The 56,372-nt window shown below is 57.5% G+C and carries 54 protein-coding genes (1 of these 54 running past the window's edge); 36 read left to right on the top strand and 18 right to left on the bottom strand.

The features are described from left to right. On the bottom strand, positions 1-856 hold the 5' portion of the coding sequence (locus AKL28_RS16610; protein WP_050469263.1) for a LysR family transcriptional regulator. Its footprint begins 77 nt before the window's first position; the window shows 856 of its 933 coding nt (coding positions 1-856); the start codon lies at positions 854-856; its stop codon lies beyond the left edge, outside the window. A gap of 130 nt (positions 857-986) precedes the next feature. On the opposite strand from AKL28_RS16610, the gene AKL28_RS16605 reads away from it, so the two are divergent. From AKL28_RS16605 to AKL28_RS16530, 16 genes are all read left to right on the top strand, one after another. After that, a complete protein-coding gene (locus AKL28_RS16605; RefSeq protein WP_050469262.1) occupies positions 987-1,973 on the top strand; it encodes a 2Fe-2S iron-sulfur cluster-binding protein in 987 nt (328 codons plus the stop codon). Positions 1,974-1,991: 18 nt separating this feature from the next. After that, positions 1,992-3,050 carry a gentisate 1,2-dioxygenase gene (gene gtdA / locus AKL28_RS16600; protein WP_050469261.1) on the top strand — a complete coding sequence of 353 codons (1,059 nt, stop codon included), beginning with the start codon at positions 1,992-1,994 and terminating at the stop codon, positions 3,048-3,050. Between the two features lie 67 nt (positions 3,051-3,117). Continuing rightward, positions 3,118-3,816, top strand: coding sequence for a fumarylacetoacetate hydrolase family protein (locus AKL28_RS16595; protein ID WP_050469260.1), 699 nt, complete (start codon positions 3,118-3,120; stop codon positions 3,814-3,816). Between the two features lie 25 nt (positions 3,817-3,841). Further along, complete coding sequence (locus AKL28_RS16590) at positions 3,842-5,104, top strand: aromatic ring-hydroxylating dioxygenase subunit alpha (protein ID WP_050469259.1); 1,263 nt, start codon at positions 3,842-3,844, stop codon at positions 5,102-5,104. Between the two features lie 2 nt (positions 5,105-5,106). After that, positions 5,107-5,577 carry an aromatic-ring-hydroxylating dioxygenase subunit beta gene (locus AKL28_RS16585; protein WP_050469275.1) on the top strand — a complete coding sequence of 157 codons (471 nt, stop codon included), beginning with the start codon at positions 5,107-5,109 and terminating at the stop codon, positions 5,575-5,577. 18 nt (positions 5,578-5,595) lie between these two features. Then, positions 5,596-5,919, top strand: a complete 324-nt coding sequence (locus tag AKL28_RS16580) for a non-heme iron oxygenase ferredoxin subunit (protein ID WP_050469274.1) — start codon at positions 5,596-5,598, stop codon at positions 5,917-5,919. 59 nt (positions 5,920-5,978) lie between these two features. Next, on the top strand, positions 5,979-7,157 hold the full coding sequence (locus AKL28_RS16575; protein ID WP_050469258.1) for an ABC transporter substrate-binding protein: 1,179 nt from the start codon (positions 5,979-5,981) through the stop codon (positions 7,155-7,157). A gap of 3 nt (positions 7,158-7,160) precedes the next feature. After that, a complete protein-coding gene (locus AKL28_RS16570) occupies positions 7,161-8,084 on the top strand; it encodes a branched-chain amino acid ABC transporter permease (RefSeq protein WP_050469257.1) in 924 nt (307 codons plus the stop codon). Continuing rightward, positions 8,084-9,109 (top strand): branched-chain amino acid ABC transporter permease, encoded by a 1,026-nt coding sequence (locus AKL28_RS16565; RefSeq protein ID WP_050469256.1) that lies wholly within the window; start codon positions 8,084-8,086, stop codon positions 9,107-9,109. The genes AKL28_RS16570 and AKL28_RS16565 overlap by 1 nt, the downstream gene beginning before the upstream one ends. Then, complete coding sequence (locus tag AKL28_RS16560; protein ID WP_050469255.1) at positions 9,106-9,855, top strand: ABC transporter ATP-binding protein; 750 nt, start codon at positions 9,106-9,108, stop codon at positions 9,853-9,855. The genes AKL28_RS16565 and AKL28_RS16560 overlap by 4 nt, the downstream gene beginning before the upstream one ends. A 2-nt stretch (positions 9,856-9,857) precedes the next feature. Beyond that, positions 9,858-10,574: an ABC transporter ATP-binding protein gene (locus tag AKL28_RS16555; RefSeq protein WP_050469254.1), complete on the top strand. Its 717-nt coding sequence runs from the start codon at positions 9,858-9,860 to the stop codon at positions 10,572-10,574. Between the two features lie 4 nt (positions 10,575-10,578). Next, positions 10,579-11,235, top strand: coding sequence for a maleylacetoacetate isomerase (gene maiA, locus AKL28_RS16550; protein WP_050469253.1), 657 nt, complete (start codon positions 10,579-10,581; stop codon positions 11,233-11,235). Between the two features lie 178 nt (positions 11,236-11,413). Beyond that, the gene (locus AKL28_RS16545) at positions 11,414-12,511 is read left to right on the top strand and encodes a porin (protein WP_050469252.1); all 1,098 of its coding nucleotides are present in this window, start codon (positions 11,414-11,416) and stop codon (positions 12,509-12,511) included. Positions 12,512-12,716: 205 nt separating this feature from the next. After that, positions 12,717-13,652, top strand: a complete 936-nt coding sequence (locus AKL28_RS25315; protein WP_050469251.1) for a methyl-accepting chemotaxis protein — start codon at positions 12,717-12,719, stop codon at positions 13,650-13,652. A 146-nt stretch (positions 13,653-13,798) separates the two neighbouring features. Continuing rightward, positions 13,799-14,998 (top strand): formaldehyde dehydrogenase, glutathione-independent, encoded by a 1,200-nt coding sequence (gene fdhA / locus AKL28_RS16535; RefSeq protein ID WP_050469250.1) that lies wholly within the window; start codon positions 13,799-13,801, stop codon positions 14,996-14,998. 341 nt (positions 14,999-15,339) lie between these two features. After that, positions 15,340-16,263: a LysR family transcriptional regulator gene (locus AKL28_RS16530; RefSeq protein WP_082221540.1), complete on the top strand. Its 924-nt coding sequence runs from the start codon at positions 15,340-15,342 to the stop codon at positions 16,261-16,263. A 25-nt stretch (positions 16,264-16,288) separates the two neighbouring features. On the opposite strand, the gene AKL28_RS16525 is transcribed toward AKL28_RS16530, so the two are convergent. From AKL28_RS16525 to AKL28_RS16515, 3 genes are all read right to left on the bottom strand, one after another. Further along, positions 16,289-17,167: an isocitrate lyase/PEP mutase family protein gene (locus AKL28_RS16525; protein ID WP_050469248.1), complete on the bottom strand. Its 879-nt coding sequence runs from the start codon at positions 17,165-17,167 to the stop codon at positions 16,289-16,291. A 41-nt stretch (positions 17,168-17,208) separates the two neighbouring features. After that, a complete protein-coding gene (locus tag AKL28_RS16520) occupies positions 17,209-18,516 on the bottom strand; it encodes an MFS transporter (protein ID WP_050469247.1) in 1,308 nt (435 codons plus the stop codon). Positions 18,517-18,581: 65 nt separating this feature from the next. Beyond that, positions 18,582-19,409 (bottom strand): amidohydrolase family protein, encoded by an 828-nt coding sequence (locus tag AKL28_RS16515; RefSeq protein ID WP_050469246.1) that lies wholly within the window; start codon positions 19,407-19,409, stop codon positions 18,582-18,584. A gap of 298 nt (positions 19,410-19,707) precedes the next feature. On the opposite strand from AKL28_RS16515, the gene AKL28_RS16510 reads away from it, so the two are divergent. The 4 genes from AKL28_RS16510 to AKL28_RS16495 all read left to right on the top strand — a co-directional run bounded on the left by AKL28_RS16510 (position 19,708) and on the right by AKL28_RS16495 (position 22,618). Further along, complete coding sequence (locus tag AKL28_RS16510) at positions 19,708-20,304, top strand: TetR/AcrR family transcriptional regulator (RefSeq protein WP_050469245.1); 597 nt, start codon at positions 19,708-19,710, stop codon at positions 20,302-20,304. A gap of 360 nt (positions 20,305-20,664) precedes the next feature. Beyond that, positions 20,665-21,330 carry a DUF3313 domain-containing protein gene (locus AKL28_RS16505; RefSeq protein ID WP_050469244.1) on the top strand — a complete coding sequence of 222 codons (666 nt, stop codon included), beginning with the start codon at positions 20,665-20,667 and terminating at the stop codon, positions 21,328-21,330. A 17-nt stretch (positions 21,331-21,347) separates the two neighbouring features. Further along, entirely contained in the window at positions 21,348-21,983 is a 636-nt protein-coding gene (locus AKL28_RS16500; protein WP_061286665.1) for a paraquat-inducible protein A, read from the top strand. Then, positions 21,974-22,618, top strand: a complete 645-nt coding sequence (locus tag AKL28_RS16495; protein ID WP_082221539.1) for a paraquat-inducible protein A — start codon at positions 21,974-21,976, stop codon at positions 22,616-22,618. Before AKL28_RS16500 ends, AKL28_RS16495 begins: the two co-directional genes overlap by 10 nt. Before the next feature lie 29 nt (positions 22,619-22,647). On the opposite strand, the gene AKL28_RS16490 is transcribed toward AKL28_RS16495, so the two are convergent. Then, positions 22,648-23,889 carry an MFS transporter gene (locus AKL28_RS16490; protein ID WP_050469242.1) on the bottom strand — a complete coding sequence of 414 codons (1,242 nt, stop codon included), beginning with the start codon at positions 23,887-23,889 and terminating at the stop codon, positions 22,648-22,650. A gap of 204 nt (positions 23,890-24,093) precedes the next feature. On the opposite strand from AKL28_RS16490, the gene AKL28_RS16485 reads away from it, so the two are divergent. The 4 genes from AKL28_RS16485 to AKL28_RS16470 all read left to right on the top strand — a co-directional run bounded on the left by AKL28_RS16485 (position 24,094) and on the right by AKL28_RS16470 (position 28,300). After that, positions 24,094-24,606: a GNAT family N-acetyltransferase gene (locus AKL28_RS16485; protein WP_050469241.1), complete on the top strand. Its 513-nt coding sequence runs from the start codon at positions 24,094-24,096 to the stop codon at positions 24,604-24,606. A gap of 82 nt (positions 24,607-24,688) precedes the next feature. Next, positions 24,689-25,108: a copper homeostasis periplasmic binding protein CopC gene (copC, locus tag AKL28_RS16480; RefSeq protein WP_231602466.1), complete on the top strand. Its 420-nt coding sequence runs from the start codon at positions 24,689-24,691 to the stop codon at positions 25,106-25,108. Next, positions 25,105-25,989: a copper homeostasis membrane protein CopD gene (gene copD, locus AKL28_RS16475; protein WP_050469239.1), complete on the top strand. Its 885-nt coding sequence runs from the start codon at positions 25,105-25,107 to the stop codon at positions 25,987-25,989. Before copC ends, copD begins: the two co-directional genes overlap by 4 nt. Before the next feature lie 232 nt (positions 25,990-26,221). Next, positions 26,222-28,300 (top strand): TonB-dependent siderophore receptor, encoded by a 2,079-nt coding sequence (locus AKL28_RS16470; protein WP_156484683.1) that lies wholly within the window; start codon positions 26,222-26,224, stop codon positions 28,298-28,300. A gap of 58 nt (positions 28,301-28,358) precedes the next feature. On the opposite strand, the gene AKL28_RS16465 is transcribed toward AKL28_RS16470, so the two are convergent. The 3 genes from AKL28_RS16465 to metC all read right to left on the bottom strand — a co-directional run bounded on the left by AKL28_RS16465 (position 28,359) and on the right by metC (position 30,997). Further along, the gene (locus tag AKL28_RS16465; protein ID WP_050469237.1) at positions 28,359-29,129 is read right to left on the bottom strand and encodes an amino acid ABC transporter ATP-binding protein; all 771 of its coding nucleotides are present in this window, start codon (positions 29,127-29,129) and stop codon (positions 28,359-28,361) included. Beyond that, positions 29,126-29,776 (bottom strand): amino acid ABC transporter permease, encoded by a 651-nt coding sequence (locus AKL28_RS16460; protein ID WP_050469236.1) that lies wholly within the window; start codon positions 29,774-29,776, stop codon positions 29,126-29,128. The genes AKL28_RS16465 and AKL28_RS16460 overlap by 4 nt, the downstream gene beginning before the upstream one ends. A 63-nt stretch (positions 29,777-29,839) precedes the next feature. Beyond that, positions 29,840-30,997, bottom strand: coding sequence for a cystathionine beta-lyase (gene metC, locus AKL28_RS16455; RefSeq protein WP_050469235.1), 1,158 nt, complete (start codon positions 30,995-30,997; stop codon positions 29,840-29,842). A 101-nt stretch (positions 30,998-31,098) separates the two neighbouring features. Between metC and AKL28_RS16450 the strand changes: the two genes are divergently transcribed. Then, a complete protein-coding gene (locus AKL28_RS16450; protein WP_050469234.1) occupies positions 31,099-32,028 on the top strand; it encodes a LysR substrate-binding domain-containing protein in 930 nt (309 codons plus the stop codon). Between the two features lie 315 nt (positions 32,029-32,343). Then, on the top strand, positions 32,344-33,174 hold the full coding sequence (locus tag AKL28_RS16445; RefSeq protein WP_082221538.1) for a transporter substrate-binding domain-containing protein: 831 nt from the start codon (positions 32,344-32,346) through the stop codon (positions 33,172-33,174). Positions 33,175-33,281: 107 nt separating this feature from the next. On the opposite strand, the gene AKL28_RS16440 is transcribed toward AKL28_RS16445, so the two are convergent. Further along, complete coding sequence (locus AKL28_RS16440) at positions 33,282-34,358, bottom strand: aldo/keto reductase (RefSeq protein ID WP_050469233.1); 1,077 nt, start codon at positions 34,356-34,358, stop codon at positions 33,282-33,284. A 179-nt stretch (positions 34,359-34,537) separates the two neighbouring features. Between AKL28_RS16440 and AKL28_RS16435 the strand changes: the two genes are divergently transcribed. After that, complete coding sequence (locus tag AKL28_RS16435; RefSeq protein ID WP_050469232.1) at positions 34,538-35,014, top strand: Cif family virulence factor; 477 nt, start codon at positions 34,538-34,540, stop codon at positions 35,012-35,014. A gap of 31 nt (positions 35,015-35,045) precedes the next feature. Here AKL28_RS16435 and AKL28_RS16430 read toward each other — a convergent pair whose 3' ends face one another. Next, positions 35,046-35,942, bottom strand: coding sequence for a LysR family transcriptional regulator (locus tag AKL28_RS16430; RefSeq protein WP_050469231.1), 897 nt, complete (start codon positions 35,940-35,942; stop codon positions 35,046-35,048). Between the two features lie 114 nt (positions 35,943-36,056). On the opposite strand from AKL28_RS16430, the gene AKL28_RS16425 reads away from it, so the two are divergent. Both AKL28_RS16425 and AKL28_RS16420 read left to right on the top strand, forming a co-directional pair. After that, positions 36,057-36,584 carry a nuclear transport factor 2 family protein gene (locus AKL28_RS16425; RefSeq protein ID WP_050469230.1) on the top strand — a complete coding sequence of 176 codons (528 nt, stop codon included), beginning with the start codon at positions 36,057-36,059 and terminating at the stop codon, positions 36,582-36,584. Positions 36,585-36,913: 329 nt separating this feature from the next. Then, positions 36,914-37,147 carry a hypothetical protein gene (locus tag AKL28_RS16420; RefSeq protein ID WP_050469229.1) on the top strand — a complete coding sequence of 78 codons (234 nt, stop codon included), beginning with the start codon at positions 36,914-36,916 and terminating at the stop codon, positions 37,145-37,147. 113 nt (positions 37,148-37,260) lie between these two features. On the opposite strand, the gene AKL28_RS16415 is transcribed toward AKL28_RS16420, so the two are convergent. The 5 genes from AKL28_RS16415 to AKL28_RS16395 all read right to left on the bottom strand — a co-directional run bounded on the left by AKL28_RS16415 (position 37,261) and on the right by AKL28_RS16395 (position 41,554). Continuing rightward, complete coding sequence (locus AKL28_RS16415) at positions 37,261-38,175, bottom strand: alpha/beta fold hydrolase (RefSeq protein ID WP_050469228.1); 915 nt, start codon at positions 38,173-38,175, stop codon at positions 37,261-37,263. A 174-nt stretch (positions 38,176-38,349) separates the two neighbouring features. After that, entirely contained in the window at positions 38,350-39,315 is a 966-nt protein-coding gene (locus tag AKL28_RS16410) for a LysR family transcriptional regulator (RefSeq protein WP_156226370.1), read from the bottom strand. A gap of 204 nt (positions 39,316-39,519) precedes the next feature. Further along, on the bottom strand, positions 39,520-40,275 hold the full coding sequence (locus AKL28_RS16405; protein WP_050469227.1) for an SDR family oxidoreductase: 756 nt from the start codon (positions 40,273-40,275) through the stop codon (positions 39,520-39,522). 299 nt (positions 40,276-40,574) lie between these two features. Next, complete coding sequence (locus AKL28_RS16400; RefSeq protein WP_050469226.1) at positions 40,575-40,889, bottom strand: DMT family transporter; 315 nt, start codon at positions 40,887-40,889, stop codon at positions 40,575-40,577. 32 nt (positions 40,890-40,921) lie between these two features. Beyond that, on the bottom strand, positions 40,922-41,554 hold the full coding sequence (locus AKL28_RS16395; protein WP_050469225.1) for a glutathione S-transferase family protein: 633 nt from the start codon (positions 41,552-41,554) through the stop codon (positions 40,922-40,924). Positions 41,555-41,641: 87 nt separating this feature from the next. Between AKL28_RS16395 and AKL28_RS16390 the strand changes: the two genes are divergently transcribed. Then, on the top strand, positions 41,642-42,763 hold the full coding sequence (locus AKL28_RS16390) for a transketolase-like TK C-terminal-containing protein (RefSeq protein ID WP_050469224.1): 1,122 nt from the start codon (positions 41,642-41,644) through the stop codon (positions 42,761-42,763). Here the strand turns inward: AKL28_RS16390 and AKL28_RS16385 are convergent. Then, positions 42,760-43,203, bottom strand: coding sequence for a MarR family winged helix-turn-helix transcriptional regulator (locus tag AKL28_RS16385; RefSeq protein ID WP_050469223.1), 444 nt, complete (start codon positions 43,201-43,203; stop codon positions 42,760-42,762). The genes AKL28_RS16390 and AKL28_RS16385 overlap by 4 nt on opposite strands. A 168-nt stretch (positions 43,204-43,371) precedes the next feature. Here AKL28_RS16385 and aceE point away from each other — a divergent pair, with 168 nt between their 5' ends. After that, a complete protein-coding gene (aceE, locus tag AKL28_RS16380; RefSeq protein ID WP_050469222.1) occupies positions 43,372-46,044 on the top strand; it encodes a pyruvate dehydrogenase (acetyl-transferring), homodimeric type in 2,673 nt (890 codons plus the stop codon). 234 nt (positions 46,045-46,278) lie between these two features. Here the strand turns inward: aceE and AKL28_RS16375 are convergent, their stop codons facing one another. Next, complete coding sequence (locus tag AKL28_RS16375; RefSeq protein ID WP_050469221.1) at positions 46,279-47,019, bottom strand: lytic transglycosylase domain-containing protein; 741 nt, start codon at positions 47,017-47,019, stop codon at positions 46,279-46,281. 320 nt (positions 47,020-47,339) lie between these two features. Further along, a complete protein-coding gene (locus AKL28_RS16370; protein WP_156226369.1) occupies positions 47,340-49,502 on the bottom strand; it encodes a hypothetical protein in 2,163 nt (720 codons plus the stop codon). A 220-nt stretch (positions 49,503-49,722) separates the two neighbouring features. Between AKL28_RS16370 and AKL28_RS16360 the strand changes: the two genes are divergently transcribed. The 5 genes from AKL28_RS16360 to AKL28_RS24525 form a co-directional block, all read left to right on the top strand. Continuing rightward, a complete protein-coding gene (locus AKL28_RS16360; protein ID WP_156226368.1) occupies positions 49,723-50,058 on the top strand; it encodes a hypothetical protein in 336 nt (111 codons plus the stop codon). A 279-nt stretch (positions 50,059-50,337) separates the two neighbouring features. After that, complete coding sequence (locus tag AKL28_RS16355) at positions 50,338-51,141, top strand: TnsA endonuclease N-terminal domain-containing protein (protein ID WP_082221536.1); 804 nt, start codon at positions 50,338-50,340, stop codon at positions 51,139-51,141. 4 nt (positions 51,142-51,145) lie between these two features. Then, a complete protein-coding gene (locus AKL28_RS16350; RefSeq protein WP_050469216.1) occupies positions 51,146-53,338 on the top strand; it encodes a DDE-type integrase/transposase/recombinase in 2,193 nt (730 codons plus the stop codon). Positions 53,339-53,343: 5 nt separating this feature from the next. Then, positions 53,344-54,762, top strand: a complete 1,419-nt coding sequence (locus AKL28_RS23990) for an ATP-binding protein (protein WP_156226367.1) — start codon at positions 53,344-53,346, stop codon at positions 54,760-54,762. 557 nt (positions 54,763-55,319) lie between these two features. Next, on the top strand, positions 55,320-56,372 hold a 1,053-nt coding region (locus AKL28_RS24525; protein WP_269432197.1), incomplete at its 3' end, for a TnsD family Tn7-like transposition protein.

Genomic DNA, 56,372 nt, shown 5'->3' with positions numbered 1-56,372 from the left:
CCGGCTCTTTGTGAAATTTGGCATGCCAAAAGACATTGATCCCGGTTTCGGGCAAAGCCACGGGATGTTCTAAGAATCGCAGATTGAATGGCTCCAGGCACTGGCGAGCATACCGTTCCGGTACGGTCGCAATCATATTAGTCGTAGAGAGAATGTGCCCGACGGCCACGAAATGCGGCACGGTCAATCGTATATTTCTGCGGATTCCCTTCCGTTCGATTGCGTCATCAAGCTTGGCGTGACCAGTGCCGGAGGCGACCACCATCACGTGTTCTGCCTGAGAAAACTCCTCCACACTCATCTTCTTCTTGTCCAACGAATGCCCGCGACGCAGGAGGCAGACATATTTTTGCTCAAACAAACGTTGCTGAAAGAAGCCGGCCTTTAACTGCGGAAGTAAGCCCACAGCCAGGTCAACGTGACCAGACTCCATGCCATCCTTGAGATTGATGGCTGTATTGCGCACCGTATTGATTGATATGTTGGGAGCGATACTGGCCAAAGCATCCATCAGTCGTGGAAGAAAGTAAATCTCTCCAATATCCGTCATCCCGATCGTGAAGGTCCGGCTGGTTCGTTCCGGATCGAATAGCGCTTGTTGGTTCAGCGTGCTATGGATGGCGCTCAATGCATAGGCAATCGGCTCGGCCAGCTGGATCGACAGCGATGTTGGCTCCATGCCTTTGGACGTGCGCAGAAACAGCTCATCCCCGAGATGGCGCCGCAGTCTATTGAGTGCATTGCTGATGGCCGGCTGAGTCTGCCCAAGTTTCTCGGCAACAATCGAAACCCGGCGATCGATCAGAAGCTGATTGAAGACCACCAGCAGGTTAAGGTCGATGTCTTTGAGTTCCATTGGAGTCGCCTGAGTAATATCACCGTTCGTGATTTTTGAAATTCAGAGAATACTATATATTTATAAATACCCGCTTCCTATAATCGCCTCACCAAACTAAATAAATCTAAGTAGGCAGAAGGAGACAGGTATGGAACTCGTGGTGCAACCCCTTGGGCGTTCGCTGGCCGTTAAGGCTGGAGACAACCTGTTGGAGGTGTTGCAGGAAAATGGGATTCCTGTTTCTTACAGCTGCCGCGCGGGGCGTTGCGGTACCTGTCGCTGCAAAGTAATCGAGGGGAAGGTTCTGGAGTCGGCGGGTGATGCCAAAATCACCAATCTTGGCGAGGGAAATCACGTCCTGGCGTGCATGAGCGTGCTGACGGAGAATTGTGTCGTCGAAATTCCCGAGCCCGATGAGATCGTGGCGCATCCTGCACGAATTCTCAGGGCAAGCGTGGCGGCAATCGAAGACCTGACGCACGATATCAAGCGTCTGGTTCTCAAATCGCCCAAGCCCCTTTCGTTTTCTCCCGGGCAATATGCCATTCTGCAATTCACCCCGGAGCACATTCGGCCTTATTCGATGGCGGGTTTGCCAGAAGACGATACGCTCGAATTCCACATCCGCTACGTGCCGAATGGACGCGTCACGGGTTATGTATTCAAGGAGTTGAAGGTAGGGGACCAAGTGCGCGTTTCCGGCCCGATGGGAACTGCATATCTGCGTAAGAAGCACGAGGGTCCTGTCCTTTGCATCGCCGGAGGGACGGGGCTGGCTCCCGTCTTGTCGATCGTTCGTTCTGCCACCGCCATGAAGATGACCAATCCGATTCATCTCTATTTCGGCGTGCGCTCTTCCGCCGATATCTACGGCCAAGACTGGCTAAAACAGCTTTCCGAAATCAATCCCAATTTGCATGTGCAGGTGGTGATCGCCACCAACGAGCCTGGCGCTGCCCATCGAGTCGGGCTCGTGACCGATTCCGTATCGAAAGATTGGAAGGATCTGAGGGACTGGCGCGCCTATCTGTGCGGAGCACCGCCAATGGTCGAGGCTGCCACGCTCATCGCCAAATCCAAAGGAATAGCGATGGAACACATTTATGCCGACGCATTTTATGCGAGTGCCAACTAAGAGAACAAGGAATGCGAGATGAAAGCTGACGTACCGGATTTCGTGCGGGCGGAGCGTCGCCAGTATTACGATCTGATCAACCAATTCAGCATGACGCCGCTTTGGGAAGTGCTGGGCCGTCTTGTGCCGAGGTCTCCGGCGCCTGCAATAACGCCCACTCTCTGGAAGTACTCGGACGTGCGCAAGCACGTCATGCAGGCCGGTAGTCTGATCAGCGCGGAGGAGGCAGAACGCAGGGTTCTGATCTTGGAAAACCCCGGTCTTCGCGGAAATTCATCGGTGACACAAAGCCTGTATGCAGGCCTGCAGTTGATCATGCCGGGTGAGGTGGCGCCGGCGCACCGCCATACTCAATCCGCGCTGCGCCTGGTGTTGGATGGCGAAGGCGCCTACACAGCAGTGGATGGCGAGCGAACCACCATGCGACGTGGCGATTTCATTATTACGCCGGCATGGACTTGGCATGACCATGGAAATCTTGGCCAAGAGCCGGTGGTCTGGTTAGACGGTCTGGACATTCCCCTTGCAAGATTTTTCGATGCGGGCTTTGCCGAGCCGGGGGAAGAGCATTCTCAGAGCGTCAGTCGTCCTGAGGGTGATGCCCTGGCGCGATACGGCAGTAACATGCTGCCCGTCGACTTCCATCAGCCGACAAATTCCCCCACCAAAGTCTTTGTCTATCCGTTTGCGCAAACTCGCGCGGCCCTGAAGATGGTTGCGCAGGGAGAGGTCGATCAGCATCACGGCCACAAGCAACGGTTTGTCAATCCCGCCACAGGGGCGTCGCCGATGCCCACGATGGGCGCATTCATTCAACTTCTGCCGCAGGGATTCGAAAGTTTGCCGTATCGCAGCACCGACGCCACTGTCTATGTCTGCCTGGAGGGAGAGGGCGAAGCATTGGTGGGCGATCAGGTTCTGAGATTCCAGGAAAACGACGTATTCGTCGTGCCATCGTGGAGCGCGCTGCAGCTGCGTGCTCAGCGTGACGCCATTCTCTTTAGTTATTCGGACAGACCGGCACAGCAGGCCATTGGATTCTGGCGCGAAGAGCGCCTTGCGCGAGCGGCCGCCTGATAACCGACCCTTCAACTAATGCATTTGGCCGCATTGGCGGCCAGACTCATCTTCAATCGGAGATTTCATGAACTACGCCGTACCCGTTGCTCCCGTCACCAGCCTTGATATCGCAGGCAGTGGAGATGCATTTCCAGTCAATCGTATTTTCTGCGTCGGCAGAAACTATGCTGCCCATGCCCGTGAAATGGGTAAGGACCCAGAGCGCGATCCTCCGTTCTTCTTCATGAAACCGGCCTGCGCGGCGGTGCGGGCAGGCGAAGGTGAAACCCGCATTCCCTATCCCCCCATGACATCGAATTTCCATCATGAAATCGAGTTGGTCGTAGCGATCGGCCGCGGTGGCAAGAACATTAGCGTCGATGAGGCGTTGTCGTATGTCTATGGTTACGCAGTTGGCCTGGACATGACACGCCGGGATTTGCAGCTGGATGCTCGCGAGAAGGGGCGCCCTTGGGAATTCGGTAAGTCATTCCGCGACTCGGCTCCAATTGGCCCCATCCATTCCGTCGCGAGCGTCGGGCACATTACCGGTGGAGAGATTGCGTTGGCGGTTAATGGCCAACCGAGGCAGCGTTCCAATGTATCGGAGCTTATTTGGTCGGTGGCGGAGAGTATCGCTTACCTCTCGCAGTACGAGGCGCTGGAACCCGGCGACATCATCATGACCGGCACGCCGGAAGGCGTGAACGCAGTATCGTCCGGAGACCTGATGGAAGGCTTCGTCGAGGGTCTTGGCGCGATCCGCGTTCGGGTAACGGCATAACGGACGTCAGAACAGGAGAGTCGACATGCAACATCCTGGCGAGGCTTTTCCGCTGGAGCAGAAATGGGAAGGCGACGGTTCCAGCCGTATTCCCTTCTGGGCGTATACAGACAAGGCGCTCTATCGGCGTGAATTAGAGCGTTTCTTCTATCGCGGGCATTGGAATTATGTCGGCTTGGAAGCCGAGATTCCGAATCACGGTGATTTCAAGAGGACGGTCGTAGGCGAACGCTCGGTGGTAATGATCCGCGACGCCGACGGTGAAATTAATGTGGTCGAGAACGTATGTGCCCACCGGGGTATGCAGTTCTGCCGAGAAAGAAGCGGCAACAGGAAGGAGCTGGTGTGTCCCTATCACCAGTGGAACTACAAGTTAAATGGCGATCTTCAAGGGGTTCCGTTCCGCCGCGGCGTCAAGCAGGACGGCAAGGTCAACGGCGGCATGCCGGGCGACTTCAAGGTCGAAGAGAACGGTCTGACCAAGCTCAAGGTGGCACGGCGCGGCGGAGTGGTATTCGCCTCGTTTGATCATGATGTGGATTCGCTGGAGGACTTTCTTGGTCCCCAGATTCTGGCTTATTTCGATCGCTTGTTCAACGGCCGCCGGCTGAAGATCCTGGGGTACAACCGCCAGCGCATTCCCGGCAACTGGAAGCTGATGCAGGAAAACATCAAGGACCCTTACCATCCGGGCCTGTTGCATACCTGGTTCGTGACCTATGGCTTGTGGCGCGCGGATAACAAGTCCCAGTTGCGCATGGACGACAAGTTCCGCCACGCGGCAATGATCTCCACGCGCGGCACGGGGGGCGTCAAGAACGAAGTGACCGCCGGCGTAAGCAGCTTCAAGGAGAGCATGCAAGTGCATGACAAGCGCTTGCTCGACATCGTCCAGGAAGATTGGTGGAATGGTCCGACCGCCGTCATGATGACGGTGTTCCCAAGCGTGATCTTCCAGCAGCAGGTCAATAGCGTTTCGACCCGCCACATCCAGCCTAACGGTACCGGCTCATTCGATTTTGTCTGGACCCATTTCGGTTTCGAAGACGATAGCGAAGAAATGACCGAGCGGCGCCTGATTCAGGCAAATCTGTTCGGCCCTGCCGGTTTTGTTTCCGCCGACGATGGGGAGGTGATCGAATTCTCGCAGTGCGGCTTCGAGCAGAAACCGGCGCATCGCACGCTGGCCGAGCTTGACGGCCGCGATTGCCGCGATACAGAGCACATGGTTACTGAAACACTCATTCGCGGCATGTATGACTACTGGCGCAAGGTAATGGAGGTCTGATGATGGATGCAAGCTTGTATGTTGAACTCTGCCAGCTCTATGCAAAATATGCCGAAGTCACCAGTAACGGACGATGGGAAGAATGGCCGGATTTCTTTACCGACGAGTGCATCTATAAGGTGCAGCCCCGGGAAAATTATGAGAGGGGTTTCCCACTGGCGACGCTGTCTTTCATCAGCAAAGGGATGCTGCATGACCGTGTGTATGGCATCCGCGAAACCCTCTTTCATGATCCCTATTACCAGTTGAATGTGACGGGATTGCCGTTGCTGAAGGCGAAGGAGGGCGATGTCCTGAAGGTGGAAGCCAACTACTCGATCTTGCGCACCAAGCTGAGCCAGGAGACGACGGTCTTTAATGTCGGACGTTATCTTGACGAGGTCAGCATGACCCCGGAAGGGATGCGCTTCAAGTCGAAACTGTGCATCTACGACTCGGAAATGATTCCGAACTCGTTGATCTATCCGATCTAAGGGAATGCTAAGGGAATGATGAGCGATCAACTCAGCGAACAATGGCTCGATGCCGGTACGGTAGACGAGATTCCGGCGGATGACGTGGTCGGCCTGGCCGTGGGAGGAAAAGACCTTGCCTTATATCGTGTTGATGGCGAGGTTTTTGCCACCGACAACATTTGCACGCATGGACACGCCAGGCTATGTGACGGATTTCTTGACGGACATGAAATCGAATGTCCTTTGCACCAGGGGAAGTTTGACATTCGCAATGGCAAGGCCATGTGCGCGCCGCTGACCGAAGACGTCAAAACCTATCCGATTCGGATCGAGGACGGCAGGGTCTTCGTCGGATTCTAAAATAAGACGCCGCCATCGTCGCGGCGCCATATACATAACGACACAGGAGAGGAGACAGAATGAAATACACGAAAGCGATTACTGCTGGTGCAACTGCCCTGGCATGTTGGGCGAATATGCCTGCCGTCGCTGCCGATGCACTCAAAATCGGTTTTTCGGCCCCGCTGACGGGCAGCCAGGCGGTAGTTGGCCAGGATCAGGTTGACGGCTTCAATCTGGCAGTCGAACAGAACGGCGGGAAATTGGGCGGGCGGACTGTCACCCTTTTTAAGGAAGACGACCAATTAAAGCCTGAAATCGGCGCGCAGGTCGTTCGCAAGTTTGTCGAAAAGGACAAAGTAGACGCGATCGTCGGCTTGGGATTCTCTAATGTCTTTATGGCCACCCTTAAGACCATTGTCGATTCCGGCGTAGTGGCGATAGGTACCAATGCGGGGCCTTCCCCCGTGGCAGGCGCATCGTGCGCCGCCAATGTGTTCTCTGTTGCATGGCAGAACGACGGTACCGCGGAGGCGGTTGGCCAGTACGTGAAATCCAGGAATTTCAAACGGGTGGTGCTGCTGGCGCCGAACTACCAGGCCGGTAAGGACATGCTGACCGGCTTTAAGCGCTTCTATCAAGGACAGCCGGCGGACGAGCTCTACACCCAGGTTGGCCAAGCAGACTATTCCGCGGAAATATCGCAAATCCAGGCGGCTAAAGCAGATGCGGTATTTGTCTTCTATCCCGGCGGGATGGGCGTGAATTTTGTGAAGCAATTCAGCCAGGCAGGACTGCTGGGGAAATTACCGATGTTCTCCATCTTCACCGTGGATGGCACCACGATGCCGGCGTTGCGTGATGCGGCGGTGGGAAGCGTCTACGGCGCCATGTGGGACGCCGCCCTGGATACGCCTGACAATAAGAAATTCGTTGACGCCTTCCAGGCTAAATACAAGCGGATTCCCAGCGAATATGCGGCTACCGGCTACGACGCCGCGCGGTTGCTCGATCTGGCCGTGCAAAAGGCCGGCGGGAACACCAGCGACCGGAAGGCTTTCGCCACGGCAGTGAAGGCGGCGGGCGCCGAGTTTCGTTCGGTGCGGGGACCGTTCCGGTTCAACAATAACAACATGCCGGTGCAGAACTACTACATCTTCGACGTGATCAAGAACGGCGGCCGTGTCGAAGTCAGGCAAAGCGGTGTGGCGCTCACCAACCATACCGATAGCTATAGCACCCTGTGCGTAAGGAAGTGAGTCATGGATTTCCTCATGCAGATCGCCACACAGTTGCTCAATGGCGTCCAATATGGCGTGCTGCTGTTTCTCCTGGCGGCAGGCCTGACCTTGGTCTTCGGCATCATGAGCTTCGTCAATCTGGCACACGGCTCGCTTTATATGCTGGGAGCATATTTTTCAGCGCTCGGTTATGAATACGGCGGGAATTTTGCCTGGGCTGTCATTTCCGCCCTGGCCGGATGCGCCGTCGTAGGCATGGCGCTGGAGCGCCTGGTGATTGCGCGCCTGTATCGCCGCGATCACCTTGACCATGTCTTGGCCACTTTCGGGCTAGTGCTGTTCTTCAACGAACTCGTTCGCATTATCTTCGGCCCCCAGCCATATTTTCTGCCGCTGCCCGCGATCCTGGAGGGAACGGTCGATATCTTCGGCATCAGTTACCCGGCCTATCGCCTTGCCATCATCGTCACGGGCTTGCTGGTGGCGGCTGGATCGCAATGGATGATCAATGGAACCCGTCTCGGCATGCTGATTCGCGCCGGCGCGGTGAATCCTGGGATGATTGGCGCCTTGGGCATCAATATTCGGCTCCTGAACGGATTGCTGTTTGCCATCGGCGCCGTACTGGCCGGCCTGGCCGGCGTGATGGCAGGCCCCATCTTGTCGATTCAATCCGGAATGGGCGAGCCGGTGCTGATTGCGACGCTGGTTGTGATTGTGATCGGCGGAATCGGTTCTATTCGCGGCGCTCTTTATGCCGCGCTGATTGTCGGCATTGCCGACACAATGGGCCGGGCATTTCTTCCGCAGCTCTTCCGCACTCTGATGGATCGCGAGACTGCCACGGCTGCCGGGCCGGCGGTTGCATCCATGCTGGTGTATGTCTTGATGGCAGTGGTTCTAGCCGTCAAACCAAACGGCCTGTTTCCTGCAGGAGGGAAGTAATGGTTTCGCCAAAAAATGTACGAGGCTTCGCGTTCTGGATTCCGCTGATCTTGCTGGGAGCGCTGGCGCTCTTGCCCATCGTCGCTGAGTGGATTGGAGAACCGTTCTTCATCACCCTGTTTGCCCGCATGCTGGTCTATTCGCTGGCGGCGGTCGCGCTGAATCTGGCATTGGGATATGGCGGTCTGGTCAGCTTTGGCCATGCCCTGTTCTTTGGTGTCGGAACCTATTGCGTTGCCATTCCGGCCTTCTATGGGATTGACGCCGGCTGGGTGCATCTTGCCGCTTGCGTGATCGTGTGCGCGATCTTGGGTGTTGTGACAGGATTCATCAGCCTGCGCACCAGTGGGATCGCATTCATCATGATTACGCTGGCATTTGCCCAGATGGGGTACTTCATCTTCGTCAGCCTGAAGCAGTACGGCGGCGACGATGGGATGACAATTGCTTCGCCATCGGTGTTCGGCCCGCTCAACCTGGGCGATCTCAAGAGCCTTTACTACACAGCCTTTGTCATCTTGTGCGCTGCCTTGTTGGCGATGTGGCGAATTCACGGTTCCCCCTTCGGCATGGTCTTGAGGGGGGCTCGTCAAAATGCTCGCCGTATCAATGCTCTGGGATTCCCGGCGCAGAAATATCAGCTCGTCGCATATGTGATTTCCGCGGTGGGGTGTTCTTTGGCCGGAATGTTGTTCGCGAACCTGAATGCATTTGCTTCGCCGAGCTCCTTGGCCTGGTCGATGTCTGGCGATCTCATTGTGATGGTCGTACTCGGCGGAATGGGCTCCGTCTCCGGTCCTTTACTCGGAGCGATGGCGTTTCTCGGGATGGAAGAAATACTCAAGGCATACACGGATCATTGGGCTGCCGTATTCGGTCCGATGATTGTGTTGGTTGCCTTGATGGGGCGCGCAGGCATCGTCGGCGCGTTGTTGAAAATAGATGCTTGGTTCGCATCCAGAAACAACCCGGAGAGCGCGGCAACTCTGATTTCGGCAAAGCTGGCCGGTGAGGAGACGCGATGAATCAAGCGCTACTTGAAACCCGCGGGCTGACCAAGCGATACGGCGGATTGCTGGTGACGGATCAGGTTGACCTGGATATCCGCCCCGGAGAACTGCACGCCATCATCGGTCCCAATGGCGCTGGAAAAACCACGCTCGTTAATCAGCTGTCCGGGGAATTGCGCGCCGACGCAGGAACGATTCATTTTGATGGCCGCAATGTATCCGCGCTAGGCGTATCTCATCGCGCACGCAGCGGGTTACTGCGTTCCTACCAGATCACCGCTGTATTCGAAGAATTCACCGTGCGTGAGAACGTCATGCTTGCCGCTCACGGCGCGCGGCGTCATGGATTTTCGTTTTTCCGATCGCTGCTGGGACAACGAGACCTCGCGACGATCTCAGACGCGGTGATGATGGAAGTCGGTCTGGCGCCAATCGGAAATACTCCCGCCGGCGAGTTGGCCTACGGCCAGCGGCGACAGTTGGAATTGGCGATGGCATTGGCCGCAGAGCCGCGCTTCTTGCTGCTTGACGAGCCGATGGCCGGGATGAGCGGCCAGGAGTCGGCCGCAGTCGTGGCGTTGCTGCAGCGCCTGAAAGGACGATATGGGATCTTGCTGGTGGAGCACGACATGGAGGCGGTTTTTGCGCTGGCGGATCGCATCACCGTCTTGGTCTACGGCAAGGTGATGTTCTGCGGCACTCCGGATGAAATCCGCAATCACCCTGAGGTGAAAGCGATCTATCTGGGCGAGGAGGAATGAGCATGGCGGCACTATTGGAGGTGGAAAACCTCAATGCGTCCTACGGGCAGGCACAAGCGCTATTCGGGGTTGATTTCGACGTGCGTCCCGGTGAAGTGGTAACGCTCCTCGGCCGTAATGGGATGGGACGTTCGACCACGATCAAATGCCTGTTCGGTCTGCTGCGCGCGCAGCGCGGACGCATCACGTTGGCAGGCAGAGACATTCACTCCGCGCCCTCGCACGAGATTGCGCGCATGGGGTTGGGCTTGGTGCCGGAGGGGCGCCAAGTGTTCCCCAATCTGAGCGTGGAAGAGAATCTGGTGGCCACGGCGCGCGCGCCGCGCCAAAAGATGGCGGGTGCGCCGTGGACCCTGGCGCGTGTCTATGGACTGTTCCCGCGTCTTCAAGAGCGTCGTCGTCATCAAGGCTGGCAATTGTCTGGAGGGGAACAACAGATGCTGGCCATTGGACGCGCATTAATGACAAATCCGACGTTGCTGGTACTGGACGAGGCAACAGAAGGCCTGTCGCCACTGGTCCGGCAGGAAATCTGGGCTGCGTTGCGCTCGCTCAAGGGGGAAGGACTGGCCCAGATCGTGATCGACAAAAACATCAAGCCGCTTCTTAAACTGGCCGATCGCCATTTTGTGCTCGAGAAAGGACGTGTGGTGTGGTCTGGCGAGTCAGATGCGTTGGCGTGCGAAACGGCGCTTATTCACCAATATCTCGGAGTCTGAAAGAGTGAACACCGAACGAATTCTCTATAACTACTTTCGCAGTTCATCGTCCTATCGCGTCCGGATCGCGCTGAATCTGAAAGGATTGCCGTTCGACTATCGGGCAGTGCATTTGAATCGCAATGGCGGCGAGCAGTTCGGTGCGGATTTTCAAGCATTGAACCCGCAGTCGTTAGTCCCTGTGCTGGATGACGGTTCCGGCTTAATCAGCCAATCGCTTGCCATTCTTGAATACCTTGAAGAGCGTTATCCGCAGGAGCCGCTTCTGCCAAGTGACGCAGCCAGACGCGCATACGTGCGCCAGGTGGCGGCGACTATCGCTTGCGAGATGCATCCGTTGAACAATCTGCGCGTTCTGAAGTATTTGACTGGCGTTCTGGGTGTATCCGAAGAGCAGAAAAAAGGATGGATTCATCATTGGAACCGTCTCGGATTGCAAGGGCTCGAGATTCAGATCTCGTCATCGCCGTTGCGCGGACGCTTTATCTGCGGCGATTTGCCGAGCCTGGCGGATTGCTGCCTGGTGCCGCAGCTGTTCAACGCCCAGCGCTTTGATGTGGATCTGGAGCCCTATCCGGAATTGCGGGCGATAGCTGCAGAGTGCGAGAAATTGCCGGCTTTCTCTGCTGCACATCCTTCCCGGCAACCCGATTCTGAGTAGGGCACTTCGCCGACACCGTCTTTAGCCACCGATGCAAACCATGCATCGAAGATCAACTTTCATGAAAGAAATCGCAAGGATCTGACAACGACACCACTAGATGGCGTTACACGATAGCCGGCAAATTCAATAGATCGGTCTACGCGGCGCCGTCTTTTCGACAACTACAGGAGGAAAAATGCGGAAGATGAAAATTGCCGGCGCAGTTGCGCTGGCGGGGACGGTTTTTGCCGGCGCGGCGCACGCGCAGAGTTCGGTCACGATCTACGGGATCATCGACACGGCGGTGGCTTACACGACTAACGCCAACGCCAATGGCAATTCGGTAATAAAGATGCCTTCCTTGACTGGCACGTTTCCGTCGCGGATTGGCTTTAAGGGTATCGAGGATCTGGGTGGCGGCTTGCAAGCGCTGTTCGTTCTCGAATCTGGATTCGCCCCGGACTCCGGCGGCATGGGACAAGGCAATCGGCTGTTTGGCCGTCAATCCTTTGTGGGGCTGAAAGGGGGCTGGGGGCAAGTTTCCCTCGGTCGCCAAGTCAACATGACCTTCCTGGCCACAGCGAAAAGCGATGTGATTGGGCCGAGCCTCTTCTCCATCAATAGCATCGATAGCTATCTGCCTAATGCCCGCAGCGACAACGCTGTTGGCTATCTGGGGACTTTCAACGGCTTTACCGCCGGTGCTACCTACAGTTTCGGTCGCGACACTTCCGCGGCCGGCGGCCCATCCGGGACTAACTGTCCCGGCGAAGTGGCAGGTAATGCCAAGGCTTGCCGTCAGATCACGGGCTTGGTGGGATATGACGGTAAAGGCTTCGGTATCACAAGCTCCTACGATGTCATGTACGGCAACACCGGCGCCGCCGGCGGTCTGACAAGCAGCGACAACAAGGACCAGCGCATCACCCTGAACGGTTACTTCATGATCGGAGATGTAAAGATCGGCGGCGGCGTGATTGACCGTCGCGCTCGTGCCGCAGGCAATGTGAGCATCGATTCCGATCTGTACTACCTGGGCGCCAGCTATCCGTTTTCCGCCGCGCTGGTGCTGGATGGCCAGGTGCTGCGCCTGAACGTCAAAGGCAGCAGCAACGACGTGACTTTGTCCGTGGCTCGCCTGACCTACAACCTTTCCAAGCGTACTGCTGTGTACACGTCCATGGGCTACATCAAAAACGGCGGCACTTCTGCGATCGCCGTCGATGCGGGTGGAACGGTCGGGGCAGGGAAGAATCAGTTCGGTTTGATGACTGGTATTCGCCATACGTTCTGAGAAGCATCAGAGTCTTGAGGAGGCGACAAAGGCGTTGGTTGTCTTTCTCTTTGAGTCTCCCCGATCTTGTAGACAGGGGAGACTCCTTTTTAACGGCAGCGATTGACCACTCCACGCTGGGAAGATGCGGTGTTCCAGGAGTACCTGTTCGTTTCAGCGCATTGTCCGTGGCGGATGTGGAGCGTGCACAAAAGGAGTTGCTCATATGCTGATGAAGAGCTTTTATTTGATGGTGGCTGCGGTAGCTCTGGCGCTGGCTGGAAGTTGCCTCGGCTATCTATGCGTTTATGCCGCCAGTGATCCTGTGCTGATCGCGGCGATCACATTGCCGGGCGCAATGGCGAGTGCCTATTTCGCGGCTCGCGCGTATGGCAGAGCGCGTCGGCGAGGCCTGGCTCCGGTAATGACTGCGATGGTAGATGCCGGAATCCACGAAATACTTGATTTAGAGGCCGCCGCTGCCGAGACAGCGACGCTCTCGGCGATAGATGAGCAGCGGTTGTCGGGCTTATTGAAAGATGTCCAGGTATTGCTGCAATTGGTCGAGAAAACCAAGGATGACATGGACAAGGCTGGCGCAATAGCGAAGGAGTCCGGACAAAACGTCAATCACGCCATGACCGCGGTGAGTCAGACAGTCGGATCAATTGCAACGATTGGAACCTATATAGAGAGCTCCTTGAATACGTATAGGGAGCTCACGCTTCAGGCTGCGACCATCGGAAATATTGTCGGTGTGATCCATGAGATATCAAGCCAGACCAATTTGTTGGCGCTGAACGCAGCTATCGAAGCGGCTCGTGCCGGCGAAAGCGGCAGGGGATTTGCCGTCGTGGCAGCTGAAGTGAAGCGGCTTGCTGCTCGCGTAGGCCAATCGAGCATAGAGATCGGAACGATTGCCAAGTCGCTCAGCGAATCCTCGGGAGCTGCCTTGCGCGATGCAGAGAAAGCCGCATCCCAAGTCGGTGTAGGGAAGGCCGGCGCCGAGCAGGCAAACATGGCGATGGGGGGCGTTGTGGACGGCGCCAAACGGCGTCTGGTGCTGGTCCAGGCTGTCAATGATGCATTGGGTAAGCAGCAGCGCGTAACCAGGGCGTTGTCAGTGGAAATGAAAAATCTGCTGCAACAGGGAGGGGCTTAAGAAGTGTTGTGCAAGCAATGGCTGAAATCCATCAATGACGCAGAAATGAGATGCAAGTCCAATCGCGCCAGGTAAGAGCAGCTATAGGATGCCGTGCCTTGGCACAAAGTCTATGCCGGTGCTGGCGCATTTTTTAGGAGATGAGGATGGCTGAAAATCGTGGTGTGGTCTACATGGGGCAGGGCAAGGTAGAAGTGCAAAGTATTCCCTTTCCCAAGATGGAAGACCCAAGCGGCCGAAAGATTGAGCACGGGGTGATTCTTCGGGTTGTATCGACCAATATTTGCGGGTCAGACCAGCATATGGTCCGAGGCCGCACTACGGCTCCAGTTGGCTTGGTGCTGGGGCACGAAATTACCGGCGAAGTGTTGGAGGTGGGGCGAGATGTTGAAACGCTGAGAAAAGGCGATCTTGTCTCGGTCCCGTTTAACGTTGCGTGTGGCCGTTGTCAAACCTGCAAGGAGCAGCACACCGGCGTTTGCTTGAACGTTAATCCATCGCGCGCTGGCGGTGCATATGGCTATGTCGATATGGGAGGATGGATTGGCGGCCAAGCTGAGTATGTATTGGTTCCCTATGCCGACTTCAATCTGCTGAAGTTCCCCGACAGGGACAAGGCAATGGGGAAGATTCGTGATCTGACCTGCTTGTCGGATATTTTGCCGACGGGCTTCCACGGTGCTGTTACCGCGGGTGTCGGGCCGGGTAGTACGGTGTACATCGCCGGCGCGGGGCCTGTCGGTATGGCTGCTGCAGCGTCGGCGAGGCTGCTTGGCGCGGCAGTCACTATTGTGGGCGATGTCAATCCTGCCCGGCTTGCACATGCCCGCGCGGTCGGCTTAGAAACGGTCGATTTGTCCAAAGACGCCACGTTGGGAGCGCAGATTGAACAGCTGCTAGGCAAGCCTGAGGTCGATTGTGCCGTGGATTGCGTGGGTTTTGAGGCGCGAGGTCATGGTCATGCGGGTGCTCAGCATGAAGCACCTGCGACCGTGCTCAATTCGCTGATGGAGATCACACGAGCTGCAGGGAAAATCGGGATTCCTGGCTTGTACGTAACTGATGATCCTGGCGCAAAGGAGGCGGCGGCCAAGCATGGCAGTCTTTCCATCCGATTCGGCCTTGGTTGGGCCAAGTCTCATAGTTTTCATACTGGCCAGACTCCCGTGATGAAGTACAACCGGGCATTGATGCAGGCAATTCTGTGGGATCGCCTGAATATCGCCGAAATCGTCAACGTGCAGGTGATTGGCCTCAAAGATGCAGCGGCTGGATATGGTGAATTTGACGCCGGTGCAGCGAAGAAGTTTGTCATTGATCCGCATGGCTTGTTGAAAGCCGCATAGCGCTTCAATTTAGCAAGCGGCACTTGCGAGCAGAGTGATGTCGTTGTTTTGGCCCGCCAAATGGCGGGCTTTTTTTCGATATGGTCAGGCCTGTTCTTCTCGTTGTAAATAATTACCGTCGCCCTGATGAAAGTCAGGGAACGGCATCGTTCGATGGCCACCGATGCGCGACTAAAGTCATTGGGTCCCGACTTTAGCCAGGACGACTCGTCAGGAAGGCGCGGCTTAACTGAACGGCATTACGAGCCATAGCGGGCTGCATATTGGCGCACAGCCGATTCTTGTATTGGCAAGCATCCGGCAGTGACGGACAATATCATCCCGTTCAGCTTACCGGCGCCATGAAACATTACACCGTTGCCCAGATGGAGGCTTTCCTCGCAATCAGTGATGCGGGTTCATTCCGCGAGGCAGCCGATCGGCTGGGCATCACGCAACCGTCGATCTCCCAGCGCATAAAGGAACTGGAATCCGCCCTGGGTTGCAGCCTCTTTGTCCGCGGCAAGGGAGGCGTCAAGCTATCGGAGTCCGGCCAGATTGCCCTGCAATACGTCCAGCGCGGCTTCGATGTGCTGCAGGAGATGGAGCGCCGGCTGACCAGCGGCGATCCGTTGACCGGTTCCTTGCGCCTTGGCGCTTCCAACACGATCGCCTTGAGCTGCCTGCCCGCGCTGCTCGCGGCATTGGAGCAGCGCCATCCCACCCTGCATGTCGAACTGACCATCAACAACAGTGCCGCCTTGCGCCAGTTGCTCGATGCCCAAAAGCTCGATATCGCTTTCCTGGTCGATGCGCCCATTGGCAACCGGTACACGGTCGAGGAGCTGGCCTCCTTTGAAATCGGCTGGTTCGCCCAGAAGGCGCCGGGTGGGAAGTCGCGTACCCTGTACGCCAAAGACCTGCTCGGCCGCCGCATCGTGACGATGCCGCAGTCATCGCCGTTTCATAACATCATCGGTGAATGGTTCGCCGCCGCCAAGATTCCGCTGCCGGCCCTGGATACCTGCAATGACATGGCGACCCTGGTGCGTCTCGTGCGTACCGGAGTGGCTGCCAGTGTGTTGCCGGCATGCCTGGTCACCAGCGAACTGGCCGATGGCAGTATTGTCCGGCTGCGTGCGACGCCGGCGTTCGCGCCATTGGTGGTGTATGCCGCGTACCGGGCGAAGGCGGAGGGGCGGGCAAGCCAGGTGGTGATCGACATCGCGCGTAACGTGATTGCCGAGGCAGGGATGGGCGTTACGCCAATCGCAACCCGCGTCTGACACGCGGGTTGCGGGGTCGTCTTTTTCAGGGGGCTGCGTAGCGCTTTTCCATGGCGTCGTAACGCGCCTTGTCGACCAGGCGCTGGCGCTCCGCGAAGGGAACGACCAGTTCGGGATTTTCTTCCAGCATGCCTGTCGCTCCCAGTGTCGCGAACGCTTTTTGCATGCCCAGAACGGCGCCTTGCAAGCCGGCGTTGGCGTACAGGACGATGCCGAAGCCCAGTTCCGCCAATCTCGCCTGGGGCAGTGCCGGCGTCTTGCCGCCAATGACGATATTCATCAGCAGCGGCCGCGGCAACAGCGATGGCATCGCTTCGACTTCTTCCAGGGACTCAACCGCTTCCACGAACAGCACGTCGGCGCCGGCTTCGGCGAATGCATGGGCACGGTCGATGGCAGCCTGGTAGCCGTGGATCGCGCAAGCGTCGGTACGGGCGACAATCAGCAGGTTCGGATCGGTGCGCGCGTCTACCGCGGCGCGGATCTTGCCCACCATTTCATCGGTGCCGATGACGTCCTTGCCATTGAAGTGGCCGCATTTTTTCGGATTGACCTGGTCTTCGAGCTGGATGGCATCGGCGCCGGCGCGTTCCAGCGTGCGGACCGCGAAGGCCACATTCACCGCATTGCCGTAGCCGGTATCGGCGTCGACCAGCAAGGGCAGCGAAACCGCATCGCGCACCCGGCTGGTGTGGTCGGCCATGTCGGACAAGCCGATGAAGCTCAGGTCGGGCATGCCGAGGTACATGTTGGTGACTCCGGCGCCGCTCAGGTACAAGGACTTGAATCCGGCATCCGTAGCCACCCGGGCGCTGAGGGCATTGAAAGCGCCTGGCATCAGCAGGCCTTTTCGTTCCTCGACCATCAGGCGGAACAGCGCGCGTCGCTTTGAAGAATCCATCATGTTTCCTTTATGAAGGTTGGCCTTGGCGGCAGGTTCTACGATCAAGTGGAGCTGGTGGCCGCAGCCGCCTGCCGCTGGAAGTGGCGCAGCGGCAGGACCAGCAATACCGTCACGACCAGCACTGCACCCATGACGCCCAGGCCTGCGGCGAAACTGCCGGTCTCTTCCTTCGCCCAGCCGATGACATACGGGCCGGCGAAACCGCCCAATGCGGCGATGCAGTTAATGTACGCGAAACCGGCTGCGGCGCCGACGCCAGTCATGATACGGCCGGGGATCGCCCAGAAAATGGCGCGTGCCGACGTGACGCCGACCAGCGCCAAAGTGAGGCCAACCATCGAGGCGACAGTCGAGTGGGCGAACACCGAGAATGCCAGTCCAACGGCCCCCAATGCGCAGCTCATGCCCAGGTTGCCCAGCGAATTGCCGGTGCGGTCCGAATGCTTGGCCCACAGCAGCATTGCAACGCAGGCGAAGGCGTAGGGGATGGCGGACACCAGGCCGATTTCCAGCGGGGAGGAAAGGAACTGCTTGAGAATCAGCGGCATCCAGACGCCGACGCCGTATGAGCCCACGGTGAAACCGAATTGAATCAAGGCCAGCACGTGGACGCGCGGGTCCCGCAATGCGGTGGCGAAATCCTTGCGGGGTTTGGCGCGTTTTTCGCCTTGCAGCATCTCGTTCATCAGCGTGCGTTCGGATGGGGACAGCCACGCCGCCTTCCCAGGACTGTCGGCCAGGACGTACAGGGCCCAGATGCCGACCAGCGCCGTCGGCAGGCCTTCGACCAGGAACATCCATTTCCAGCCGGCCATGCCCCATACGCCGTCAAGCAGCAGGAGCGCACCGGAGAGCGGGCCGCCGACCAGCGAGGACAGCGGCACCGCCAGCAGGAACCACGCCAGGATGGTGGTGCGGTAGCGGGCAGGGAACCAGCTCGACAGGAAGAACGTCACGCCCGGAAAGAAGCCGGCTTCGGACAGGCCGAGCAGGAGGCGCGCGGCATAGTAGCTGTAGGGGCCGATGACGAGCGCCATGACGGCGGAACAAAGGCCCCAGGTAATCATGATGCGCGCGAGCCAGAGCCGGGCGCCAACGCGAAACAGCATGAGATTGCTGGGCACTTCGAACAGGCTGTAGGCCAGGAAGAAGATGCCGGCGCCGAAACCGAACTGGCTGGCCGTCAGGCCGAGGTCCTTGTTCATCGTCAGGGCCGCAAAACCGACGTTGGTGCGATCCATGTAGTTCAGCAGGTAGCCGAGGATGAGGACGGGCAGGAAGCGCCAGGCCACCTTCTTGATGACGGCCCGCTCTGCCTCTGCGCGCGCAAGGTTGTCGTGCTGCTCCATGTGATGTCTCCCTGTGAAATTATATTGATTGCCGGTGGCGGCGTTTGCCGTCGCCACCGGCGGGTTCAGAATCCGAAAAGCCGTTGCGGCGTATCGCGCCAGATGGTGAGGCGTTGCCGGGCATCCGGCACCCATCTCTCAAAGTCGGCCAGGCACTGCGCGTAGGATTGGGTATCTTCATGCGATACCCACGGCCAATCGCTGCCCCACATGAGCTGCGAGGGGCCGCCGGCTTGCAGCAGCGCCTGCACGTAGCCGTCGGCGGGCATGCCGCCCAGGCGATACGGCGCCGAGAGCTTGACCCAGGTATTGCCGTCGCGCACGCCTGCGAGCACGGCCTGGAATCCTTCGCCGTTGATGCCGCTGTCGGGTTCTGGCGAGCCGAAATGGTCGACCACTACGGCGACGCCGCTGTGCCGGATCGAGCGCAGCACTTGCGGCATCTTTGCGCCTTCGATGTAAAGCTCGATATGCATGCCGGCTTCACGCGCCAGGCCAAAGAGCCGCTGGTACGCTTTGCCGGCGGCGTCGGGCAGGTCGTCCTTGCGCAGCCAGTTCAGCCTCAAGCCGCGGATGCCGCCACTGTACAGGCCGGCAAGCGCCTGCTCCGCGATGTCGGGGGCGACGATGGCGGTGCCGCGCAATCTGTCCGGGTAGCGCTTGAGGGCGGAAAGCAGCAATGCATTGTCCGTTCCGTAAAAGCTGGGTTGGGTCAGCACGCCATGTGTGATGCCGTGCTGATCGAACAGGGCGAGCAACTCTTCTGCCGTGATGTCCCGCTTGGGTTCGGAGTGGCGGCCGGCGACCAATTCGGCATCGCGAAGCATGATGTGGGTATGGCTGTCGACCCGGATGATTTTTTCGGCGCCGGCGGTGGATACGCTTGAATGCATGAAAACCAGTCTCTCGTGTGCGGCCTGAGGCCGTCGCTTGAATATTGGAATTTTTTTCTTCGGTGATTGGCGGGGACTTTACGCAGTTGAGAAACATTCGTCCAATCGATAGTGTTGGCTGAAATTGATTGGTTTTGTCTATGGATTTCTATTCCTCAAGCGCACCAGGCCCAGCCTCCGCAAGACCTTGCCATTGCTTGTTCCGACCCTGTGTCCGCCATCCGGCGGCGGCTTGCGCCGTTGCCGATATAAAGCTATCGTCCTGTACTTTGTGGATGGCCACAGCAGCAAGTAGATTATGGAAAACACTGCGCGCTCAGAAAAAACGAGGCAACTCATCATCCAGGCAGCGCTTTCGGTCATTTCGCGCGATGGGGCAACCCGCCTGACGATTGATGCGATCGCCAAAGAGGCGGGAATCAGCAAAGGCGGGGTGCTGCATCACTTTCGGACCAAGCAGGCCGTTTTGATTGCGCTTCTGGATAACCAGCGTACGCAATATGCCAAGTTCGCACGCGATTTCCTGGAGAACAAAGGCAAAGAGTCATCCGAACCCTCCCTGGCAACGCAGATTTCGATCCTGCGCGAGGCGACGAAGCAACCCCAATCCGTTGCATTGGCGATCCTGGGCGCCATTAGCGAGCAGCCATCGCTGCTTGACGGGTTGCGGGCCGCCGATGCCGTCAACATCGCCGCGATCAGGAACGAATCTCCCGATCCTGAGCTTGCGATTCTGCGCTGGACCGCTGCAAGGGGCTTGCTGTGGACATCCTTGTTCAATATGTGTCCATTGACAGATGAGGAGCGCGAGCACTATTTCGACCTGCTGCTCAACGATCCGCGCTGGCAGGAACCGGCTCGCAAGAAGGGCAAGAGCAAGCCTGCCGCCAAGTAACCCCGCGTACCTGTGAAGGCGTTTTTGTCGCCGCAGGCTTAAACGCCAGACGAGCCAGGCAAGAAGCATGCTGATGGCCCTGTCTGCGGTTTTTCAATCCCTGTTCAGAAAAAACGGTGACATCCCGATGATGGCTCACTGCATGGGAAAACCATGGTTACAATAAAAACCGTCTGGACGGTTTGCATTTTGAAAATAAGCTGATATAGTTCATTTGCCTTGCCGCTGTGGGTTCTTCGCTCTTCTCCTGGGTTGTGCACCTGAAGGGTCGGAGGGCAAGCGATGGCATCCAATATCACTTACAAGCTTTGCTCGCGACGAGACCGGGCGCTTGTAGAGCATCAGCAAAGGAATCCTGAAATGCGTTCTATTCTTACGGTGAAGCGATCGGGCTTCATCGCGCTCCTGTGCGCCCTGTTGGCAGCATGTGCCAGCCCAGATCCAGTGAAATATAGTGGAATCGACTCGGCCGGCGCGCTCGCCGCAAACGCCGGCGATGGCACCGGCCGGGTACCGTACGCCTATGACCAGCCGGTTGAATGGAACCGCTATCGTGCGGTCATGGTGGCGCCGGTGACGATCTATCGGGGTGGCGATAACCAATTCGGGAGCATGGCAGAGGAAGACAAGGCGAGCTTGGCCACTTACATGCAGCAGAAGTTTATCGAAGCGCTGCGCAGCAGATTCACGCTGGCGGATGCACCGCAGGAGAAGACCCTGCTGGTCAAGCTCACCCTCACCGGTGCGCAGACCAATACGGCGGTGCTATCGACGTTTACCCGCTTCGATATCGGTGGCGGGATCTACAACGCGATACAGAATGCCCGCGACCGCGAAGCGTTGATTGGCGGCTCCGTCATCTACGCCGTTGAGATCTACGATGCCGGCGACAAGCGATTGCTCAAGGCCTTCATCACAAAGCAATATCCAAAGCCGTGGGACATCGGCGCAAGCATGGGGGCGCTTAGCGCGTCAAAGGCCGGCATCGACAAAGGCGCAACAGCGCTGATGGCACAGTTGCGCTGATATCTCCGTGCAGAGCGATGGAAACCATTGGCAAGGATGGCGTCAAGGAGCCAGCCTGGATTGAAGAGGCCAGGCGGGAAGACGTCATCGCCTGCAGATATTGCGACGGGATACACCTTCGCATGGCGCTTCTGCCCGGCGAAGCGGCCATTTGCCTCAGGTGCGACAGCGTCCTCTATCGCAACGACATGAAACAGCGAGACGTACGGTTATCGCTGGTGCTGGCAGCCATCGCGTTTTTCATTATCAGTAACGTCTATCCCATCGCCGAGATAAGCATCCAGGGCGTCAAGGTAGAGGCGACGATATGGGAATGCATCGATCGGATGAATGTCGAGCATATGGCGCTGTTGTCGCTTTTCCTGGTCGCGACAACAATCGTTTTCCCGTTGGCGGAGATGTCGATGATGGCTTTTTCCCTGATCAGGAAAGACGAGAAGAAAAGACGGCCAAGCGGACGCCTTGTCCTGTTCCTGAACAGCCTTCGCCCTTGGAGCATGATCGAAATCTACATGCTGGGGATGCTGGTTACCTTCGGCAAGATGAGTTCCATGGCATCGTTGATTCCAGGTGTCGCAGCGGTTTCCATGGCGCTGCTGGTAGTCATCCTTGCTGGAATGCTGGCCTTCGATTTCAGTGACTTATGGAACTAGGCGAATCCGATCACCGGGTGTTGGCAAGCGTGCGCTCGGCAAAGCAAATGGGTTTGCTCAGCTGCCGGACATGCCATCAGATTCATGTGCAAAGCATGGAGCAGCTGCGGTGTGTCCAGTGCGGAAGAAAATTGCAGCAGCGCAAAACAAACAGCGTGGCGCGCAGTTGGATGCTATTGGCTGCCGCCATGCTGGCATACTTTCCCGCCATCCTTTTTCCCATCACCGTCATTCAAACTTCGGCAGGGAAGACCAACAGCGCCATCATATCGAGGGTCATTGATCTTTGGCTGGCAGGAGACGGGTTGGTGGCATTACTCATGCTGGCAACCAGCGTCATGTTTCCACTCGCGAAGATTGTCAGCCTGGCAGTGCTCCTGTTATCGGTAGAGCGTCGCTCCATCTGGCATCTGCGGAAAAAGACCCGGTTATTTCGATTCCTAGAAATCGTCAGCCGATGGACGATGCTGGATGTGTTCGTCGTCATTCTTCTGACTTCGTTTGTGCAAGCGGGGAATATTGCAAAAATAATACCGGGCCCCGGGATATTGTCCTTTTCCGCCGTCGTATTGCTGACGATGATTGCGTCACGAACTTTTGATTCGAGACTGCTATGGGACTCGCTCGACGAGTGAAGCCGGTGGCAGCCAAGGCCATTGGCCGGCTATGGAGCCGGACGTTGCCCAAGCCGGCCATCCGATTCGCGTAAAGAAGCCACTTCAGAAAACAGAATGACGGCGGCTTGAATGAGAAATCCTGCGAGCGCGACAACAATGCATGCCGATTCTCCCCAGGTCGCGCCGACAAGTCCGCCCAGCAGCGCTCCCAGAGGCCGCGCTCCCGTATTGGCTGTCAGGAAGACCGCCGAGACCCTGCCCAGCATGCCATCGGGCGTCATGTTCTGGCGCAGCGTGGTGGTGGTGATGGTCCACACCATCGGCCCGGCACCCATCAGGAAGAAACAGATGGCCGCAAGCCACTCTGACGGCAATAGCAGGGTAGCTGCGAGGCTGGCGATGGCAAAAACGCCGGCGACCGGCCCGAGTTGTATCGCCCGTCCCAACGGAATGCGGCGCACTATTCGCGACGTGCAGAACGCCCCCGCCAGCATACCGACGCCATAGCACGACAATGTCGTGCCCACGGCGCCGGGCGACAACTGCAGGCGGTGGATGGCATAAGGGACATAGCCTGCTTGCAGCACAAACCAGGACACGTTGAAAATCACTCCGGTGGCCAGGATAGGGCGAAGTAATGCGCTGCCCATCACGAATGCCGCCCCTTCCGCCACCTCATGCAGGACATTGCGCTTCTTGCCGATGGGCGCAGCAGGCGGATTCGAAAGCCTGAGAAGGAGTGCGATGGCGGTTGCCGATAGCGCAGTCGCCAAGCCGAATACAGCCGACGTTCCTACCCAGGAAACGATGGCGCCGGCGATCGCCGGGCCGGCTGCATACGCTGCGCTTCTGGCCAGCTCGACGCGGGAGTTCGCTTGCGCCAGATCCTCGCGCCGGACCATCGATGCCACCATCCCCGGCGCCGCCACAGAAAAGCCGACTGTGCCGACAGCGCCAATGAAGCCGAGAACGGACAGTGCGGCGATATTGGGCGAGGAGGCCACCATCATCAGCATCAGCGCCAACAGCGACACAAATCGCAGCGTTTCGCCGAAGAGCATGATCCAGCGCCGCGGCATGCGGTCTGCGACGACGCCAAGGGGCAGTGACAGCAACAGAAAGGGCAGTGTCTGGATGGCCGCAAGCACGCCGACTTCACCCGGGCCGGCATTGAGCGCGAGTACGGCCACTAGCGGCGCGGCAGCCAAACTCAGCTGTTCAGCCGATTGGGCGGCCAGGTTCGACCAGGCCAGGTTTGAGAAGGAGCGAGGAAGCTTCTGTGATGGCATGGCGGATTGGCGACGGATGTTTTAGAGCTGCCAGCTTGATGCATTCGTGGCGGTTCCGCACTCCAGTTCTTGCTTTTCTATTGCTGGCGGAATGGTGTTGTTGTTCCGTCTGGTTGCGCCAGCATGTATGCTCATTCAAAAAATACGTTATCTCCACACTGAAACACTCGGTGCATCGACTATCCAAATCCGGTTAAAAATAAAATGCGCGACAAAATCAATATTCGCCAGGAAGGTAATTCCGACATCAGCTCAATTCGATATGTCACGGAAGTGGCATTTAAAAATGCAGAGCATTCAAGTCATACGGAGCACTGGATTGTGGATGCCTTGCGGAGGAACAATCAATTGTCCATTTCCCTGGTGGCCGAACTGGATGGGAATATTGTTGGTCACGTAGCCATTTCCCCTGTAAGCATGTCGACCGGCGCAGATGAGTGGTACGGTCTCGGCCCAATTTCCATACTTCCTGAACATCAAGGAAAAGGCATTGGTTCCGAGCTGGTGAGGGAGGCGCTATCCGAACTCAAGGCAAGGCATGCACAAGGGTGTGTCGTTCTTGGTGACCCCAACTACTATGGCCGATTTGGATTCAAGGTTCACGAGGGGCTTTTTTATCCAGGCGTCCCGCCCGAATATTTCCAGGCGCTCTCATTTCAGGGACGCATTCCAATCGGTGAGGTTTCTTACCATGACTCATTCAATGCGACAGAATAACGAGGAATAAAAGCAGAAAGGCCAATCCCAATGATGGGCCTTTTTGTGGACGGCCTGCGGCAAATTGACGCAGGCCATTTCCGTGGATAGGAGTATTCTGGCTATCTTCAGCCGCAACGATTTTCAGAGGAATCCTATGTCGCGCCTTACCCGTTTTTTCATTATCGCCCTGGTGTCGAATTTGTTTGTGTTGAGCCAGGCTTGGGCCCATGCGCACCTGAAATCTGCCGCTCCTGCAGACAAGACGGCAATATCTTCTCCACCGGATCTCAATTTGGCCTTTTCCGAAGGGCTGAACCTGAAATTCAGCGGCATCAAACTGATTGGCCCCGACAAGCAGGAAATCAAACTGGGCGAAGCAATGCTCATGGATGGGGGAAAGACCCTGATGGTGCCGGTGCAAGGCCAGTTGCCTGCCGGCGCCTATACCGTGGAGTGGCACGCGCTGTCGGTGGATGGCCATAAGACAAATGGATCATACGGATTTACCGTCACGCCTTGAATTCGGCGCAATCCGCTCTCCTCCTATGCCGATTTGTCTATGACACGTCGGCATTATTCTTATGGGGCATCTCCATCTTTCTGGCGGCCATGGTGCCGCCCGGCCTCCGCCTTGACCTCTGGCGCCGCTTGGGAAAATGCCGGCGCGCCCTGACGTTGTCGATTGGCGCTGCAGTCTGCGCGACCCTTCCGCTCCAGGCCAGTGTGATCGGTGACGGATGGGCCGACGCCAAGCGTTTGGACGTCCTTGCGGCTGTCGCCAACGAAACATCGATCGGCAAGGCCTGGTGGTGCCAGCTTGCGGGTTTCGCCTTGCTGCTTTGCTTAAGCCGGGTGAAACAGTCCAGGGTCATCGGCGCAACCGCCTTTGTGAGCGGCGGACTCCTCGCCAGCCTCGCCTTGACGGGGCATGCGGCCATGGACGATGGCGTCAGGGGCGTTCTTCACCATCTCAATGACGTTGCGCATGTGCTGGCCGCCGGCGCCTGGATCGGCGCCTTGCCGGTTGTCCTGATGCTGCAGCCGCATTTCAAAGATCCCGCCACAGCGTCTGTCGCAAGGCGAGTCTTGCGCCGCTTTTCAACGGCAGGGCATGTCGTGGTGGCGATCGTGGTGCTTTCGGGCGCCGCCAGTACTTTCCTGATTCTCGGCGGGATACCGGCTGATTGGGCCTATCCGTACCAGCGCTTATTGGCGCTCAAGATGCTGGTGGTGATTGGAATGATTGCCGTGGCCATCGTCAACCGCTATGTCCTGGTGCCGGCCATGCGACGCGGCCCTGTAGCGTCGGCGCATTTTTATCGGATGACGGTGGTTGAAATAGCGATGTCCATCATCGCGGTCTTCCTTGTGGCCTGGTTCGGCATGCTGGAGCCGAACTGATGCGGGCATCAATGCCGGTTTCCGATGCGAGGACAGGCCAATGCCGGCGACGTGTCCCGCGTAAAGCCTGCGGCAAATTGCCACATTCTTAAAGGCGCCTGAGCAAAGTACCCTTGCTGCTTTTGATTTGCAGGTTGGGGGCGTCGTGGGGAAAAATAAAACGGACTCATCCACTGTTCGCATTGCGCTGCGATCGGCGATAAGCTTTTCCCTGGTCTCGGGTGGCGTCGGATTGGCGTATGCCGACGAGGTCGGCAAGCTCGAGCCAATCGAGGTGCATGCCGATCGCGACTACGGCTATGTTGTGAAATCGGCCAGTGCCGCCACGCGCACCGAGACCCCGGTAGAGAATATCCCCCAGTCGATTGTGACCGTGCCGCGCGCAATGATCGAAGACCAGGGAGCGAAGACGCTTTCCGACGTACTTCGTAACGTCAGCAACGTGAACGCGGTGGACGCGCGCGATGCGAACAACGTGGTATTCAATATCCGTGGTTTCCATTCAGGTACCGTCGTGGACGGCGTGGCGATGAAGGGGAATTTGACGGACCAGGAGAGCCTGGTCAACGTAGAGCGGATCGATGTGGTGAAGGGGCCGGCCGGGGCGCTGTTCGGAAGCCAGGGCGTAGGGGCTTACGATACGGCCGGCGGAACGATTGCAATCACCACATTGGAGCCTGCCCAGGAGCCCGTGAGGAAAATCGGCTTCAAGCTGGGATCTTATGGCGAGAAGGGGATCGACTTCGATCTCAACCAGCCGCTGGATGCCGCCTGGGCTTTCCGGGTAACGGGAGAATCGTCCAATAGCGATAGCGAGACTGACCGCGTCTTCTTCCGGAAACGGGCCCTGTTCCCGAGCCTGGCATGGTCTCCCAATGGCGATACCAAGGTGGTGCTCAGGATTCGCTATCTGGACAACACCACGCTCGACTACAGCGGCCTTCCGGTAAATGGCACGTTGAATACGTCCACCTACACCTTGCCCAGGCAGACAAATATCGCGGCCGGCGGGCTTCCCGATACGACGAATAAATCCAGGGGCGCCAATCTGCAATGGACGCAGAAACTGTCGGACACCTGGAACTTCTCCCTGCTGACCGCCTACAACGAGGTCGAACTCAACCAAAGGGGGACCTGGCTGAGCGATTCCGCGAGTGCGTCAGGTTGCTTTGATTTTGGCAGCGCCACGCCGACCAGCAATACGATGTGCGGCGTACGCATGTGGGCGCGCCTCAAGACCACGACGATTTCTCCCAGCCTGACCGCAAAGTTCGAGACGGCGGCCGCCAGGCACACCCTGAATGTCGGCATCGATTACGAAGAGACGCGCGACGATGAATTCATGGCGTATTCGAACGGCACCGGCGCCTTGTCCGCCGCGAACGTGGACTTGACCAACCCGGCGTATCCCGCATGGTCCGAGCCAGTCGCACCGGCCACGCCGGATCAGCGCAACCGCTACGTGTCGACCGTGGCCTATCTGCAGGATCAGGTTGACGTCGGGCGCTGGCACTTCCTGGGCAGCATCCGCTATTCCGAGATCAAGGTGACGGATATCAATTCGGCATACGGCATCAGCAACATCACCAGGAATTCGAGGACGAGCCCGCGTATCGGCGCCGTCTATGAATTGACGTCCACGGTGTCCGCCTTTGCCGGCTACGGCGAGGGAATGCGGGTACCGGCGTTTTATCTCTTTGCCGCCCCGCCGAAGCCGGAGGAGTACACCCAGAAGGAGGTCGGGCTGCGCCTGAAAGACCTGGCAGGTATCACGGCCACGGTGGCATTGTTTGACCTGAACCGGAAGAACGTTGCGATTAGCGATCCGGCCAATGCGGGCTACTACATCCAGGCCGGCCGGCAGCGATCAAAGGGGATCGACATCGACTTGCGGTGGCAAGCGACTCCCTCGTGGTCCTGGATTGCGGCTTTCACCAGGCAGACGGCAAGAATTGTCGAGGACGGCGATTCGTCTCTCATCAACAAGCAATTGTTCAATGTTCCCGAGCGCACCGCCCGGCTGGCGACTCGCTACGATATCCGCTCGGGCAGTCTGGCGGGGCTCGGTCTTGGTTTGGGGCTGACGTATAACTCCAGGCTGCCGGGAAACTCAACCAACACCTTCTTCACGCCGGCAACCACGGTCTGGGACGCGCAAGCTTCATACTCCGTGGGGAGGGCCCGTTACGGGCTGAATGTCTTCAATCTGACCAACAAGCAATACTACGTTCCATCCAGCTATTTCCTCGGCGGCCAGGTCATTCCGGCGTTGCCGAGGACAATAACCGCTACCGCCAATTTTTCTTTCTGATGGCCGATGGATGGAGAACCCTGCGCGGCCCGGCAAGGCCCGCAGGGAATACACAGGATCAATCGTGGAGGCGCCCGAGGAACTGCTTGCAGCGTTCGCTGGCATTGGCGCTGAAGAAGTGGCCGGGCGTGCAGTCTTCAATCACGTGGCCGCCTTCCATGAAGATAATGCGATCCGCGACATCGCGTGCGAAGCGCGTCTCGTGGGTGACCACCAGCATCGTCATTCCTTCTTTCGCCAACTCCCGCATGACGCCCAGGACATCGTCGCGCAGCTCCGGGTCCAGCGCCGATGTGGGTTCGTCGAACAGGATGACGTCCGGGTCCATCGCCAGAGCGCGGGCAATCGCCACCCGCTGCTTTTGGCCGCCGGACAGCTTGCCTGGATAGGCATCCGCCTTCTCCGACAATCCCACTTTGCCCAGCAGCGCCAAACCTCTTTCGCGGGCAATACTCTTGGCGATGCCCTTTACGGAAATCAATCCTTCGATCACATTCTGCAGCGCCGTCATGTGCGGGAAGAGATTGAAGGACTGGAAGACCATCGCCGTCTTCTGGCGGATCTGCAGCGTCTTCCGGCGCAATTCGCCGCCGGGCAGCGATGCTGGCTCGGCCAGTGCGATGCCGCAGATCTCGATGCTGCCGCGGTCAGGCATCTCAAGCAGGTTCAGCGAACGGATGAAGGTCGTCTTGCCGGAGCCGGACGGCCCCATGATGACAACCACCTCTCCCTTGGCGACTTCCAGATCGACGCTGCGCAGCACCTGATTCGCGCCAAATGCCTTGGCGAGTCCGCGCACACGGACGGTACATTGTGCGGAATGGTTCATTGGTAACGCCTCGACAGTTTTTCTTCCAGCCAGGTTTGCAGAATGGTGAGCATCTGGTTGATGATCCAGTAGATCGAGCCCACGATGATGAACATGTCCATGTAGCGGAAGGTGGTCGCGCCAAGCTGGTCGGCCACACGCGTCAGTTCCACTACCGTGACGGTGGAGGCCAGCGAAGTATCCTTCATCAGCGCGATCAGGCGGCTACCCACCGGCGGGATGGCGATGCGCAGGCCTTGCGGCAGGATCACGCGGATCAGCGTTTTCCAGTAACCCATGCCCATGGCCCAGGCCGCTTCCCATTGGCCGCGGTCTACCGCGTTGATGCCCGAGCGGAAGTTCTCGCTGAGATAGGCGGCCGAGAACAGCGTCAGCGCCAGCAGCGCGGCCGGAACCGGATCGATGGTGATGCCGTAGTTGGGCAGGCCGAAGTAGATCAGCAGAATCTGGATCAGCAACGGCGTACCGCGAAATACCGAGACATAGGCGAAAGCCAGCCAGCGCAGCGGCTTCCAGTCGGAAATGCGCGCCAGGGCGACCAGCATGCCCAGCGCCGATCCCAGCACGAACGAACCGAGCCCCAGCCCCAATGTGACGAGCACCGCCTTTTCCAGCAGCGGCAGTGCCATCATGAATAAGTCAACCATACTCCTCCTTGTTGACGCGGAGGCATGAGACTCGATGCCGCCCCGCGCTTTCTTGTGAATGGATCAGCCTTGCGCCATTGCGCGGCCGTAGGCGTCCAGCGCCTGGTCGAGATCGGCGATCAGCATCCCGGTGTCTTCCAGGCCAATCGACAGCCGTACCACCGGCTGGTCGGTCGCCGGGAAGGGGCGGTCTGCTTGCAGCGGCGCCGGGTAGTAGGCGGCCAGGCTATGCACTCCGCCCCAGCTGGCGCCGATGACGAAGTGCTGCAGCGAATCGAAGAAGCCATGGAAGGCGCGTTCCGGCGCCGGCTTGAGCACCATCGAGAACAGGCAGCCGTTGGTCTTGTAGTCGCGCTTCCAGATGGCATGGCCGGGATCGGATTCCAGCGGCGGGTACATCAGGCGTTCTACCAGTGGATGCTGCGCCAGGTGGTGCGCGATCTGGATGGTCGAAGCGCTTTGCGCTTCCACGCGCAGCTTCAGGGTTTCCAGGCCGCGCAGCACGAGGAAGCAATCCTCCGGGCTGACCTGCTGGCCGAGGATGCTTTGCGTCTCGCGCAGGATGTCGTAGTGGCCGTGGTCGTTCATGCTGATGCAGCCCATGAGCACATCGGAGTGGCCGCCGAAGAACTTGGTGGCCGCCTGGATGCTGAGGTCCACGCCGTGCTTCAGTGATTTGAAGCCCAGCGGGCTGGCCCAGGTGTTGTCCAGCATGGTCAGCACGCCGCGTTTCCGGGCGACGGCTGCGATGGCCGGAATATCCTGCATCTCCATGGTCACGGTGCCAGGGGCTTCCATGCAGATCATGCGCGTGTTGGCCTTGATCAGCGATTCGATCTCGGCGCCGATGTCGGGCTGATACAGCTCGACTTCCACGCCCATGCGCGCCAGCCACTTATCGGCGAAGGTCTTGAGCGAACCGTAGCAGGCCGCCGAGACCAGCAAATGGTCGCCGCCGCGCACGAAGCCCATGACGGCGGTCATCAGCGCTGCCGCGCCGGAGGGCGTGATGACGCAATGGCGGCCGTTTTCCAGTTCGGCAATTTTCTGTTCCAGCAGGCGCGCCGTCGGTGTGCCTGTGACGCCGTAGCTGAAGCCGTCGGGTTGACGATTCTTGCGCTGGACGAAGTCTTCGAAGCTGTCGAAGACCACGGTGGAGGCGCGCATGACTGCCGGCGACAGGCTGGCAAAAGGCTCTTGATGTGGAGTGTTCGTGCTCATACGAATATTTTGTTAATGTAAAAAAGGACGGTATCAGTATCCGAAAGCCGGCCTGGCCCATCAACAGCGTGCTGGACTAACTCTATAAGCGGGACTTATACATGGACATGCGAGACATCCAGGTTTTCCGGGCAGTGATGCGTGCGGGAACCACCAGTAAAGCGGCGACATTGTTGAACGTATCGCAGCCAGCCATCAGCCAGTCGATACGCAAGCTGGAAGCCTCGTCCGGGCTGCGCCTGTTCGAGCGCACACGCGGCCGCCTGGTGCCGACGCAAGAAGCGCTGGCGCTGATCGTTGAAGTGGATCGCTGCTTTGCGGGCTTCGAGATGATCGAGCACCGCATCCGCAGTTTGCGCTCTTTCGGCCTGGGGCGGCTGGTTATCGCGTCTTTTCCGGCATTGGGCAACGGCTTCATGCCGCGCGCCATTGCCGCATTCGGCCTGGCGGAGCGGCGCGTGCAGATGTCGTTCCAGATCATGAGTTCGCGCGAGGTCTATCAGCAAGTCAGCTCCGGCCAGCTGGATTTCGGGCTGATGGCGGACGAGTTGTCGGTGTCCGGGCTGGAGCATTCGCAGTTCATGAGCGTACCGGGCGTAATCGTGCTCAACGACAAGCACCCGCTGGCCGGCAAGCCCATGATCACGGCGGATGACTTGCTGGAGCATCCCTTCGTCGCCCTCAATCCGGAAGACGCCAGCCGGCGCCGGCTGGAGCAGGAGCTGATTTTGCAGGGCAAGGTGCTGCGCCCCATCCTGGAAACGCCGTACTCCAACTCGGTCTGTGAATTCGCCCTGCGTGGAGTCGGCATGGGCATGGTGCATCCGATCCTGGCGCTGGACTACGTCACCCGCGGGTTACGGCTCAAGCCCATGGAAATTTCGGCCAATTTCACGGCGTTGCTGGTGTTCCGGCCCGGTGTGCCGATGTCGGAAAACGCCAAGGAATTGCTGCGCGTCATGCGGATCCAGATGGAATCGGACATGAACTCCCTGCGTCAATTGTTGTACCAGAAACCGGGCGCTTTCTAGCCACGCATCCGGCCTTGTGATGCTTCGCACCAATTGGTGCGCTGCGTACGTCGCTTGTGCAAATGAACCCTCCCCGTTCGGTACGTTCCTCGTGCGGCTGAGTGCAGCGTCTTTCCTGGCAGCGGTTTGGCCGGGTTTTTCAGATCCTTGGCAGTTGCTCGCTATTGGTGCGGCACTGCACGAAACCTCGATTTTTTGGCGGCGAGTCTATAAGCAAGGCTTATCGAGCAAGTAAGCCGCTCTAATTGCCGGGCCGCCCCCGCCACCGCAGAATGGGCCGCAGAATCCATTCATCATCAAGAGGGGAGAAGCTCCATGAAGTTGCGCAAATTTATCCTGAACATCTTCGGTGCGGTGGCGTTGTGCGGCGTGGCCGGCATATCGATGGCCCAGAACATTCCGGCCGATATCCTGGCCAGTGCGCGTGCATCCGGCGTGATCCGCATTGCCAATACCCAAAGCAGCCCACCGTGGAGCTTGATCGACGACAAGCTGCAGCCCGCCGGCTACGATGTCGAAGTGGCAAAAGAGGTGGCGCGCCGTATTGGTGTCGCCAAGGTAGTGTTCGTCGCCGACAGCTTCAAGAACTTCGTCGAGGGCCTGAAAGTAGGCAAGTACGACCTGGTGATGAACGACCTGACGCCTACTCCCGAGCGCGAGAAGCAGGTCGATTTCGCCGCGCCGTACGGCGTCGAGGACTTCCGCATTTTCGTGCTCTCCAGCAATGCCGGCATCAAGGACCAGCCCGATCTGAAAGGCAAGAAGGTCGGCGTCACTACCGGCACCAGCAACGAAACCTGGGCTCGGGCGCATCTTAAGGATTCAGATATCCGCACTTACGACAACGGCGGTTTCGTCTTCAATGACCTCGGCAACGGCCGTATCGACGCCGTGATCAGTTCCCACTTCGGCGGCATGAAATACGCAAACGTCAACAAGCTGCCCATCAAGGAAGTCGGCCCGGTGCTGATCTACCAGCTCTCCGCACCGGCCATGGTAAAGGGCCAGCAAGCGCTCAAGGAGGCTGTCAGCAAGGCTATCGCCGACATGACCAAGGACGGTACGCTGGATCGCCTGGCGCGCCGCTGGGTCGGCCCAGAGTTCGACATGGTGGGCGACATCGGCCGCGCGCTCAAGCAGCAGTAAGCCCGTCATCTGCAAGGCAAGTGGATGGTCATAAGGTATTGCATGGGATTTTCCCGCCGGCATTTCTTCGATGCCGGCGGGCCGTTAATGCACTTGCCAGATGAACGTCACCGGGCATGTCTGCCGGTGACCTTGGCGCCGCCGAAGATCAATTGCTGCACCATGGGACCGTTGATGAAGCGATGCGGAAAGGACGGGGCAACCGCACTTGCCTCGTCCAGGCGGCGCAGCTGATCGTCACTCAATACAATATCGAGCGCCCCCAGGTTGCTTTTCAACTGATCCAGGGTGCGGGCGCCCAGGATAGGGATCGCGGGCACCGGGCGGGACAGCAGCCAGGCCAGCGCAACCTGTGACGGCGAAGCATCATGCTCGCGCGCGATGTCGCGCACGGTGTCGGCGATGTCCAGAGTCCGTTCGGTCAATCCACCCATTGCCTCGATGACTTCGCGCCGCGAACCGGTGACAGTGGCGCTTTCTTTCGCACCGGTCAGGTCCGCCCGGCTATATTTCCCGGACAGCAAACCGCCGCCGAGCGGCGACCAGGCCACCACGCCGAGCCCGTTCGCGTCCGCCATCGGCAACAGATCCTGCTCCACCGTTCGTTCCACGAGGCTGTATTCGACCTGAAGGGCGATGAACGGAGACCAGCCGCGAAGCTCCGCCAGCGTCTGCATCTGTGCGACGCGCCAGGCCGGCGTGTTGGACGCGCCGACGTAGACGACCTTGCCGCTGCGCACGAGGTCGTCCAGCGCCCGCATCACTTCCTCGGCGCCGGTGGTGAAGTCCCAGCTGTGCAGGTAAAGAACATCGATCCATTCGGTGCCAAGTTGCCGGAGCGAGGACTCGACCGAGCGGATGATGTTGAGCCGGTGATTGCCGCCGGCATTCGGGTTGCCTTCCTCGCGCGACATGGTGAACTTGGTCGCGACGACGACGCGCTCGCGCTTGTCCTTGATGAAACGGCCCAGGAGCTTTTCCGAACTGCCGCCGGTGTAGTTGACGGCCGTGTCGATGAAATTTCCGCCGCGATCGACGTACAGATCGAACTGTGCGCGCGCTTCCTGCTCCGCGGCACCCCAGCCCCATTCCGTCCCGAAAGTCATGGTGCCCAGCGCAACGGGGGAGACGCGAAGCCCCGAGCGTCCCAGGAAACGGTATTGATCCAAGCCAAGTGCACGCATTTGTTGCTCCTTCACGATGATGGTAAGTGGGGAGCATCTTAGGGATTTCCTTGATCGCAGAGAATCTGCCCGCCGCTAACTTCGGTGGTTAGTTCCACTAACCAGACTTGTCGCTACGATGAGCATTGATCTCGGCATGCCGGGCGATTTGAAGTTGTTGAACGTGAAAGGAAATGAGTATGACCACTGCGGTTAATGAGGGGCCGGATGAATTGCACCGTCAATGGATACTGGAAGGCTGGGAACGCAGCGAGGGGGATGCTCCCTTTTCATTCAGGGAGAAGTTGGGCCGTTTCTATTCGTCCGGGAACGACCTGCATCTCTATGACAGCTTCGATCCCCAGCACAGGGTGGCCCATTCTGCGGAGGATTATTGTGATTACTTCGAGGCAGTATTCAACGGATTCAAGAGCGCGCGCCATGCGGTGACCGATGGCCCGGATACGTTGAAAGGCGAGGATTTTTCGGCGACGACCCTGGAGTTCGTGGCGCGTCTCGAAACCCTTGGCGGAAAGGTCATCGGATGCCGTGCGCGTTCGGCCATGGTCTGGCGTCGCGAGAACGGCGCGTGGCGGATCGTGCGCGAACAGAATGCAGTGCGGGAAGTGCCCCTGGAGGAGGTCGAATCGGCTCTCCGGGCCTGCTGCCCGTCTTGACGGGGGGCAGGCTATCAGGGGGATCAGGAGGCTATCGAGCGTGACGGAAATTTCGTACGTGCTCAATCAACGCACGCATCTTCGGCGCAAGATTGCGACGCTGCGGAAAGTAGAGGAAGAAACCTGAAAATGGCGGCAGAAAATCGCCAAGGAGGGGAACGAGTTCTCCCGATTCGATGAAGGGCCGAAAATTCTCTTCGAGGGCGAAGGTGATGCCCGCCCCTGAAAGGGCCGAACGGATCATGAAGTGCAAGTCGTTGGTCGTGATCTGCGGCTCGACCGCCATATCGAACGGAATTCCATTCTCCGCGAATGCCCAGCGGTAGGGCGCCACACTGAACGCAGGGCGCCACCCGATGCAGCGGTGCTGCGCGAGATCGCGAGGGTGCAATGGCGTGCCGCGCGCCGCGAGATACGCGGGAGCGGCTACCGCCATCTCGCGCTGCTCTCCTGTCAGCGGCACGGCGACCATATCTTGTTCGATGACCTCGCCCAATCTCACGCCGGCGTCGAATCCGGCGGCGACGATGTCGAATTCATCGTCCGTCACCGTGACGTCGATGGTGACGCCGGGGTAGGCTTCGACGAAAGCCGCGATGAACGGGCCGGAGAGAAACTGCTCAGCGATCGACGTGACGGCTACCCGTAAAAGTCCATGGGGAGCGCTTGCAGACGCCACTTCGTCAAGCGCCGTGCCGATATCCGCAATCGGACGGGACAAGGCGTCACGAAGCCGCTCGCCGGCTTCCGTCAGGTTGACCGATCTGGTCGTGCGTAGAACCAGCGCCGCTCCCAATGCGTCCTCAAGCTTGCGCATGCCTTGGCTGACGGCCGAGCGGGTCACGCCAAGGCGGTCGGCTGCGGCGCGGAAACTGTGTTCTTCCACTACAGCCATGAACAGCGGCAACAGGTTGAGGTCGATTTTCATTGGTTAGCGTCTCTAACTACCGAAGTAAGCGTTGCCTGGTTACCGGCCGCGTGGAAGCGCAATACTCTCACAGGCATGAAATCGCCTTCGGGCATCTTCGCAAAAGGGAACATCATGAACTCTACATTACTGGCCGATAAAATGGCAGCCGCCGGCGCCAGGCTTCTTGTCGCCATTGCATTGATTGGCGCTGCGGCGCTAGTGGCTGCCGCCGATGTCGATGAATCGGCCGTTGAGATCCGCAACGAATCTATCGTACGAACAGCCTTCGATGGATGGGCAGCCGGGCGCGGCAATGTCTTCGATCTTCTCGCCCCGGATGTCCGATGGACAATTCTCGGATCAGGTCCCGTCGCAGGCACGTACCATGGCAAGGAGGAGTTCGCGCAGCGCGCTTCCGCACCGCTGGTGAGCCGCCTCGCGACCCCGATTCGGCCGCAGGTTCATCATATCTGGTCAGTCGGGGACCGGGTCATCGTCCGTTTCGATGGCTCGGCGGTGACCACGTCGGGTGCGCAGTACCGCAACCAGTTCGTCTGGATCTTTCGGATGAGGGATGGGCTGGTCACGGAGGCCGAGGCGTTTCTCGACCTGGCTGCCTACCAGCATGTTGTTGAGAATAACGAGCCTCGTCGGCAATAGACAGGCTGTGGCTATTTTCATCCCCAGTCCTGTTCATGATTACGATGAATAAAGTTGGTCGGTTTTGGACGCAATCCAACAGTCTGTGTCGCAGATGAGTTTGTATGGATCTTGTCTTCTGGACCTGTCACGAACTGGTTAGTTAAAATCCATAAACAAGTGTTACGGGGACAGTGACACACCTTTGCTATTTTCAGACTGATAGCTGGTGCTACATTGTTAGTCGCCAGGATTAACAAAGGGTTTGACTGTGGTTGTATCCGATCGTGCTCAGGCAACTAGCGTGTTATCGGATTTTTTGTCTCTCCCGGAAAATGGAAATACGCAAAATGATGGATTGGGTCCCTATAGTCTTCGTTACGTTCAAGGTTATCGTGCTCGGCACGGGCATGTTCTTCTCCATCAAATGGCATTACGATCAAGGGAAGAAGGCGAAGGAGAACCGCGCGGTGCTACGCGCGGGCAGCAAGGTGGCCGCACTCTTCGTGCTATCGCTCCTGGGCCTGGGGATCGCCACTTTCGTCTTTAGCAAGATGCTCGGTTTGGACTTGACCTTCCCATGATGGCAAAGAATAGTCGCCGATATCCAGTGATGCGGCAGCAATTCCCTGATTAGGGAATTGCTGCCGGGTGATTCAAGCGGGAGAATTCTTGCCGCGCCGCCCGAGCCTGTTTTTCATCGGGAGTCTCCGAAGAACGCGCGAATTTCCCTGGCGCATATCTGGGGAGCTTCGTAGTGTACGAAGTGGCCCGCATCGGCGAAGTCGATTGTGTAGTTGTCGAAGTATTCACCGAGCTTGTCCGACCATTCAGGGCGAATCAGCGGATCTCTTTTTCCCCAGAGAAAACGGGAGGGAACGGTGATCCTCGGCGGCTTGGGCAGGCTACCTTCCAGCCATTTCCGGCGATTCGCGGCCGAACTGACATACCAGTCGAAGCCGCCTTGAATATTGTTATTGAGCATGAACATGTCGCTATAGATGTCGAGCAGGTCACGGAAGACGGCGGGATTGTCCCCCGACCAATGATTCAAGAAATGCGACATGTAGAGCTTGCAGTTTTCTCGGGAAGAACCCACCAGTTCCGCAGCCCACGGAAGTTGCTGGAAATACTGATACCAGACTTCGATCAGGTGGTCGGGTTGGCCATAGCGAGAACCCAGGCCTGGATACGGAGTGCAAAAATAGAACGCCCCGCGGAGGCGTTCGGCGTATTTCAGGCTGAAGGCTTGCAGCACGTAAGCGCCCAGGTCTCCTCCGACCATGCCGAAATTTTCGAGTCCCAACTGCTGCGTGAAATCGGCGATGTCATCGGCATGGGTCTCGGCTCCGGCATTCTTGTCCGGACCGGGCGATGGTTTTCCTGTGAACCCGCAGCCACGCAGGTCGGGGACGATCAGTTCGAAATCCTCCTTGAGGAGCATCATCAAGGGCTTGAAAACGATCCAGAACTCCGGCCATCCATGCAGCAGGACGAGGGGCCTTCCGGATCCTATCCTGGCGTAGTGCATGCGCAGGCCGTTGGCTTGAACATAGTCGAAGCGAATACCTTCTTCCCTGGCATTCTGCATCGCCTTTTCTAGGGCCGTCATAGAGATCTCCTGATTGATTTTTCCCGGCTGGAGGATTTCCACCGGATGCCGGTCAATTTAGAGGTCACAGGCAAGGTCGTCCAATATCGTTTGCATACGCTTGCAGACGTGCGACGTATGAGGGCGGCGATATGAATGGTCAAGTGGCGGGAAGCAGGATGTCTCTGGGGCGGACTACGGCGATGCCGCAAGACGGCTTGACTGCTCGGCGATTATCTGAAGAAAGTTCGTCAGCGCGGCGGACGAATTATTCTTGCGCCAGACGGCAGTCATGGGAGAGAAAAGAACCTGCGGCTCGATCGGAACAAAGCGGACGCCAGCCCTGTTTGCCTGGGCCGTGCTGGCCGGGACAAAGCTGATGCCTGCTCCTGCCGCAACGAGACCGAGGGCGGTATGTATATCGCGCGCTTCCTGCGCGAGAACCAGCTCAATGCCTCGCGAGCCCAATTCTTCAACCACGAGATTCGTCAGGCTCGGCGTGGGGAAGCGAGGGTACATGACTGCAACCTGGCGATGCAATTTTTCGAGCGGAACGGTTGCGAACGCTGTCAGCTGGTGGCGCGTCGGCATTGCAACGATAAGCGGCTCGGTGACCAGGAGACGCTGTTCAATATGTTCATCAGGGACCAGGCCCGGCCGCGAAAATCCGATATCAATGGATCGATGCGCCAGCGCCTCTGCGATTTCAGCGGCCAACAGCTCGGTAAAAGAGAGCTCTACCGCCGGACAGGCGTCGCGGAATGTGTTGAGAATATCGGGTAGCACGCTGTACATGGCCGAGCCGGCGAAACCGATGCAAAGTTTGCCGGACTGGCCCCTGCCAATGCGCCTGACATCCTGAACCGCTGTATCGAACGCGGATGAGATGGCGATTGCCCGTTCGAGCAGCATTGCGCCCGCCTCGGTCAGGCGCAATGGACGGGCATCGCGTTCAAGCAGCAGCACGCCAAGCTCTTCTTCCAATTGCCGTATCTGCTGGCTCAAGGGTGGTTGAGCAATATGCAGGCGCTCAGCCGCACGCGTGAAATTGAGTTCTTCGGCCACTGCCCGAAAATAGCGCAGATGCCGCATCTCCAATCGCGATGACACGCCACCGGCCGCTGCCGCGCGGTTCTCGCTGCCGCCGGATGCGTCAGTCATTCCTTCCACACTGCATCTCCTTGGCCGGGTTTGTTGCCGCAAAGAGGAAGTTTTCCAAAAAGCGGGAATGGACGCACCCGGAGACAGTCCGTACCGGTGTTAGCCAAACAAGACACCCTCCGCTGGAATATCGGTGTTGTCGTCATCCGCCAACCGGATTCTGCCGGTAAATATACCAAGGTCGCGCACCTCATGACGCACTTCCTATCTGCCTCCGGCGACTGCCACAGTGGTGGCGGTGACGTAGCCGGCCGCAGGCGACACCAGCCACCTTATGCTCTCGGCGACTTCCCGGGCCGTACCAGCGCGTCCCATCGGTATGGTCGCCGCCAGCCGTGCAGTGCGGTCAGGCGCGCCTGCGGCGGCATGCAGATCCGTCTCGATGAGTCCGGCGGAAACCGCATTGACACGGATACCCTCAAGGGCGACTTCCTTTCCAAGCCCCGTGGTCAATGTATCGATCGCACCTTTTGTCGCGGCGTAGTGAACCCATTCTCCGGCTCCGCCAAGTTGCGCCGCGCGGGAGGTGAGGAAGACGATTGAGCCGCCGTTGCCGCCTCGTTTCGTGGACATCCGCTTGACGGCTTCGCGCGAGCAAAGGAAGGCGCCCAGCACATTGACCGCAAAGACCTTCTGCAACACCTGCGCGGAAATGGCCTCGACGCGCGCAAAGCCGCCGGTGATTCCGCCGTTGTTGACCAACACGGCGAGGCGGCCCGGCATGTTGTCGATGGCGCTGAACATGCGCAGTATGTCGTCTTCCTTGGAGACATCCGCCTGTATCGCGAACGCTTGGCCGCCGGCTTTCCGGATTTCATCGACGACACGCCCGGCGCTGGCGCCGTCGGTGGCGTAATTGACTATGACGGAATAGCCGTCCTCGGCCAGTCCACGTGAAACGGCAGCGCCGATACCGCGGCCGCCGCCGGTAACGATTGCAATCTTGTCGGGCTGGGACATATCTCGCTCCTCTATCAATTCGCAGTATTCAGAAATCGTGGGGCCATTTCATCTGTGCGAATGTAAGATCGCTTTCATGGCGAGTCCAATAGCGTACGCATATGCAATCAGACGGCAAAGATATGGAGATGCTTTTTATCGCAGAAGAATGCCGGCCGCGCGTACGCAGGTACTAATTTTTTTGTGAAAAATTACGCGTGGGGTGTCGTGAATCATTGCTGCGAAAATTAAAGCGGCAATTCTTTATACGGGTTTGTCGCAACCGCGCGCAGATGGTTTCCGGCGCGGTTGGTTGCCGTCTACTCGGAAAAGCGCAGACCGATGAGACCTATGAAGGTCACGGAAACAAAGATGAGTCGGGCCGGGCTTGCCGTTTCCTGAAAGTAGACGATGCCGATCAGAACCAGGCCGACGGCGCCGGTACCGGTCCATATTGCATAAGCCATTCCCATTGGCAAGGTGCGCAGCGACAGGGCGAGCAAGTAGATACTCATCAATCCGGACGCTATGGCCGCGATGCTTGGCAGCGGTCGAGTCCAGCCCTCATTCATTTTGAGTGATGTCCCCATTGCGATCTCGCATAGCGCAGCGAGAAAAAGATAGATCCAAGCCATTTCCTGTCCTGTCAGATGACATGAGTGCGTGCCTATGTCCGGTTGGCGTCCAGTGCATCGCAGACACCGCGGCGTTTGCCGATCTGGTCCAGCCAGCTTCGTACTCTGCCAAAAGGCGATATGTCCAGCCCCAGCTCATCCCATGTCCGCAGCCAGCTGTACGCGGCAATATCTGCGATAGAGAACTCGGTTGTGGCGAGGAATGTGGATTGCAGCAGACGATGCTCCACCACACCGTACAAACGCATGGCTTCCTTGCGATACCTCTCCGTAGCTTCGCGGTTTCCGGTTCTCGAACCGTGGAGAAACCACCATAGCTGACCCAGCATCGGCCCGATGCCGCCAATCTGGAAATGCAGCCATTGCTGGACTTGCATTTGCTCAGTCAGCGATGCCGGTTGAAGGACGCCCGTTTTCGCGGCCAAATAGGAAAGGATGGCGCCGGATTCGAAAAGCGTGATCCCTGCATCGTGATCGATGATGGCCGGAATCTTGCCGTTGGGATTTATTCGGCGATAGTCCGGCCGATGCTGTTCTCCTGCAGACAGGTCCAGTGCGATCTGCCTGTGCGCTATCCCCGCCTCATGCAGATAGATGCTGACCTTCAGCCCGTTCGGCGTATCCGCGGTATAAAAATCGAGAAGCGCGTTCGAATCTGCCTTCATTGATTTCCTCATTTAATTGTAATTGCAATCGTTGCAAATGCAATCATAATGGAGGGTATGTGTTTATGCAAACGGGATTGAAAACCTATGCCTACCCCAAAGACCCTGTTGGCGCCGCTGGTGCCAATTTCACCTGAAACCCGCGATGCCGCGATCGTCTGTCTGCACAAGTTGATTGGCCTCCGCTCAGGCCGGCAGGAAGCACCTCGCTCGCCGCTTGGCATGGGACGCTCCATTGCCCGGATGCTGGCGGTGGATGAATCTGCTAGCAGGAATGCATGGATTGTCAGGGGGGATGCCGAGGAGCATGAAGCCGGTGAGATGCTGACAGCCGCCTGGCCGCTACGTTATACGGCGTCCTCCCGTCGCTTCGAACGGCCATTAATCTATATGCTTCGCGCGCAATCCAGGACGGGATTGCGTGCGGCCTTCCAAGAAACTGCCGGACGCGGTGTTTTCCTGAATACGGCAGGTACCGCGCCGTTCAGATGGCTGAAAAGGAGCAGGCCGGAGCTTGCCCTTTGGTTGACGGACTATCCATTCTGTATTCCCTACGATCCGGCGAGCGCCGACGAAGTCCAGGCAATCGTAAGTGCTGCATTACAGGCACTCTATGTCGAGGGGGAGGAGGCCTACTACTATCTGGCATTGCACGATGAAGTGCTCTTATCCGAGGCAACCTGGACTGTATCTCTGTCGGAAGCCTACACCGGGATGTATCTGTTCAACAGGACGGAAAAGGAGATGCTCCACACAGTGCGCCTGCTTGGCGCCGGCAGAACGTTGGAACCGGTCGTCCGCGCGGCACGGATTCTCCTGGAGGATTGGCGTGTAGGCAGCGAGGTATGGAGTTGCCCGAGTTACACCAGGCTGGCGCGTGAAGGAGAACAGGTGGAACTGTGGAACACGTTGCATCCATTGGCACCCCGAAAAATTTCTCGTCTGGAGCGGTGCCTGGATGCGCCGGGCGGGCCGGTCGTTGCCGTGACCAGCTACGAGCAGCATGTCGCTGCACAAATCGGTGCCTATGTAACAGCGCCCTTCGTCGCCCTGGGAGCAGACATGCCGGACGGAACCATTCGCGCAGAGTGGATCGTTCTGCACGCGCTTAGGGCCTTGGTCAGTGAAGGGCGCTTTCCGGTGGAGTGTCTCGTAGAGGCTTTGAACCGATACGGCAATGAGACGGACGCCACGTCTCCGCGCGGCTAGTCCTCGCCGCGCGCCATCGCGGCCGCGCCGTCAAGCGCCGCAGCGATAGAGCCATGGTCTTCCTCCTTGAATTGAGAAAGAAAGATCTCTGTCACGGCAGCCTGATAGACCTTCCACATTTTCTTTCGCAAGGCCTTGCCGGCATCGGTGATGGTGACGAATGCGGCCCTGCCGTCTTCGGCGGAACGCGATCGCACGACCAGGTTTTCTTGTTCCAGTCGGTCGATCAGACGCGTCAGGTTATAGCGCTCGATAGCCAGCGCATCAGCCAGCTCGTGCATGCGGCGTGTGCCGCCTTTTCCGCTCTCAATTCCCCACAGGACGTCATACCAGGCATAGGCCGGCAGCCCGGCCTGGTTCAGGCGCCGTTCTATCTCTCGAATCAGTACGCGGTGAGCGCGCACAAAGGAAAACCAGAGATCGGGTTCGCGATTGGTCATGTTGGTTCTCGTCGGATGCGGTTGGAATTAATTGCAATTGCAATGATACCACTGTAGGATTGCCGTGCTAACGATTGCAATTGCAATTAAATGTTCGAAATTCCTCCGCCAGATTGCCCCGCCGACGCGGGAGGGCGGTTCTCTCAAGACCATTTTTGGAGAAACTTCATGACCCAATCCCTCACGCACGTCGACGTCGATCCACTGGAAACCCGGGAATGGCGTGACGCGCTGGAATCCGTGATCGACGCTGAAGGCCGCTCACGGGCGCAGTATCTGATCGACCAGCTTACGGACGTTGATCTGGCGCACCATGGCGATCTTCACGCACGGGTGACCACGCCTTACGTCAACACCATCGCCAAGCAGCGCCAGCCGGTATATCCCGGCGATCTCGGCGTAGAGCGCCGCTTGAATGCGTACATCCGCTGGAACGCGATGGTGATGGTTCTGCGCGCGGGAAAACATTCCAACGTCGGCGGCCACATCGCCACCTACCAGTCCGCGGCGGTGATGTATGACGTGGGCTTCGAGCATTTCTTCCGCGGGCGCACGGAGACCTTTGACGGCGACATGGTGTACATCCAGGGCCATTCCGCACCCGGCATCTACGGCCGCGCCTATGTGGAGGGTCGCATCAGCGAATCCCAGATGGACAACTTCCGGCGCGAGTCGGACCGCGACGGCTTGTCCTCCTATCCGCATCCGCGCCTGATGCCGGAGTTCTGGCAGTTCCCGACAGTATCGATGGGCTTGGGACCCTTGACGGCGGCTTACCAGGCCCGCTACATGCGCTATCTGGAATACCGCGGCCTCAAGGAACCGCAGGGGCGCAAGGTCTGGGCCTTTCTCGGCGACGGCGAGATGGATCAGCCGGAGTCGCTGGCAGCGATTTCACTGGGCGGCCGCGAACGGCTGGACAACCTGATCTTCGTCGTCAACTGCAATCTGCAGCGGCTGGATGGGCCGGTGCGCGGCAACAGCAAGATCATGCAGGAACTGGAGGCGACTTTCCGCGCCGCCGGCTGGAACGTGATCAAAGTGGTCTGGGGCAGCGGCTGGGATGCGCTGCTGGAGAAGGATCGCAGCGGGCTGCTGCGCCGGCGCATGATGGAATGTGTGGACGGCGATTACCAGACCTTCAAATCCCAGAACGGCGCCTATGTGCGCGAACACTTCTTCGGCAAGTATCCGGAGCTGCTGGCGCTGGTGGCCGATATGTCGGACGACGAGATCTGGAAGCTGACCCGCGGCGGCCATGATCCGGAGAAGGTTTATGCCGCCTACGAACAGGCCGTGCGCACCACCGGCAGGCCGACGGTCGTGCTGGCGAAGACGGTCAAAGGCTTCGGCATGGGCGAAGCCGGGGAAGGGCAGAACATCAATCACCAGCTCAAGAAGATGAGCGCCGATGCGGTAAGAAGCTTCCGCGACCGCTTCGCACTGCCGGTCTTGGACGAGCAGTTGGAGGAAATGCCTTACCTGCGCCCTGCGCCGGGCAGCGAAGAGGCGAAGTATCTTGAGCAGCGGCGCAAGGCGCTGGGCGGCTATATACCCGCGCGCCTGAGCAAGGTCGACCCGCTGCCGGTTCCGCCGCTGTCGACCTTCTCCAGCCAGCTCCAGGGCAGCGGCGAGCGCGGGCTGTCGACCACGATGGCCTTCGTGCGCATCCTGACTACGCTGCTGAAGGATCCGCAGCTGGGCAAGCTGGTGATCCCCATCGTTCCCGATGAGTCGCGAACCTTCGGCATGGAGGGCCTGTTCCGGCAGATCGGCATTCACTCCTATGTGGGGCAGCTGTATACGCCGCAGGATGCCGGCCAGTTGAGCTACTACAAGGAAGCCAAGGACGGCCAGATTCTGCAGGAAGGCATCAACGAATCCGGTGCGATCTCTTCCTGGATTGCCGCAGGGACGGCCTATGCCAATCACGGCTTGCCGACCATTCCGTTCTATATTTTCTATTCCATGTTCGGGCTGCAGCGCGTCGGCGATCTGGCCTGGGCTGCCGCCGATGCGCGCACCCGCGGTTTCCTGCTGGGCGCGACTGCCGGCCGGACCACGCTCATGGGGGAAGGGCTGCAGCATGACGACGGGCATAGCCATGTGCTGTCATCGGTGATCCCCAGCTGCATTTCCTACGACCCGGCGTTCTCCCACGAGCTGGCGGTCATCATCCAGGACGGCTTGCGCCGGATGTACGTCGAGCAGGAAGACATCTATTACTACATCACCTTGCTCAACGAAAACTACCCGCATCCCGGACTGCGGGAAGGCACCGAAGCCGGTATCCTCAAAGGCCTCTATTTGTTGTCGGAAGGCGCAACTACTGAGGAAGGCAAGCCCACCGTGCAGTTGATGGGCAGCGGCGCCATCCTGCGCGAAGTCATGGCGGCGGCCGAGCTGCTGACGCAGGACTTCGGAGTCGGCTGCAATGTGTGGAGCGCGACCAGCCTGACCGAACTGCGGCGAGACGGCATGGCCGCCGAGCGCTGGAACATGCTGCATCCCGACGAGCCGGCGCGCATCCCATACGTTGCGCAATGCCTGGAAGGGCATCAGGGACCGGTGGTGGTGGCCACCGACTACATGAAGATCGTCGGCGACCAGATCCGCCCCTTCATCAACGATCGCCGCTTCGTGACGCTGGGTACCGACGGCTTCGGGCGCTCGGATACACGCGAGTCGCTGCGCGCCTTCTTCGAGGTGGATCGGCACTTCATCGCGCTGGCCGCGCTCAAGGCCTTGGCCGACGATGGCAGCATTCCCCGCCAGCTGGTGGGCGATGCCATCCGGCGCTACGGTATCGACGTCGGCAAGACCGATCCTTCCGCCGTCTGAATGCATTGCCCGCATGGTACGACGCTGGCTCTGTCCAAGAGGTGAATGGGAGCAGGCGTACATGTCTGCTCTCAGTCATCTCACCGATACAGACCATCTTCCGAAGTTTCAATTGCCGGCAACAACCCCAGCGCCACCGCGGCTTGCCGCTTGGACCAACTTCAAGTCCGGGCCAGTTGTTTCAGAGCAGAATCCGTGCCCCAGGCCGATGAAGGCCGCCAACGTGTGCCGACGTCAGGCGGGCAGTTGACCACCGTTGTCGATCGTGGCCCAGTAGCCCATCACCTTATCCACGTAGGCCGGATCTCCGGTGCCTGCCGGCAGCGCGTTGAGGTTGTTGGGATCGACGCCGTTCTCGCCTGAGTTGTAGGCGCGTAGCGCCAGGCCCCAGCTATCGCTGCCGTAGCGTTCCTTCATCAGCTCCTTCATGTCGGCCATATAGTAGGCGCCGGCCAGAATGTTGGTGGCGGGATCATTCTTGTCGCGGCCTTGCAGCTCCGGGTGCTTGGCCTGCAGGGCGGCGAAGGTGGCGTCGTTCATCTGCATCAGGCCGGTGTCGCCCATGCCGTTGGCGTTGATGGTACCGGCGTGCGGATCCCAGCGCGATTCGTCGTGGATCATGGCGGCGAGGAGACTGGCCGGTACGCCTGTCCTGCGCGAGGCTTCCTCGATCATGTCTTTGTAGGGAGCAGCCTGCGGCGGCAGGCCTGGACCCAGGTCGCTCGATCCCGGCTTGCCGTTACCGGTGGGGTGGTCACCGCCGATCCGGTCGGAATTACCGTTATTGCCCTTATTGGGAACAACCGCGTGGGAATGGATGTCCGTCACGTCGCCAGGGCTGTCGTGGGGTGTGATGCCCAGTGCATCCAGAGTAGGCTTGATGATGGCGTACTGTTTTTGGTATTGCGGGTCGTTTGCCCACAGATCGGCATAATCCTGCCAGGTGACCGGTCCTGCTCCCGTGACTTTGCTCATTAAAACCCTTCCTTACGTTTGACGACGAATGAAACTGGCGAAAAACAGCCGACAACGGCTCCGGTATCAGTCGCAACGAAGGCGCGCAGGGTTCCGTGCCGATGACAATTCTCGCCGGCCGCCCAGTCCTGCCCGAACCTGCTGTCCGACGACGTCAAGACCGCCGGATAAGGATTGCAAGAAAATCCGCGATGACAAATGGCCGGTCACGTCGATAGTGAAACACGCCTGCGACAAGCGCAGCGCCTCCGCACTAACCCTAACCAGCTCATGCTGCACTTGCAATTGACGACCCGGAACTTGATGACGAGCCGCGATCGTCACACCAGCGTGGGCGCAAGAAACGCCATCTTGTTCTTGAGTGCGGCGATGTGCTGGCGATTCTGTTCAGGATCCTGCGCCAGTTCACTCAAGCGAACATGGTAGCGTTGCGCCAGGTAGTCCATATCATTAATGGCAGGCTTGGGTGGAGGTACCGCCGCCAGCGATGCGTACCCTTGTTGCTGAAAGAATGTAAGTCTCTCATCCAACATGGCATACAGGGTCTGCTCGCTCAGTTGCTTCAGTTCGCGATTGTGCCGAGCTGTTCTTTGCAAAATTGGCAGTTCCCTGTCCTCTATCGCTTGCAGCGCCAAATAGGAAGCTTCGGCTTGAGCCATTGTTTTCTTCGATTCCTTTGTGCGACTGATCAAGCTGCTATCGATAGACGTCCCTTGCTCTATGGAGTTCTTCTTCGCTTCTCTTTGCCGCTCGTAGGCCTGGCGATGCATTTCCTTGCATTCACCATAATAAATGCGGGCTTGTGTAAGTTCCGTGGGTTCGCGCCGCACGGCGCTATGGCTATCGTAATGAGCCATGCGCGTGCTTAGGCTTTTGGCAGCTTGAGGTGAGTACGCAATCTGAGGAGCGGCCCCGTTGGCATGAGCCTGCTCCAGCGTGCGTGCAATATATGCATATTCAGCCTTGTCGGCGGCTTCCAGCGTCTGCTCGATCTGCTTGCGCAACTTGACGAGCTGTCTTCGCTCGGGAGTGGCGACGCCATCTTCCGGCAACAGCCGGTCAAGTTCGTCACGCAATGTATGCAGGTGCGGTCTTATCGGTTCATATTTCCGGCTGAGATAGCGTGCTACAGCATCGGTCGTCATGTCCGTCGCGGTTTCGCCGGTCGGGATGTGCGCAGGCGCTACGCGGCTTTCCAGCATCGCGATTTGCCCGGGCAGCGCATCTACGCGCTTGGTGAGTTGCTGGCGCGCCTGCCATTGGCGATCCGCCTGCGCGGCCAGCTGCTGCATCCGGTCTTGCGCCAGCTTCAGGTCCTCGTGTTTGGCGAGCAATTGTGCTGGTATTTTGTACCCTGCCTGGAAGGTGCTACCCGGAGGCAGCGCAAACGCGTGTTCCAGACTTGCAATCGATGCATGCAGCAGAGCGATGTTCCGCTCCAGGGCCTGTTGCTCCATACCGTTGCGTTCCCTGTCCGTGATCACCCGGCTGAGCTTGCCGCGCAGCCTGACCAACTCATTGCGCCTGACCTGCAACTCCAGCGGCGCAGTATCTTGGAGATAGTGGTTGAGCGCATCGCGCGTTTGCTCCGACTCCATCATCTGCTGCGCTAGCCAGCCTGCGATGGGATGGGAAGATACCTCTACCGTGTCATGCGCGCGCAGGGCGGCGATGGCATCGGAGCGCTCATTGCAACGGTTTATCAGATCTTCGATCTGCTGCTCCGCGTCGGCCACTTGCAGACCACGCGCTTGCATCGCGTCTACCAACTGGGGATTCAGATCCAGTCCTTCTTGATAGCCTGCAAGCTGCTTGCGCAATGACTTGAGGTCTCCAAGCTGCGCGGCGAGACCTTGTTGTGACGTAGCGGTCAAGTGGCGCGTGCCGGCCATGAACTCCGGCTTGGGGGCCTTCAGCGCGGCGATGCCGACATGCCCGGTGCGCAGCAATTGCGCGATGGCGGCAGCGGTCGCCTCGGGCGTGGAGTTGCGCACGGATGCTAACGAGGTGGCGTGCTTGGTCCGAGAGAGAGCTGTCGAACTGGGCAGTTTCCCGGGCTCGCTGTGAACGTAGGCGGGCTTCGTTTTCATCGGGAACGCCGAAGCCATGGTGGCGGCTTCCTTCGAGAGCGACGCCCCCTTAGGCGGGAGTTGCGGTGGCGCCGGATCCGGCGACCAGAAATGCAATTCGTCGCGATCGCCAGCCGGTGCACTGGTGACCCCGTAGACCACTCGGGGGACTCCCTGATTGTTAAAGACATGGCCGCGCTGCTGATCTTCGCCGACTTGCTCGCGCTGCATCTGATGGATGAAATTGCTACGCTCACGCCGCGCAATCGCTTGCTGCTGCCCAGGCAAGGGCTTGTGTGCGATGGGTGGCGGTGGCTGGCGCGTATCAACGCTGGTGTGTGCATGATCGTTATCAGTGATTTGATAACGATCCGGGTAGGCTGACGTCAGATTTCCTGGGTGGAAATGTGCCATGGGTTGCCTTTACTTATGTTGAGTCGGCTGCACAATAGTATTTCGGCGCGAAGGAGGGGGCGGTGATGAGTGACCGCGAACAATGGAAGAGTTCCAGCACGAAGACCTCCGAAGAAGAAGTCGTCACTGCACATGGAAGGCGACCACCAAATGTTCAGTGGAACTGTTCCGCAAACGTCACACACCCATAGACTCCTTTTTCTTTCTCCAGGAGTTTTGTATGCCAAATTTCATCGCCGCCAACGGCCCCGCCGGCGTCGCAGGAGCTCAAATTGACGATTCCTTCCTGAAAAACAAATCCACTAACGACATCCTCAATGATGTCGCAAGCGGTCATGTGTCCCAAGGGGGAAAGATGATGGCGGGAGAGGAATTGCAACGCCGCCTGGATAGCGGCGAAATCGGCAAGAACCTGTCTCCAGAAGAAAAAGAAGAGGTGAAAACACTGCTCGATAGCATGAAAAAGGGCGACCTCTCTCCTGACGGCGCTGAACGCTTGCAGAAACTGCTCCAGCCGAGCACAACAGCCGGGCACGACGACGGCGGCATTCGCTGATGGCGGAAAATCTGAATCCGGGGCTCGTTCTGGCACCCTGGAAACTGCCGCAAAGCGTTTCGCAATAAATAACTGCAGCGTGTTGATTTGCGTCGGCGGTGAAAACGCTGTCTTTGAGGCGGCTTCTGGCCGCTAGTGTCGCAAAAGAAAAGCCACCTTTATAGGTGGCTTTTGACTTTTGAAGCGGCACAGTGGAATCAATTTCGACCAACTTTATTCATTGTGGCATGTTGTTACTAAATATATGGCAAATTTTAACAAATATGTTAATCTGATGTTATGAAATGGACATCAGAACTGTCGAAATATCCCTCCTACTTGCATAAGAAAATCAAAAAGGGGCGTGGTATCGGCAGCTTCGATGGCTATCAGCCTTGGATTAAGAAGTCTGATTTTGGCTCATCTGGCTCGGCGACCACTATCCAGGGAATAGTGGTTCCGCGGGTACATCACGTGTTATCGGATCTAGAACACATTTATTTCATGTTATTAGAGCGCCTGCCGAATGTCATAGATATCCGCGAGCAGTGGCCGATTTTGCACATAGACAAGACTTTGCAGCTTTGCGAAAGGTTCGGCGTGACTCATGGTTATGAGGGCAATGCTCCCACTCCATTTACCATCGACTTTTTGGTAACTTTCGAAACCGAGGGTAAAAAGTACTATGAGGCCAAGAGCGTTAAGACTCCTCAAGATGCCAGAGATCCTAAGGTGCGGAAACGTCTTCAGGTTGAATATCAATGGTGCAAATTAATGAGTTGCCCGTGGGCTCTAGTAAAGACTGATGGATTTTCAGGGGCCAACAAAAAAGTCGTTTTCGAAAATCTTAACTTCATACGTGAATGGTTCAAAAATCGCTATGAACCTGATGAAGAAGAGACCCGCGAATTCATTCGATTTTTTAAAACAATATATAACCCAGTTCGCCGGATGGATGAGCTACTGGAGCGAACTGCAATCGGGCTTAGGGTCACGGCTGCCACTGCAGACAACTTAATTCGGTTTGCCATGTGGAGAGATCTACTGCAAGTTTCGCTAACTGAAAGAATCGAACTAACCAGACCTCTTATCCTAAGGCCATAATTTCATGCCGGACTTTCGCCCAAATGACCTCGGTTTCGCACGCTGGCAGGTGCTGGAGTTTTCGACTCCGATCGGAATCGAGTATCTTCGTGTTACGCATATCTTTGATCGCGACGTGTACGTCATGAAGGTCAAGGAGGCACTCGACGTTCGCCATGCCAGACGACCGATTAGATACAGCTTGACGGACTTTAAAGCGATGAGCGAGCGAGCCGGAGCGAGATGGGGGCGAATTTCAATGCCTGCTGAATTTATTTCACCGCCTCCTTCAGATTCGCGACGCGCTCAGCAGATGGAAATTTGCTGGCAACTAATCGAGCCACTAATTGACTTGTTCGAGAGCAGCATGAACTTAAGTATGGCTCATTTCACCTCGCTGATTCGAGCGCGTGCTGAGGCGAAAAGTTTTAGCTTCGACAGTGCTAGGCGACTGCTTTTGCGCTACTACTATTTTGGTGGAACGAAGAACGCGCTGCTCCCGTTCCACCCAGGAACTAAGCCAACGAAGGGGCGCTATAAGAGCGAATCAGAGAGCGCTACCTCCGGCTTGTCGGCTCCAAAGCGTCGCGGGCGGAAGTCCATTAAAACGCAAATTCTAGGTGAGAACGAATTTGTTGTTTCAGAACTGGATATTGCAGACATGGTGTCAAGCTTACGTCGGCAGTTGCGGCGGGCTAGAACTGGTTATTTAGTGGCATGGCGTGGCTACCTCGCAACTGAATTCGCTCGTAGGCACAAGAAGCTATACGAGAAATACCAGAGAGGGGAAATTGAAGAGCCAGTGACGAAGCGGCAGTACCAATACTACCTTGATCAGTACGCGCAGCTGGATGCTTCTCTCGCTGAAAATCTAGTGACGAGAACGGCTGAGTCTGGCCATTCAGGGGTGCTTATGGCTTCCGCACCCGGTGATATTTATGAAATTGATGGTACCGGTGGCCGCCTGCATCTCGTTACGAAGGGCAACCCTCCAATCGTCGTGGATCGACCGAATATTTATTTGCTCATTGATCGTTGGAGCCGCTTCGTTGTTTCTGCTTATATCTCTCTTAAACCTCCCTCATATGAGGAGCTTAGATATGCACTTCTCATAGGATTTACATCGAGAACTAGACGATTTAAAGCGATGGGCTGTAATGTCGATGATGATAAGTGGCCCGTGGGTAGAATTCCACATCGCATTGTCGCCGATAGAGGTTCGGAATTCTTGTCCGAGGCGATTGAGCAATCGTTGACCACCGATTTGCGTATTAGACTGACGAATCTTCCTCCGTATTGTCCGGATGGAAAGGCAATCATCGAGCGTTTCATCAGAACGATGAAGAGTCGAATGGTTGAAAAGGGAATGTCTGGGGTCTACGCTGAACGCCCCATGAATCCGGTTGCCGCGCGAGCCAAAAAGAGAGCTGCTTCTGCCGCCACGACATCGCTACAGGAAGCGTATCGCGAGCTCCTGGCGATTGTCGTCGAGTATAACAATCGACCGCACTCGACGTTGAAGAAATACCGCGAGTTGACCCAAGCAGCTGTTGAGCCTACACCTCAGCAAGCCTACTTATGGGGCATTAAGCACAAAGCGTCTAAAGGGGCTTTCCCATACTCTGAAGACGAGCTATCTCAAATTTTCCTAAGTGCAGATACTGCAACGATTGCCCATGGAAAAGTCACATATCGGGATAAGACGTATTTCCCCAAGAATAACTATGCTGAGGTTTTGGCCAAAGAATCGGGAGCTCGCGCGAAGAAGGTCTCGATACGAGTGGATAAAACCTACCCTCATGCTGTTTATGTGTCCAGCAATCGAGGAGAAAGAGCAGAATTTGAAATTAGTGCGAGTGGTGCAGATACTTTAGGAGTGATGACGCTGGATGAAGAAGAAGCGTTTGAGCACGAGGGGAAGCTGCTATGGGCAATGTCAAACCACAGAAGTAACTTGGAGCAAGTAGGCGATCTGAACGGTCGCGGAAAAGTTAAGCGACATCGTCCCGAAGCCATTAATACTCAGCCTAATCGTGCGGAAATTCAGGCCGCGCGTGAACAAGACACCGAGCAGCAGAAAATGATCTTAGCGGGACGAGGAGAAGTAGATTTTCCGGCATCAAAGGCTGGAAAAGAAATACCCGAATGGCAAACGAGAAAGAACGACGCTGAAGCCGCTCATGTCGCGTTGATTGCAAAAATGAGAGCAAAGAAGTGATTAAAATGATGAACGTAGAGCGAACCAACGACGAGCAGCGCGGGGTTGTCTATACGGATACCCTAACCAAACGTTATAGAGGGAATCCGTTCATAGAGGCTTTGCCTCCACTTCCACAGAGGAAGATCGACTTCTCCGTACTGATATCGGACTCTCCGCCGGCACCAACCAATAAAGATAGAAAATCGGGTGAAATAGTACGGTTGATTGAACTGGCCACGCTGAACGACGTTGTATATCCCTTCGCTGGATATGCTGATGCAGCGCTTGCTGCATCCACAATGCTTCGAGAGGCATATAGAGCACGAAATCCAATAAACCCGTTGGATGTTAAGCGGCGACATGCACAGGCGGTATCGACTTCGGAGAGCGGAATTTATGTGCCAAGTGAATGGGAGAGCTCGGGGCAAAGCCACTTGATTGTGGCAAACAGTGGAATCGGAAAATCGACCTTCGTCGACCGGTTTCTACGTGGATATCCCAGAGTTATTCAACATACATCCTATCAAGGGAAGCCGTTGCAACATGCCCAGTTGGTCTATCTCAAACTTCGGGTTCCTAATGACGGTTCTCTAAAGGGCTTGTGTTACCAGTTCTTTCATGAGATCGATCGTCATCTTGGGACAAAGTACCTGAAGCAGGCGCGGGCTGCGGGCACAATTAGCACGATGACGTTGCTTATGCAGCAGGTCGTAACAGCCACCTCCCTCGGCTTGGTAGTGATTGATGAATTCCAAAACCTCAGGTCCGCGGCTGGACGGCAAGCCGAGCATGTCAAAAATCTGATTGGGGAGCTCATAGAGTGGACCGGCGTAAGCGTTCTGATTATTTCGAAACCAGCGATTGACCAGGTCATCGAGGGGAACCTCGGGAATGCACGCAAAATGACTACTACAGGGCAAAGCTTCATCGGTTCCATGCAACGCGGTAGTGCAACTTGGGCGCAATTCTGCGAAACGCTGTGGGACTACACCTATGTCCAGAAGAAGGGCATTCTCAGCGAGGCGGTGCTGAACGCATGGTACGACGCGTCTGCAGGCAATACAGCGTTCGCGAAACTGGCCTTCATACTTGCTCAGCGAAAAGAGATTGGAGGACGCGAGTGTGTAGATGTTAGTTCTTTTGAATTCGTAGCGAATAACGATCTTCTCTTTCTCCGACCTGCAATTCGCGCGCTCCTATCAAACAAAGCATCGGCTTTGGTCGACTTCAACGACCTCTTTATTTCTCGTAAATATAAGGAGCTAAGAGCGATGGTTGGTATGGTTGATGAGGCCGTCAAAACTTTTAAAAATACTTCCGAATTTGAGGAGATGCGGGAACAGAAGAAAGAAAAGAAAGCAAAGCCGATGAAGAACAAGAAAACTGCTCCCGAGGAAGATTGCGAGCTACCTGAGGAAGATCCCCTTCTGATAGAGAAATAGGCGTTGTAATGACTGGAACGTCCTACTCACCGAAATTAGACGACGATGAGTTGCTGTACTCATGGGTGGGACGGCTTGCAGAACACAATGCAGCTAATGACCACAGGGAGCTAATGTGCACCTTGCTAGGATCTCGCAATGCATCACTTAGCGTCGATTTTCCGTGTGGAATTGAAAAAATTGCCAGAGTACTAGGACTCCGCTTTCCGTACAGCGACGAAATGGATGCAATAGAACGTGGGACTCTATTTCCGTTTCATCGCCCTTTCTGGAGTTTTGAGGTGAATCAGTTCGCCCTGGAGCGAATGAGGAAGGGTAGTGACAATCTGAAGATTAGAGTCGGATTGATTGCGAACAGGTTTGGAGCCTCAGCCCCTTTGCGGTTCTGACCAATATGCTTGAGGTCAGAACTAACTCAATGGGGATATGGCATTTGGCACAAATCTCAGAATCTTCCAGGGGTAACCTGTTGTGTCAAGCATGCGGTGCTGCTGGCTCCTTTCTGCAATCCAACAAGGCTGCCGCACCGATCAGTGGTAGTTAGGCCGCCTAGCTTTGTGGAAGATAAGGCCATCGAACTTGCTAGCCGGGCGCAGCTGAGATTAACGGCGCTTTGTGTGGCAGCTCTGAACCTAAACATTCCTGCGGCCTCCCCTGCAAGGCGAGCTGCTATCTATCATGATCAAGCCTTGATGCGTGGATATTGCGACAACAAGGGGAAATTACGGCTATCCGCACTGGCGCGGGATATTAGTGCGCGTTACGACGGATTTGACGGGCATGAATTAAAAGAGCGATTACTATCCACACCGCACCATCCTATGAGATGGTTGGGCGATCTCTTCTCTCGTCCAGAACGATCGCTTCATCCCATATGCCATCTTCTTTTGATAGAACACCTCTGGGGGAAGCTGTATTTGTTTAAGGAAGATCTGGAGGCAGCTGGGGAGAGCAACCGCGCGGGAGGTGGTGATGCATTGAGCAGTGATGAATGTCCTGAATCTCATTGCTTGGATCGTGCAGTTTTCTTGAACGATGTATCGTTATCATGTCGTGCTGTCGCTGATCTGATTGGCGTTTCTGTAAATACAGTAGTGCTACATCGGAAGAGGAATCTGATGTTGGTTAACGTCCGGCCAAAGAAAATCCGTCCCGAGGTTACCCAGGAAATAATGCGTGAATTATTTAACGGAAAAACTGCAGAAGAGATTTCTCAGTTATTAAATATTTCGCCGGCAAGTATTCATCGCATCCGGGCAGTTGAGGCTCCGGTGCTGCGCAAAATTGCTGATATTCACAAAGAGAAGAGGCGCAGTGTCTCGCGCAGTGCATGGCTCTCACTATTGAGAAGAGACCAAGATATCGGCAAGGCTAGAGCTTCACACCAAGGCCTCTATGCTTGGTTGTATCGTAATGATTTGGAGTGGCTCCTCAGCGCTAACTCGAATTATGCCAGGAAGCGTGTGGTTCAGCCGCGGCTTGACTGGGGGGCGCGAGACCACGAATTATGCTTGATCGCAGCCAAGTATGTTGGGCAAAAACTGACAGATTCGACCCGGAAAAGGATGTCGCGAAGCGCCTTGAGGCGGCATCTTGGCGAGGCTAGGATA

The sequence above is a fragment of the Herbaspirillum chlorophenolicum genome, assembly GCF_001189955.1.
In the GTDB taxonomy this organism is placed as follows: domain Bacteria; phylum Pseudomonadota; class Gammaproteobacteria; order Burkholderiales; family Burkholderiaceae_D; genus Herbaspirillum; species Herbaspirillum chlorophenolicum.
This window is presented reverse-complemented; position numbering and strand designations above follow the sequence as displayed.

Bases quoted from the DNA above. Each gene is read 5' to 3' on its own strand.
- aceE (WP_050469222.1), top strand. From the start codon at position 43,372: ATGACCCAATCCCTCACGCACGTCGACGTCGATCCACTGGAAACCCGG.
- AKL28_RS16515 (WP_050469246.1), bottom strand. From the start codon at position 19,409: ATGCATTCAAGCGTATCCACCGCCGGCGCCGAAAAAATCATCCGGGTC.
- AKL28_RS16350 (WP_050469216.1), top strand. From the start codon at position 51,146: ATGCCGGACTTTCGCCCAAATGACCTCGGTTTCGCACGCTGGCAGGTG.
- AKL28_RS16415 (WP_050469228.1), bottom strand. From the start codon at position 38,175: ATGACGGCCCTAGAAAAGGCGATGCAGAATGCCAGGGAAGAAGGTATT.
- AKL28_RS16445 (WP_082221538.1), top strand. From the start codon at position 32,344: ATGAAGTTGCGCAAATTTATCCTGAACATCTTCGGTGCGGTGGCGTTG.
- AKL28_RS16430 (WP_050469231.1), bottom strand. From the start codon at position 35,942: ATGAAAATCGACCTCAACCTGTTGCCGCTGTTCATGGCTGTAGTGGAA.
- AKL28_RS16355 (WP_082221536.1), top strand. From the start codon at position 50,338: ATGAAATGGACATCAGAACTGTCGAAATATCCCTCCTACTTGCATAAG.
- AKL28_RS16395 (WP_050469225.1), bottom strand. From the start codon at position 41,554: ATGAAGGCAGATTCGAACGCGCTTCTCGATTTTTATACCGCGGATACG.
- AKL28_RS16370 (WP_156226369.1), bottom strand. From the start codon at position 49,502: ATGGCACATTTCCACCCAGGAAATCTGACGTCAGCCTACCCGGATCGT.
- AKL28_RS16390 (WP_050469224.1), top strand. From the start codon at position 41,642: ATGCCTACCCCAAAGACCCTGTTGGCGCCGCTGGTGCCAATTTCACCT.
- AKL28_RS16570 (WP_050469257.1), top strand. From the start codon at position 7,161: ATGGATTTCCTCATGCAGATCGCCACACAGTTGCTCAATGGCGTCCAA.
- AKL28_RS16425 (WP_050469230.1), top strand. From the start codon at position 36,057: ATGAACTCTACATTACTGGCCGATAAAATGGCAGCCGCCGGCGCCAGG.
- AKL28_RS16565 (WP_050469256.1), top strand. From the start codon at position 8,084: ATGGTTTCGCCAAAAAATGTACGAGGCTTCGCGTTCTGGATTCCGCTG.
- AKL28_RS16495 (WP_082221539.1), top strand. From the start codon at position 21,974: ATGGAACTAGGCGAATCCGATCACCGGGTGTTGGCAAGCGTGCGCTCG.
- AKL28_RS16545 (WP_050469252.1), top strand. From the start codon at position 11,414: ATGCGGAAGATGAAAATTGCCGGCGCAGTTGCGCTGGCGGGGACGGTT.
- AKL28_RS16375 (WP_050469221.1), bottom strand. From the start codon at position 47,019: ATGAGCAAAGTCACGGGAGCAGGACCGGTCACCTGGCAGGATTATGCC.
- AKL28_RS16555 (WP_050469254.1), top strand. From the start codon at position 9,858: ATGGCGGCACTATTGGAGGTGGAAAACCTCAATGCGTCCTACGGGCAG.
- AKL28_RS16525 (WP_050469248.1), bottom strand. From the start codon at position 17,167: ATGATGGATTCTTCAAAGCGACGCGCGCTGTTCCGCCTGATGGTCGAG.
- AKL28_RS16410 (WP_156226370.1), bottom strand. From the start codon at position 39,315: ATGACTGACGCATCCGGCGGCAGCGAGAACCGCGCGGCAGCGGCCGGT.
- gtdA (WP_050469261.1), top strand. From the start codon at position 1,992: ATGAAAGCTGACGTACCGGATTTCGTGCGGGCGGAGCGTCGCCAGTAT.
- AKL28_RS16585 (WP_050469275.1), top strand. From the start codon at position 5,107: ATGGATGCAAGCTTGTATGTTGAACTCTGCCAGCTCTATGCAAAATAT.
- metC (WP_050469235.1), bottom strand. From the start codon at position 30,997: ATGAGCACGAACACTCCACATCAAGAGCCTTTTGCCAGCCTGTCGCCG.
- AKL28_RS16385 (WP_050469223.1), bottom strand. From the start codon at position 43,203: ATGACCAATCGCGAACCCGATCTCTGGTTTTCCTTTGTGCGCGCTCAC.
- AKL28_RS16580 (WP_050469274.1), top strand. From the start codon at position 5,596: ATGAGCGATCAACTCAGCGAACAATGGCTCGATGCCGGTACGGTAGAC.
- AKL28_RS16490 (WP_050469242.1), bottom strand. From the start codon at position 23,889: ATGCCATCACAGAAGCTTCCTCGCTCCTTCTCAAACCTGGCCTGGTCG.
- AKL28_RS16520 (WP_050469247.1), bottom strand. From the start codon at position 18,516: ATGGAGCAGCACGACAACCTTGCGCGCGCAGAGGCAGAGCGGGCCGTC.
- AKL28_RS16510 (WP_050469245.1), top strand. From the start codon at position 19,708: ATGGAAAACACTGCGCGCTCAGAAAAAACGAGGCAACTCATCATCCAG.
- AKL28_RS16505 (WP_050469244.1), top strand. From the start codon at position 20,665: ATGCGTTCTATTCTTACGGTGAAGCGATCGGGCTTCATCGCGCTCCTG.
- AKL28_RS25315 (WP_050469251.1), top strand. From the start codon at position 12,717: ATGCTGATGAAGAGCTTTTATTTGATGGTGGCTGCGGTAGCTCTGGCG.
- AKL28_RS16500 (WP_061286665.1), top strand. From the start codon at position 21,348: ATGGAAACCATTGGCAAGGATGGCGTCAAGGAGCCAGCCTGGATTGAA.
- AKL28_RS16460 (WP_050469236.1), bottom strand. From the start codon at position 29,776: ATGGTTGACTTATTCATGATGGCACTGCCGCTGCTGGAAAAGGCGGTG.
- AKL28_RS16420 (WP_050469229.1), top strand. From the start codon at position 36,914: ATGATGGATTGGGTCCCTATAGTCTTCGTTACGTTCAAGGTTATCGTG.
- AKL28_RS16400 (WP_050469226.1), bottom strand. From the start codon at position 40,889: ATGGCTTGGATCTATCTTTTTCTCGCTGCGCTATGCGAGATCGCAATG.
- AKL28_RS16560 (WP_050469255.1), top strand. From the start codon at position 9,106: ATGAATCAAGCGCTACTTGAAACCCGCGGGCTGACCAAGCGATACGGC.
- AKL28_RS16575 (WP_050469258.1), top strand. From the start codon at position 5,979: ATGAAATACACGAAAGCGATTACTGCTGGTGCAACTGCCCTGGCATGT.
- AKL28_RS16485 (WP_050469241.1), top strand. From the start codon at position 24,094: ATGCGCGACAAAATCAATATTCGCCAGGAAGGTAATTCCGACATCAGC.
- AKL28_RS16435 (WP_050469232.1), top strand. From the start codon at position 34,538: ATGACCACTGCGGTTAATGAGGGGCCGGATGAATTGCACCGTCAATGG.
- AKL28_RS16440 (WP_050469233.1), bottom strand. From the start codon at position 34,358: ATGCGTGCACTTGGCTTGGATCAATACCGTTTCCTGGGACGCTCGGGG.
- AKL28_RS16465 (WP_050469237.1), bottom strand. From the start codon at position 29,129: ATGAACCATTCCGCACAATGTACCGTCCGTGTGCGCGGACTCGCCAAG.
- fdhA (WP_050469250.1), top strand. From the start codon at position 13,799: ATGGCTGAAAATCGTGGTGTGGTCTACATGGGGCAGGGCAAGGTAGAA.
- AKL28_RS16405 (WP_050469227.1), bottom strand. From the start codon at position 40,275: ATGTCCCAGCCCGACAAGATTGCAATCGTTACCGGCGGCGGCCGCGGT.
- AKL28_RS16590 (WP_050469259.1), top strand. From the start codon at position 3,842: ATGCAACATCCTGGCGAGGCTTTTCCGCTGGAGCAGAAATGGGAAGGC.
- AKL28_RS16530 (WP_082221540.1), top strand. From the start codon at position 15,340: ATGAAACATTACACCGTTGCCCAGATGGAGGCTTTCCTCGCAATCAGT.
- AKL28_RS16450 (WP_050469234.1), top strand. From the start codon at position 31,099: ATGGACATGCGAGACATCCAGGTTTTCCGGGCAGTGATGCGTGCGGGA.
- AKL28_RS16595 (WP_050469260.1), top strand. From the start codon at position 3,118: ATGAACTACGCCGTACCCGTTGCTCCCGTCACCAGCCTTGATATCGCA.
- AKL28_RS16605 (WP_050469262.1), top strand. From the start codon at position 987: ATGGAACTCGTGGTGCAACCCCTTGGGCGTTCGCTGGCCGTTAAGGCT.
- AKL28_RS23990 (WP_156226367.1), top strand. From the start codon at position 53,344: ATGATGAACGTAGAGCGAACCAACGACGAGCAGCGCGGGGTTGTCTAT.
- AKL28_RS16360 (WP_156226368.1), top strand. From the start codon at position 49,723: ATGCCAAATTTCATCGCCGCCAACGGCCCCGCCGGCGTCGCAGGAGCT.